Annotated in this window: 40 protein-coding genes and 2 pseudogenes; 30 read left to right on the forward strand and 12 right to left on the reverse strand. The window is 71.8% G+C overall.

The features are described 5' to 3' along the window. Positions 1–96 precede the first annotated feature (96 nt). The 8 genes from AB0J02_RS39245 (at position 97) to AB0J02_RS39280 (ending at position 11,175) form a co-directional block, all read left to right on the forward strand. Entirely contained in the window at positions 97–1,335 is a 1,239-nt protein-coding gene (locus AB0J02_RS39245) for an SLC13 family permease (RefSeq protein ID WP_363198683.1), read from the forward strand. Between the two features lie 210 nt (positions 1,336–1,545). Further along, complete coding sequence (locus tag AB0J02_RS39250) at positions 1,546–3,588, forward strand: phosphocholine-specific phospholipase C (protein WP_363198734.1); 2,043 nt, start codon at positions 1,546–1,548, stop codon at positions 3,586–3,588. Between the two features lie 177 nt (positions 3,589–3,765). Continuing rightward, positions 3,766–6,024 (forward strand): MMPL family transporter, encoded by a 2,259-nt coding sequence (locus tag AB0J02_RS39255; RefSeq protein WP_363198684.1) that lies wholly within the window; start codon positions 3,766–3,768, stop codon positions 6,022–6,024. Continuing rightward, on the forward strand, positions 6,002–6,571 hold the full coding sequence (locus tag AB0J02_RS39260; protein ID WP_363198685.1) for a GNAT family protein: 570 nt from the start codon (positions 6,002–6,004) through the stop codon (positions 6,569–6,571). Before AB0J02_RS39255 ends, AB0J02_RS39260 begins: the two co-directional genes overlap by 23 nt. Positions 6,572–6,606: 35 nt before the next feature. Next, on the forward strand, positions 6,607–7,224 hold the full coding sequence (locus AB0J02_RS39265; protein WP_363198686.1) for a hypothetical protein: 618 nt from the start codon (positions 6,607–6,609) through the stop codon (positions 7,222–7,224). Positions 7,225–7,463: 239 nt separating this feature from the next. Continuing rightward, the gene (locus AB0J02_RS39270) at positions 7,464–7,655 is read left to right on the forward strand and encodes a hypothetical protein (RefSeq protein WP_363198687.1); all 192 of its coding nucleotides are present in this window, start codon (positions 7,464–7,466) and stop codon (positions 7,653–7,655) included. A 122-nt stretch (positions 7,656–7,777) separates the two neighbouring features. Further along, entirely contained in the window at positions 7,778–10,873 is a 3,096-nt protein-coding gene (locus AB0J02_RS39275; protein ID WP_363198688.1) for an AAA family ATPase, read from the forward strand. Positions 10,874–10,938: 65 nt separating this feature from the next. Further along, on the forward strand, positions 10,939–11,175 hold the full coding sequence (locus AB0J02_RS39280) for a DUF6191 domain-containing protein (RefSeq protein WP_363198689.1): 237 nt from the start codon (positions 10,939–10,941) through the stop codon (positions 11,173–11,175). Here AB0J02_RS39280 and AB0J02_RS39285 read toward each other — a convergent pair. Together AB0J02_RS39285 and AB0J02_RS39290 are read right to left on the reverse strand one after the other, a co-directional pair. Further along, positions 11,172–12,344: a PQQ-dependent sugar dehydrogenase gene (locus AB0J02_RS39285; RefSeq protein WP_363198690.1), complete on the reverse strand. Its 1,173-nt coding sequence runs from the start codon at positions 12,342–12,344 to the stop codon at positions 11,172–11,174. The genes AB0J02_RS39280 and AB0J02_RS39285 overlap by 4 nt on opposite strands. 163 nt (positions 12,345–12,507) lie before the next feature. After that, entirely contained in the window at positions 12,508–13,509 is a 1,002-nt protein-coding gene (locus tag AB0J02_RS39290) for an aldo/keto reductase (protein ID WP_363198735.1), read from the reverse strand. Positions 13,510–13,585: 76 nt separating this feature from the next. On the opposite strand from AB0J02_RS39290, the gene AB0J02_RS39295 reads away from it, so the two are divergent. The 6 genes from AB0J02_RS39295 (at position 13,586) to serA (ending at position 23,461) form a co-directional block, all read left to right on the forward strand. Continuing rightward, the gene (locus AB0J02_RS39295; protein WP_363198691.1) at positions 13,586–14,524 is read left to right on the forward strand and encodes a 2-hydroxyacid dehydrogenase; all 939 of its coding nucleotides are present in this window, start codon (positions 13,586–13,588) and stop codon (positions 14,522–14,524) included. Positions 14,525–14,958: 434 nt separating this feature from the next. After that, entirely contained in the window at positions 14,959–17,817 is a 2,859-nt protein-coding gene (locus AB0J02_RS39300) for an EAL domain-containing protein (RefSeq protein WP_363198692.1), read from the forward strand. Between the two features lie 245 nt (positions 17,818–18,062). After that, positions 18,063–19,913 carry an acetolactate synthase large subunit gene (locus AB0J02_RS39305; protein ID WP_363198693.1) on the forward strand — a complete coding sequence of 617 codons (1,851 nt, stop codon included), beginning with the start codon at positions 18,063–18,065 and terminating at the stop codon, positions 19,911–19,913. 28 nt (positions 19,914–19,941) lie between these two features. Further along, positions 19,942–20,469 carry an acetolactate synthase small subunit gene (gene ilvN, locus AB0J02_RS39310; protein ID WP_363198694.1) on the forward strand — a complete coding sequence of 176 codons (528 nt, stop codon included), beginning with the start codon at positions 19,942–19,944 and terminating at the stop codon, positions 20,467–20,469. Between the two features lie 131 nt (positions 20,470–20,600). After that, positions 20,601–21,602: a ketol-acid reductoisomerase gene (gene ilvC / locus AB0J02_RS39315; protein ID WP_363198695.1), complete on the forward strand. Its 1,002-nt coding sequence runs from the start codon at positions 20,601–20,603 to the stop codon at positions 21,600–21,602. Between the two features lie 257 nt (positions 21,603–21,859). Further along, positions 21,860–23,461 (forward strand): phosphoglycerate dehydrogenase, encoded by a 1,602-nt coding sequence (serA, locus tag AB0J02_RS39320; protein WP_363198696.1) that lies wholly within the window; start codon positions 21,860–21,862, stop codon positions 23,459–23,461. 66 nt (positions 23,462–23,527) lie between these two features. Here serA and AB0J02_RS39325 read toward each other — a convergent pair whose 3' ends face one another. Together AB0J02_RS39325 and AB0J02_RS39330 are read right to left on the reverse strand one after the other, a co-directional pair. Further along, positions 23,528–26,512: an AAA family ATPase gene (locus AB0J02_RS39325; protein WP_363198697.1), complete on the reverse strand. Its 2,985-nt coding sequence runs from the start codon at positions 26,510–26,512 to the stop codon at positions 23,528–23,530. A gap of 76 nt (positions 26,513–26,588) precedes the next feature. After that, positions 26,589–28,157 (reverse strand): MFS transporter, encoded by a 1,569-nt coding sequence (locus AB0J02_RS39330; protein ID WP_363198698.1) that lies wholly within the window; start codon positions 28,155–28,157, stop codon positions 26,589–26,591. A 96-nt stretch (positions 28,158–28,253) separates the two neighbouring features. Here AB0J02_RS39330 and AB0J02_RS39335 point away from each other — a divergent pair, with 96 nt between their 5' ends. Next, complete coding sequence (locus tag AB0J02_RS39335) at positions 28,254–28,826, forward strand: TetR/AcrR family transcriptional regulator (protein WP_363198699.1); 573 nt, start codon at positions 28,254–28,256, stop codon at positions 28,824–28,826. Positions 28,827–28,911: 85 nt separating this feature from the next. Then, on the forward strand, positions 28,912–29,544 hold the full coding sequence (locus AB0J02_RS39340; protein ID WP_363198700.1) for a TetR/AcrR family transcriptional regulator: 633 nt from the start codon (positions 28,912–28,914) through the stop codon (positions 29,542–29,544). Here the strand turns inward: AB0J02_RS39340 and AB0J02_RS39345 are convergent. Beyond that, positions 29,541–30,731 carry a helix-turn-helix domain-containing protein gene (locus AB0J02_RS39345; RefSeq protein ID WP_363198701.1) on the reverse strand — a complete coding sequence of 397 codons (1,191 nt, stop codon included), beginning with the start codon at positions 30,729–30,731 and terminating at the stop codon, positions 29,541–29,543. The genes AB0J02_RS39340 and AB0J02_RS39345 overlap by 4 nt on opposite strands. A 177-nt stretch (positions 30,732–30,908) precedes the next feature. Here AB0J02_RS39345 and AB0J02_RS39350 point away from each other — a divergent pair, with 177 nt between their 5' ends. The 3 genes from AB0J02_RS39350 to AB0J02_RS39360 all read left to right on the forward strand — a co-directional run bounded on the left by AB0J02_RS39350 (position 30,909) and on the right by AB0J02_RS39360 (position 34,210). Further along, positions 30,909–31,835, forward strand: a complete 927-nt coding sequence (locus AB0J02_RS39350) for a proline dehydrogenase family protein (RefSeq protein ID WP_363198702.1) — start codon at positions 30,909–30,911, stop codon at positions 31,833–31,835. 71 nt (positions 31,836–31,906) lie between these two features. Then, positions 31,907–33,547, forward strand: a complete 1,641-nt coding sequence (pruA, locus tag AB0J02_RS39355; protein WP_363198736.1) for an L-glutamate gamma-semialdehyde dehydrogenase — start codon at positions 31,907–31,909, stop codon at positions 33,545–33,547. Positions 33,548–33,667: 120 nt separating this feature from the next. After that, positions 33,668–34,210, forward strand: a complete 543-nt coding sequence (locus tag AB0J02_RS39360) for a GNAT family N-acetyltransferase (protein WP_363198703.1) — start codon at positions 33,668–33,670, stop codon at positions 34,208–34,210. Here AB0J02_RS39360 and AB0J02_RS39365 read toward each other — a convergent pair. Next, a pseudogene (locus AB0J02_RS39365) lies at positions 34,211–34,660 on the reverse strand (zinc-binding dehydrogenase); the annotation flags it as partial. On the opposite strand from AB0J02_RS39365, the pseudogene AB0J02_RS39370 reads away from it, so the two are divergent. Together AB0J02_RS39370 and AB0J02_RS39375 are read left to right on the forward strand one after the other, a co-directional pair. Next, positions 34,643–35,125, forward strand: a pseudogene (locus AB0J02_RS39370) (LysR substrate-binding domain-containing protein); the annotation flags it as partial. The pseudogenes AB0J02_RS39365 and AB0J02_RS39370 sit on opposite strands and share 18 nt — an antisense overlap. A 203-nt stretch (positions 35,126–35,328) precedes the next feature. Continuing rightward, positions 35,329–35,472 (forward strand): hypothetical protein, encoded by a 144-nt coding sequence (locus AB0J02_RS39375; protein ID WP_255972887.1) that lies wholly within the window; start codon positions 35,329–35,331, stop codon positions 35,470–35,472. 44 nt (positions 35,473–35,516) lie between these two features. Here the strand turns inward: AB0J02_RS39375 and AB0J02_RS39380 are convergent, their stop codons facing one another. Next, complete coding sequence (locus tag AB0J02_RS39380; RefSeq protein ID WP_363198737.1) at positions 35,517–37,097, reverse strand: metallophosphoesterase family protein; 1,581 nt, start codon at positions 37,095–37,097, stop codon at positions 35,517–35,519. Between the two features lie 143 nt (positions 37,098–37,240). Here AB0J02_RS39380 and AB0J02_RS39385 point away from each other — a divergent pair, with 143 nt between their 5' ends. Together AB0J02_RS39385 and AB0J02_RS39390 are read left to right on the forward strand one after the other, a co-directional pair. Continuing rightward, positions 37,241–38,281, forward strand: coding sequence for a 3-isopropylmalate dehydrogenase (locus AB0J02_RS39385; RefSeq protein WP_363198704.1), 1,041 nt, complete (start codon positions 37,241–37,243; stop codon positions 38,279–38,281). Positions 38,282–38,536: 255 nt separating this feature from the next. Next, positions 38,537–39,625, forward strand: a complete 1,089-nt coding sequence (locus AB0J02_RS39390) for a branched-chain amino acid aminotransferase (protein WP_363198705.1) — start codon at positions 38,537–38,539, stop codon at positions 39,623–39,625. Positions 39,626–39,655: 30 nt separating this feature from the next. Here the strand turns inward: AB0J02_RS39390 and AB0J02_RS39395 are convergent, their stop codons facing one another. Both AB0J02_RS39395 and AB0J02_RS39400 read right to left on the reverse strand, forming a co-directional pair. Beyond that, positions 39,656–40,825, reverse strand: a complete 1,170-nt coding sequence (locus AB0J02_RS39395; RefSeq protein WP_363198706.1) for an NAD(P)/FAD-dependent oxidoreductase — start codon at positions 40,823–40,825, stop codon at positions 39,656–39,658. Positions 40,826–40,931: 106 nt separating this feature from the next. Further along, a complete protein-coding gene (locus AB0J02_RS39400) occupies positions 40,932–41,630 on the reverse strand; it encodes a TetR/AcrR family transcriptional regulator (RefSeq protein ID WP_363198707.1) in 699 nt (232 codons plus the stop codon). Between the two features lie 215 nt (positions 41,631–41,845). Between AB0J02_RS39400 and ureA the strand changes: the two genes are divergently transcribed. Genes ureA through AB0J02_RS39420 form a run of 4 tightly spaced genes read left to right on the forward strand, consistent with a single transcriptional unit; the run spans position 41,846 to position 45,890 of the window. After that, positions 41,846–42,541, forward strand: a complete 696-nt coding sequence (ureA, locus tag AB0J02_RS39405) for an urease subunit gamma (RefSeq protein WP_363198708.1) — start codon at positions 41,846–41,848, stop codon at positions 42,539–42,541. Then, positions 42,538–44,250 (forward strand): urease subunit alpha, encoded by a 1,713-nt coding sequence (locus AB0J02_RS39410; RefSeq protein ID WP_363198709.1) that lies wholly within the window; start codon positions 42,538–42,540, stop codon positions 44,248–44,250. Before ureA ends, AB0J02_RS39410 begins: the two co-directional genes overlap by 4 nt. A 10-nt stretch (positions 44,251–44,260) precedes the next feature. Then, a complete protein-coding gene (locus AB0J02_RS39415) occupies positions 44,261–45,286 on the forward strand; it encodes an agmatine deiminase family protein (RefSeq protein ID WP_363198710.1) in 1,026 nt (341 codons plus the stop codon). 55 nt (positions 45,287–45,341) lie between these two features. Continuing rightward, positions 45,342–45,890, forward strand: a complete 549-nt coding sequence (locus AB0J02_RS39420) for a TetR/AcrR family transcriptional regulator (RefSeq protein ID WP_363198738.1) — start codon at positions 45,342–45,344, stop codon at positions 45,888–45,890. A 12-nt stretch (positions 45,891–45,902) separates the two neighbouring features. Here the strand turns inward: AB0J02_RS39420 and AB0J02_RS39425 are convergent, their stop codons facing one another. The 3 genes from AB0J02_RS39425 to AB0J02_RS39435 are packed head-to-tail and all read right to left on the reverse strand — an operon-like array spanning position 45,903 to position 48,219. Beyond that, positions 45,903–46,763: a biotin-dependent carboxyltransferase family protein gene (locus AB0J02_RS39425; protein WP_363198711.1), complete on the reverse strand. Its 861-nt coding sequence runs from the start codon at positions 46,761–46,763 to the stop codon at positions 45,903–45,905. Beyond that, complete coding sequence (locus AB0J02_RS39430) at positions 46,760–47,470, reverse strand: allophanate hydrolase subunit 1 (RefSeq protein ID WP_363198712.1); 711 nt, start codon at positions 47,468–47,470, stop codon at positions 46,760–46,762. The genes AB0J02_RS39425 and AB0J02_RS39430 overlap by 4 nt, the downstream gene beginning before the upstream one ends. Further along, positions 47,467–48,219 carry a 5-oxoprolinase subunit PxpA gene (locus AB0J02_RS39435; RefSeq protein ID WP_363198739.1) on the reverse strand — a complete coding sequence of 251 codons (753 nt, stop codon included), beginning with the start codon at positions 48,217–48,219 and terminating at the stop codon, positions 47,467–47,469. The genes AB0J02_RS39430 and AB0J02_RS39435 overlap by 4 nt, the downstream gene beginning before the upstream one ends. 200 nt (positions 48,220–48,419) lie before the next feature. Here AB0J02_RS39435 and AB0J02_RS39440 point away from each other — a divergent pair, with 200 nt between their 5' ends. Genes AB0J02_RS39440 through pcp form a run of 3 tightly spaced genes read left to right on the forward strand, consistent with a single transcriptional unit; the run spans position 48,420 to position 50,793 of the window. After that, positions 48,420–49,163, forward strand: coding sequence for a DUF969 domain-containing protein (locus AB0J02_RS39440; protein WP_363198713.1), 744 nt, complete (start codon positions 48,420–48,422; stop codon positions 49,161–49,163). Then, the gene (locus tag AB0J02_RS39445) at positions 49,160–50,125 is read left to right on the forward strand and encodes a DUF979 domain-containing protein (RefSeq protein WP_363198714.1); all 966 of its coding nucleotides are present in this window, start codon (positions 49,160–49,162) and stop codon (positions 50,123–50,125) included. The genes AB0J02_RS39440 and AB0J02_RS39445 overlap by 4 nt, the downstream gene beginning before the upstream one ends. Before the next feature lie 23 nt (positions 50,126–50,148). Further along, positions 50,149–50,793, forward strand: coding sequence for a pyroglutamyl-peptidase I (gene pcp / locus AB0J02_RS39450; RefSeq protein ID WP_363198740.1), 645 nt, complete (start codon positions 50,149–50,151; stop codon positions 50,791–50,793). Positions 50,794–51,163 lie beyond the last annotated feature (370 nt).

Here is a 51,163-nt window from a genome sequence, read left to right on the forward strand (position 1 = left end):
GCACCGGGTCACCCGGTGCGCCGCCGCCGCTTTGCGTTCAGGTCACGGGGCTCTGCCCCGGACCCCGTTGCCTCTCGTCCGAAAGGCGGGGCTTGAGTGTTGCTCGCCTCCCTTGCCCTTCTTGCTGTCGTGCTCACCTTCGCGGTCGTCAGACCTCGCAACTGGCCCGAAGCAGTCGCGGCCGTGCCTGCCGCGGCCGTCGCCGTCGCCGTGGGACTGGTCACCCCCGACCATGCCTGGGCCGAGACCGAAGAGCTGCTCCCCGTCGTCGGGTTCCTCGCGGCGATCCTGCTCCTGGCTCAACTCTGCGCCGACGACGGGCTGTTCAAGGCTGCCGGTGACGCCGTCGCGCGGGCCTGTCACGGCAGTCCGAAGCGCATGCTCGGCGGCGTCTTCGCGGTGGCCGCCGGGGTCACCGCGGTGCTCAGCCTGGACGCCACCGTCGTGCTGCTCACCCCGGTCGTCTTCGCCACCGCGGCCCGCATCGGCGCCCGCCCGCGCCCGCACGTCTACGCGAGCGCCCACCTCGCCAACTCGGCGTCCCTGCTGCTGCCCGTCTCCAACCTGACGAACCTGCTGGCGTTCGCGGCGAGCGGGCTGACGTTCAGCCGGTTCGCGGGGCTGATGGCGCTGCCGTGGCTGGTCGCGATCGGCATCGAGTACGCGGTGTTCCGCCGGTACTTCGCCGATGATCTCGCGGCGCCCGCGCACGACCCCGACCCCGAGGACGCGACGGGTGTCCCGGTGTTCACGCTGGTGGTGCTCGCGCTGACGCTCGCCGGGTTCGTCGTCACGTCGTTCGCGGGGATCGAGCCGCTGTGGGCCGCGTTCGCGGGCGCGCTCGTGCTCGGGGCCCGCTCGCTGCTGCGGCGCCGGAGCACCCCGGGCGAACTGGTGAAGGCCCTCAACCTCCCCTTCTGCCTCTTCGTCCTCGCCCTCGGCGTCGTGGTCAAGGCCGTCGTCGACAACGGGCTCGGCGACGGGATCGCACACGTCCTGCCCGCGGGCTCCTCCCTGCCGACGCTGCTCGCGATCGCCGGCGTGGCCGCGGTGCTCGCCAACCTCATCAACAACCTGCCCGCGATTCTCGCCCTGCTGCCGGCCGTCGCCCCGGCGGGCCCCGGCCCGGTGCTCGCCGCGCTCATCGGCGTCAACCTCGGCCCGAACCTCACGTACGTGGGGTCCCTGGCGACCCTGCTGTGGCGGCGCATCGTGCACGCCCACGGAACCGAGCCGGATCTCGGCGGCTTCACCCGGCTCGGGCTGCTCACGGTGCCGGCCACGCTGCTCGCTTCGACGGTGGCTCTGTGGGCCGGACTCGCCCTGCTCGGCTAGCAGTTGAACCAGCGGTTGAACCACCAGCCGAACCAGTGGTTGGACCTTTGTCCCGGATGCTTGGACGTTTACGTTTCGGCTGGTTCACGTACTTCCCAGGGCCATCTGGCGTCGCTACCGTCCCCGCCGTACCAGTCAATGGGTCAGTCGCAGACCTTTACGTACGGAGGTCCCGTGTCACCGTCGTCGGAGTCCCCGCAGTCACCCGAGTTGTCCCGCAGACGCCTCATGGCCGTCGGCGGCGGCGCGCTCGGCGCCGCAGCCGTCGGATCGTTCCTGCCGCCCTCGCTGCAGCAGGCCGTCGCGGCCCAGGCCGAACAGGGCGCGCCTCCCCGGGGCGGGCTCGACGCCATCGAGCACGTCGTGATCCTGATGCAGGAGAACCGGTCCTTCGACCACTACTTCGGCACCCTGCGCGGCGTGCGCGGCTTCGGCGACCGCAACGCGATCCGGCTGCCCGGCGGCACCAGCGTGTTCGAGCAGCCGGGCGGAGTGCGCGCCGTCCTCCCGTTCCCCGTACGGGAAGCGGCCGCGACGCAGAAGAAGGACCTCCAGTACATAGGCGCCCTCGACCACTCCTGGTCCGGCGGCGCCAAGGCGTCGCACGGCGGCTGGCACGACGGGTGGATCACCGCGAAGACCGCGGCCACGATGGCGTACTACACGCGCGAGGACATCCCGCTGCACTACGAACTCGCCGACACCTTCACCGTCTGCGACGCCTACCACTCCTCCATCCACTCCTCGACGAGCCCCAACCGCAACCACCTGTGGAGCGGCAAGACCGGCTTCGAGCCGAACGGCAACCGGGCCGTCGGCAACGACGCCTACGACGAGGGCACGCACCCCGGCTACGACTGGGGGACCTACCCGGAGCGCCTGGAGAAGGCGGGCGTGAGCTGGCAGACGTACACCGAGTGGGAGAACTTCACCGACAACCAGATCGAGTTCTTCACCACCTTCAAGGCCATCGCGAAGAAGGTCCTGGCCGGCACCGGCCTGACCTACATGGAGGCCTTCTACGCGAAAGTGCGCGACGCCGCCGACGAGGACGAGCGGGCCGCGCTCCTCGCCACCCTGGACAAGGGGGTCGCGACGCTGAGCAGGAGCGAGCGGTCGCTGTTCGAGCGCGCGCTGCGGCGCGTGCCGACCGGGAAGCTCGCCGAGACGTTCGCGCACGACGTCGCGCGCGGGAAGCTGTCGCGCGTCTCCTACCTCGTGCCGTCCGCCGTGGACTCCGAACACCCTTCCGTCTCTTCACCGATCCACAGCGCGACCATCGTCTACAAGGTGCTCGACGCGCTCGCCTCGCACCCCGAGGTGTGGCGGAAGACGGCCGTCTTCATCAACTACGACGAGAACGACGGGTTCTTCGACCACGTACCGCCTCCCGCGCCGGGGCCCGAGGTCACGGAGGAGCGGTGGCAGGGCCTGCCCACCGGGCTGGGCGTGCGGGTGCCGATGCTCGTCGTCTCGCCGTGGACCGTGGGCGGGTACGTGTGCTCCGAGGTCTTCGACCACACGTCCGTGATCCGCTTCCTGGAGCAGTGGACCGGCGTGCGCGAACCCAACATCGGGGCCTGGCGCCGCCAGGTCACCGGCGACCTGACCGGGGCCTTCGACTTCCGGCACGGACACCGGCAGCCCGAGGTCGAACAGCCCGGCGCCGTCCCCGGGTTCGGCGGCCGCTGGGCGCCGCAGCCGCCGCTGAAGCAGTCGATGCCCGTGCAGGAGCCCGGCACCCGGCCGGCCCGGGCCCTGCCGTACCAGCCGGACGCCCACGCGCGCGTGCACGAGGGAAAGCTGACGCTGAGCCTCGTCAACACCGGCCGCTCCAGCGCGCACTTCACGCTCTACCCGTACGCGGGGGAGTTCGCGGCGCCGCTCCACTTCGACGTCCTGCGGGACGCGACCGTGCCGGTGCGTGAGGGCGCGTACGACTTCGTGGTGACCGGTCCCGGCGGATTCCGGCGCGAGTTCCGGGGGCGAACGGACTTCGGCGCCGACGTCACGACCACCGTGGACGCACGCGCGCGTGCCGTGCGCATCCGGCTGCGCGGCACGGGGGAGACGGCGCGGACGTTCACCGTAGGGAAGCGGACGGTTGTCGTCCGGCCCGGCCGGACCGTCACGTTGGTGCACGAGACGGAGGAGACGCACGGCTGGTACGACATCGAGGTCGCATCCGGCGACGCCTTCCACCGGCGTCTCATGGGGCACGTCGAGGACGGGCGGCCGAGCGTGTCCGGCTGACCGCCAACCCTGGTCACCGCCCATGTGAGTAAACCCACGAAAGCGACAAAGGATCACTTCTGGCTGTAAGAGTGACTGGCCCTTGCTCACGTGTTCTTTGCGGGCTGGTTCAGCTGATGTGGGCTGATCACCGACTGTTCCCGGTAAAGATCCATAAAACCCCCAGGGAGCACGTCCGTGGCCGCACTCGCACGGTGGTGTGTCAGGCACCGGCTCGTCGTCGTCCTGCTGTGGCTGCTCGCGCTCGGAGGGACGAGCGCGGCGGCCGCGGTGGCCGGGTCCGCGTACTCGAACGACTACGAGGCACCCGGCACGGAATCGGGACGGGCCGCCCACCTCCTCGACGAGAGCTTCTCCGGCCTCGGCGGCGACAGTGACACCGTCGTCTGGCACGTCGACGGCTCCACCGTGCGCGCCGCCGACGTCGAGACGGCGATGAGCAACACGCTGCACCAGATCGGGAAACTGCCCGGCGTCTCGTCCGTCGTCTCGCCGTACGAGGCCCAGGGCGCCGACCGGATCAGCGCCGACGGGCACACCGCGTACGCCACGGTCACCTTCGAGCAGCAGGCCGACGACATCCCGAAGAGCCAGGCGCAGGCCGTCGTGGACACGGCGCGCGACGCCGGAGCCCACGGGCCCGACGGGCTGCGGGTGGAGCTCGGCGGCAGCGCCGTCGCGCTCACCGAACCGACGTCCGGGCATCTGTCCGAGGCCATCGGCGTCGTGGTCGCGGCCGTCGTGCTCTTCCTGGCCTTCGGCTCGCTCGCCGCGGCCGCGCTGCCCATCGCCACCGCGCTGATCGGCGTCGGCACCGCGTACGCGGGCATCGTGCTGCTCGGCCACGCCATGACCGTCGCGGACTTCGCGCCGATGCTCGGCATGCTCGTCGGACTCGGCGTCGGCATCGACTACGCGCTGTTCATCGTGACCCGGCACCGGCGCGGGCTGAAACGCGGGCTGCCCGTCGCGGTCGCCGCCGAACGGGCCGTGGCCACCACCGGGCGGGCCGTCGTCTTCGCGGGCGCCACCGTGTGCATCGCCCTGCTCGGCATGCTGACCCTGCGGCTCAGCTTCCTCAACGGCGTCGCGATCGCCGCGTCGGTCACCGTGCTGCTCACCGTCGCCGCCTCCGTGACCCTGCTGCCGGGGCTGCTCTCCTTCGTCGGGATGCGCGCCCTGTCACGGCGCGAGCGGCGCAGACTCGCCGCGCACGGGCCCGCACCGGAGCTGCCGACCGGGCTCGCCGCCCGCTGGGCCGTCTTCGTCGAGCGCCACCCGAGACTGCTCGGCGGCCTCGCCCTCGCCGTCATCACGGTCCTCGCGCTGCCCACCCTCTTCCTCCACCTCGGCACCTCCGACCAGGGCAACAACGCCGCGTCCAGCACCACCCGGCAGGCCTACGACCTGCTCGCCGACAGCTTCGGCCCCGGCATGAACGGGCCGCTCACCCTGGTCGGCGACGTGCACGGCGCCCAGGACAAGCTGGCGCTCGCCCAGCTGGCGAGCGATCTCGGCGACACCGAGGGCGTCGCCGCCGTCTCCCCGGTGACGTACAACCACGACGACAGCGCCGCCTACCTCACCGTCGTCCCCACCTCCGCACCGCAGTCCGACCGGACCAGCGAACTCGTCGGCCGGCTGCGCGCCGACGTCGTCCCCCGGGCCGAACAGGGCAGCTCGCTGGAGGTCCAGGTCGGCGGCGTCACGGCCGGCTACGACGACTTCGCCCAGGTCGTCATCGGCAAACTGCCGCTCTTCGTGGGCGTCGTGGTCGGGCTCGGCTGCGTACTCCTGCTGCTCGCGTTCCGCTCGCTCGGGATCCCGCTGAAGGCCGCCGCGATGAACGTCGCGGCCGTCGCCGCCGCCTTCGGAGTCGTCGTCGCGATCTTCCAGTGGGGCTGGGGGAGCGAACTCCTCGGCCTGGGCAGATCCGGGCCGATCGAACCGTTCCTGCCGGTCATCATGGTGTCGGTGCTCTTCGGCCTGTCCATGGACTACCAGGTGTTCCTGGTGAGCCGGATGTACGAGGAGTGGCTGGAGACCGGCGACAACCGGCGGGCCGTCCGGGTCGGCCTGGCCGAGACCAGCCGCGTGATCAACTCGGCGGCCGTGATCATGATCTCGGTCTTCCTGGCCTTCGTGCTCAGCGGCGACCGGGTGATCGCGATGTTCGGCATCGCGCTGGCCGCGGCGGTCGCCGTCGACGCGTTCATCCTGCGCACGCTCCTGGTGCCCGCCCTGATGCACCTGCTCGGCGGCGCCAACTGGTGGCTGCCCGGCTGGCTCGACCGCCGCCTGCCCCGCCTCAGCATCGAACCGCCGGAGTGCCGGGCGGCAGCCGCGGATGCGAGGATCCCCGGGCGGCGCGGCGCGCCGGACGACGTACCGATGGACGTAATGAGGGAGCCCGATGTACGCGATACCGCTGGATGACGGCAGAGCCGAGCTGCGCCCCCTGGAGCCCTGGCACGCCGAGGAGTTCCTGCGCCATCTCGACCGCGGCCGGGAGTTCATCGGGCAGTTCATCCCATTCGGGTCCAAGGCCACCGATGTGACGTCCGCCCGGGAGACCCTCCAGCGCTACGCCGACCTGCGCGCCGCCGACACGGCCTCCTACCACGGCATCTGGCTGGACGGCACGCTCGTCGGAGGCGTCCTCGCCCTGCACTTCGACGCGGCGGCCGGCACCTGCGAGGTCGGCTGCTGGCTGGAGCCCGCCGCGGCGGGGCGCGGCCTGGTCACGCGGGCCATGCGGCACCTGATCGACTGGGCCGTCGAGGAGCGCGGCATCCACCGCGTGGAGTGGGTCGCCGCGTCCGGCAACGTGCCGAGCCTGAACGTCGCCGAACGGCTCGGATTCACCCGGGACGGCGTGCACCGCGAGGCCCATCTGTGGCAGGGAGTCCGCCACGACCTGGAGGTCTGGTCGGTCCTGGCCCCCGAATGGCGCAGCGCGCGCGACTCCCACAAGAAACGTTAAGAGACTTCTCAGACTCCGTCCGTACGGTGCGAAGCATGACTACGAAGACTGATGCGCAGCCCGACGCCGCCGAGCGGAAGGAGAACGAGGAGGCCGTCGAGGCGAGCGAGCCGACGGACGCCCCCGGGACGGCCGAGCAGCCGACCGGGACCAAGAACGAGGCCATCGCGGCCGAGGACGGCGTGGACGACGACGCCGCGGACGACGACGCCGCTTACGAGGAACTCCTCGCCAAGGAGGAGGCCGCCGCCGCGCGCCCGACCGGCACCGGCCAGGGTGCGGGCGCCATCGTCTCCGTGGCCCTCGGCATCGTCGCGCTCAGCGGCAGCTGGCTCGGCACGGTGGCGTCGGCCCGCGAGTCGCTCATCGGCCAGCTCAACACCACCCAGACCGCGAGCGTCGCCACCCAGGTCTCCGAGGTCTACGGCGACTCCTGGCACGCCGCCGCCCTGGTCGGCGGGATCTTCTCGCTGATCGCCCTCATCGTCGGCGCGGTCGTCCTGGTGCGGCCCGCGTTCGGCGTACCCGGCAAGGCGCAGGCGGTCTGGATCAAGTCGACCGCGTGGGCCGGCGTCTCCCTCGGCGTCCTCGGCCTGCTGCTCGCCGTGGCCAAGTACTCGGACCTGCTCCTGGGCCTGCCCAAGACCAGCTGAGACAGCTGAGGCGGTACCCGAGGAGGTCTTACCGGTCTTACCGGTCTTTGCAAGGCGCCTAAGGCAGTCGTACGCGGCTGCCCTGGGCGCCTAAGGCATCTCCGGCCACGAGTAAGGCATCCCGGCCCTCGAACATGCGGCACTCTCCCGATGTGGCGCACCCCCCTGGGAAACGAAAGTTGAGGCATCGCGGAGAACGGTCCGCGAGAACCGCAGACGATCGTCACCAGGAGGACGAGATGTTCGAGTACGAGCTGCACCAGGTCCGCTCCGCCGAACTCATCCAGCGGGCCGACACCCACCGGCTGGCCCGCGCGGCCCGCGCCGCCGCCAAGGCCCGCCGCGCCGAGCGCCGCTCGGCCGGCCACGAGGCCGAGGGGCGGGTGAGCACGGAACGGCCGCGCCGGCACCGTGCCCCGCGCGCGGCATGAGCCCGGCACCTCGGACCGGGGGAAGGGCCACGGGGGACTCTCCGGGGGAGGACGGACTGCCTGCCGTCCTCCCCTTCCCCGTCCCCACCGAAAACTCTGCCGCCCCCTCGTATCCGTGTGCGATGCTCGCCGGTGTGGAAACCAGGTCCGTCAGCCCGGTGTTCGTCGGCCGCGCCGACGAGCTGGGCGTACTGAACACCGCCCTCGCGCGCGCCGTCGACGGCGCGCCCCAGGCGCTGTTGCTCGGCGGCGAAGCCGGGGTCGGCAAGACCCGCCTCGTCGAGGAGTTCGCCGCAGGGGCCTGCCGACAGGGCGCCCTCGTCGTCACCGGCGGCTGCGTCGAGATCGGCGCCGACGGCCTGCCCTTCGCCCCCTTCTCCGCCGCCCTGCGCGCGCTGCGCCGCAAGGTGCCCGACGCCTTCGACCTCGCCGCGGCCGGCCGGGAGGACGAACTGGCCCGACTGCTCCCGGAGTTGGGCGACCGGACGGCACGGAGCCCCGACGGACGCGGCGACGAGAGCGCCACCGCGCGCCTCTTCGAACTCACCGGGCGCCTCCTGGAGCGCATCGCCGCCGAGCACACCGTCGTGGTCGTCCTCGAAGACCTGCACTGGGCGGACGCCTCCACCCGCCACCTCCTCTCGTACCTCTTCCGTACCCTGCGCAGCGGCCGCCTCGCCGTCGTCGCCACCTACCGCGCCGACGACGTGCACCGCCGCCACCCGCTGCGTCCCCTGCTCGCCGAACTCGACCGGCTGCGCACCGTCACCCGCATCGACCTCGGCCGCCTCAGCCGCGACGAAGTGGCCCGCCAGGTCGCCGGGATCATGGCCGCCGAACCCGAACGGGCCGTCGTCGACGACATCTTCCGGCGCTCCGACGGCAACGCCTTCTTCGTCGAGGAGCTCGCCGTCTCCGCGTCCGAGGGCTGCGCCACCGGCCTCACCGACTCGCTGCGCGACGTCCTCCTCGTCCGCGTCGAATCGCTGCCCGAATCCGCCCAGCGCATCGCCCGGATCTGTGCCGAGGGCGGCTCCACCGTCGAGTACCCACTGCTCGCCGCCGTCGCCCGGCTCGGCGAGGACGAACTCATCGAAGCCCTGCGCGCGGCCGTCGGCGCCAACATCCTGCACGCCACCCCGGACGGCGACGGCTACCGCTTCCGCCACTCCCTGGTCCGCGAAGCCGTCAGCGACGACCTGCTGCCCGGCGAGCGCTCCCGCCTCAACCGCCGCTACGCCGAAGCCCTCGAGGCCGAGCCCGCGCTCGTCCCCGTCGACGCCCGCGCCATGCGCCTGGCCACCTACTGGTACCACGCCCACGACCCCGCGAAGGCGCTGCCCGCCGTCCTCGACGCCTGCGTCGAAGCGCGCCGCCGACACGCCTACGCCGAGCAACTCAGGCTGCTGGAACGGGCGATGGAGCTCTGGGACGGAGCACCGGAGCCCATCCGGGCCGCGCTCCGTCTCGGTGACTACGCCGAGTTTTATCCGGCCTGCGGCTGCGACCCCGCCACGACTCCGCTCAGCTACCTCGACCTGATGGGCGAGGCCGCCGTCGCGGGCCGGCTGTGCGGCGAGCGGGAACGCGCCATGAAGATCAGCAGACGCGCGATCCGCATCCTCGACGAGGCCGCCGCCAATGGCGAGGGCGACCCCCTGCGTGCCGCCTGGTTCTGGATCCAGCGCTCCCGGATCAGCTCCCACACCGGCCGCGGCAACGGCTGGGACGAGATAGCCACCGCCCAGGAGCTGGTCCGCGGGCTGCCTCCGTCCGACGTGCACGCCGAGGTCCTCACCCACGCCGCCGCCTGGGGAATGCTGCACAGCCCCGGCGCCGAGACCCTCGCCGCCGCCGAACGTGCCGTCGAGTACGCCCACATGGTCGGCGCCGTCGAGACCGAACTGCACGCCCGCCTCGTCCTCGGCGGCCTCCTCGTCGACGCCGGCGACATCGAGCGTGGCTTCACCGAGATGTACGCCGTGCGCGACCGGTCCGTCGAGCTCGGCCTGATCGCCCGCATCAGCAACGTCAACGTCAACCTGCCCTCCTGCCTCGAAGGCGCCGGCCGCTCCGCGGAAGCCGTCCGGATCTGCGACGAGGGCATCGCCCTGTGCCGCCGCTACGGCCTCACCGACTCCAAGGGCTGGGTCCGGTCCAACAAGGCCGAGTCCCTGATCTCCCTCGGCCGCTGGGACGAGGCGGTCGAGGCCGCAGACCGGACCCGCCGCTCCGCCCTGAGCGCCAAGCCCCGCGGCACCGTCAGCGTGCACCTCGCGACCATCTCGCTGCACCGCGGCGCCCTCCAGGAGGCGGCCGGACATCTCGCCGCCGCCCACGAGCACTACGGCACCCACGACCCGATGCCGCAGTACTCCCTTCCGCTCGCCCATCTCACCCTCGCTCTCGCCGCAGCCCGAGGCCGCCTCCTCGACGCCCGCGCCGCACTCGCCCGCACCGTCGCCGCCGGACTGCCGCCCTCCATGCACCGCTACACCTGGCCGCTGCTGCGCACCGCCGCCGCAGCGGAGGCCGACGCACTCGGCCTGCCCGCCGCCGACCCGGGCCGCGCCGAGGCCGTCGCCCGCATCCGGGACGCCGCCAAGAGCCAGGCCACCCCGGTCCCCGTCTGGGCCGCCCACGAACAGTGGGTACGCGCCGAACTCCTGCGCGCCGAGGGCCGCGACACCCCCGACGACTGGTCCGCCACCGTCACCTCCCTCGAACCTCTCGACCGCCCGCACGACCTGGCCCGCGTCCGACTCCGCCTCGCCGAGTCCCTCCTCGCCTCCTCCGCCTCCGACGGCGGCCCCACCGAGGACGACCGCGACCGTGCCACCGAACTGCTCCGCCTCGCCGGAGCCGTCGCCGACCACCTCGGCGCCCGGCCGCTCGCCGAGTCCGTCGCCCTGCTCGCCCAGCGCGCCCGGCTCAGCCTCACCCGCGACGTGCCGCGCTCCGAGGCCCCGGCCGACCCCGCCGAGGAACTGGGCCTCACCAGCCGCGAACGGGACGTCCTGCGCCTGGTCACCGCCGGCCGCAGCAACCGGCAGATCGCCGAGGCCCTCTTCATCTCCCCGAAGACCGCCAGCGTCCACGTCTCCAACATCCTCGCCAAGCTGGGCGTCGCGGGCCGCGGAGAGGCGGCGGCCCTGGCCCACCGGCTGCATCTCTTCCCCGAGCAGCCGGTACTGGCACCGCCCGGCGCCAAGGGCTGAGGCCGTTGCCGGGCCCTCCCGTACGCTGAATGGGAGGCTTGGCCGCCACGCCACCAGGAGGCGCAGTGTTCAACATGTTCGAGGAGCTGTTCGCCCCCGGCCGCAAGCACACCAACGACGAGCGCAAGCGCCTGGAGCTGACCCGCGTCGACCTGAACGACGGCGACCCCGGCCGCGGCCCGATAGACCTCTCCTCCGGCAAGGTGGTCGTCCGGCCCCCGGACGCCCCGGCAGAGCGGGATACCGACCAGCCCCGCGATCACGGTGACCACAGTGACCGGAGTGATCACGGCCAGGACTAGCTGACCTTCAGCTCCAGAATGCGGTCGTCCCCCTTCCCCGGTGTGCCGCGCGTGTCCGTCTCGCTCGTCACCAGCCACAACTTGTCGCCGCCGGCGGAGACCACCGTGCGCAGCCGCCCGTACTTCCCTCTCAGGAACTCCTGCGGATCGTGTGCCGCCTTGGTGCCGTCCAGCGGGACGCGCCACAAGCGCTCACCCCGGAGGCCCGCCATCCAGATCGAACCCTCGGCATAGGCGATACCGCTGGGGGAGGCGTCCTGCGTGTGCCACTGCGCGATGGGGTCGTGATAGCCGGACTTGCCGCCCTTGCCCTCGGCATCGGGCCAGCCGTAGTTGTCACCCGCCACGATGTTGTTCAGCTCGTCCCAGGTGTCCTGGCCGAACTCCGAGGCCCACAGCCGCTTCTTCGAGTCCCAGGCCAGGCCCTGCACATTGCGGTGCCCGTACGAGTACACCGGGGAGCCGCCGAACGGATTGCCCGGCGCGGGGGTGCCGTCCGGCGTGAGACGAAGGATCTTGCCGCCCGGGGACTTCTTGTCCTGCGCCAATTCGGTGTGGTACGTCTCGCCCGTCCCCGCGTACAGCAAGTCGTCCGGGCCGAACGCGATCCGCCCGCCATTGTGGTTCGAGCCCTTGGGAATGCCCTTGAACACCGTGTCCGGAGCGCCCAGTTGCTCACCGGCGGGCTTCTTCTCGTCGTACAGCATCCGCGCGATGCGGTTGTCCGACTCCGTCGTGAAGTACGCGTAGACCATGTGGTCCGAGGCATAGGAAGGCGAGAGCGCGAGGCCCAGCAGGCCGCCCTCGCCGGCCGGGGCAACCCCGGGCACCGAGCCGAGCTCCGTCTTCTTCCCGGTCTCCGTGTCGACCCGGGTGATCGTCCCCTCGTCCCGGGACGAGACCAGCAGGTCGCCCTCGGGCAGCGGGGCCAGCCCCCACGGCGATTTGAGGTCCTCGGTGACCGTGCGCACGACGGTCACCGATCCCTTCGCCGGCGGGACGTCGCCCGAGGTCGGCGAGGCGGGTGATTTGCCCGCGTCGCTCATGCTCGGCGCGGACGTCTTGTCCTTGCCGGGCTGTCCGTCACCGCCGGAGGAGCACCCGGCCGTGAACAGGAACGCGGCACAGGCGGCCACGGCCAACGCGGGCCGCACAGTCTGACGTTGCACGATCAGGATCCCTTCGACGCGATGGTTCTACCGTTCATACACCGCTCGCCCCGCGCAGGTTCCCGATCTCCGTCGAAGGGATCAGGCCCGGTCGGATCGGGTCCGGACCGAATCCGGCCAGGTCGCATCGGGCCCGGCCGAATATCGCCGGCCCCCGCCGCCGTCAGTCCCAGGAGCCCTGGGCCGCCGGCAGTTTCGCTATCTCCGCCAATTCGTCCTCCGCCAGCGTCAGTTCACCGGCCGCCGCGTTCTCCGCCGCCCACCGCTCATGCTTGGCCCCGGGCACCGGCACCACGTTCCGGCCCTGCGCGAGCACCCAGGCCAGTGCCACCTGCGCCGGCGTCACGCCCTCGCCGCGGCGCGCCGCGACCCGGCGCAGGCCGGCCACGATCGGCTGGTTCGCCGCCATCATCTCCGCGGTGAACCGGGGGTGGCGGGCCCGCACATCGTCCGGCTCGAAGCCCTGGCCCGGAGTCAGCGTGCCGGTCAGGAACCCGTTGCCCAGCGGCATCGCCGCCAGGAACCCGACGCCGCGCACCGCGCACCACGGCAGCAGCGTCTCCAGTGCCTCCGGCGACCACACCGACATTTCGGCCATCACCGAGCTCACCGGGAACACCTGCTGGACCCGCTCCAGTTGCTGAATCGTTCCGGCGTGCAGCCCGGCCCGGCCGCCGCGGCGCGTGGCCCGCGCGCCCACCGCGCACAGCCCCAGGGAGCGCACCTTGCCCGCGCCCACCAGCTCCGCCATCGCGCCCCAGGTCTCCTCGACCGGGACCTCCGGGTCGGCCCGGTGCAGCTGGTACAGGTCGATGTGGTCGGTCTGCAGACGACGCAGCGACGCGTCGCACGCCCGCTTCACATAGCCCGGGCGGCCGTTCGCCACGATGTGCTGCTCCCCGACGAGCAGCCCCACTTTCGTCGACACGAACGCGTCCGCGCGCCGCTCTTTAAGGACCCGGCCGAGCAGCAGCTCGTTCGTGAACGGCCCGTACATGTCGGCGGTGTCGATCAGAGTGCAGCCCCGGTCGAGCGCGGCGTGCACGGTGCGCAAGGACTCCTCGCCGCGCTGTCGCGAGCCGGTGTACGCCCAGTTCATCGGCATGCAGCCGAGCCCGACCGCCCCCACCTCGAGCGCCGCCGCCCCGATCGCCTTGCGCTCCACCTGCTCGTGACCCTCCCTGTCTTTGGTCACCAACCTAACCTCTGCACGTCGGCGCGGCTGACATAGCCTCCTGACCATGACTGGTGACGTATGGCTGCCCTTTCCCGCTGACGAGATCCCCGGCCTTCCCGAAGGGCTCGACTACCGCTTCTGGAACGGCGAACCGGACTTTCCCGCGGACCCGGCCGACTGCGCGTACTACGTCGTCCCCTACATGAAGGGAGCCGACATCGCCGTTCAGCCCCTGCCGCGGATGACGTCCCTACAGGTGGTGCAGACCCTCTCCGCGGGCGTCGACCACGTACAGAACGGGCTCAAGTACCTGCGTCCGGGCGTGGAGTTGTGCAATGCGCGCGGGGTGCACGACGCCAGCACCGCCGAACTCGCGCTCACCCTGATCCTCGCCTCCCTGCGCGGCGTACCCGACTTCGTACGCGGACAGGACCTGGGGGAGTGGCGCTCCGGGTTCCGTCCCGCGCTCGCCGACAAAAATGTCCTCATCGTGGGGTACGGGGCGATCGGCTCGGCCATCGAGGACCGGCTCGTCCCCTTCGAGGTGGCGCGGGTCGCGCGCGTCGCACGCTCCGCACGCACGACGGAGCGCGGGCCCGTGCACCCGCTCGCGGACCTGCCGGAGCTGCTGCCCGAGGCCGACGTCGTCCTGCTGGTCACGCCGCTCACCGAGGACACCCGCGGCCTGGTGGACGCCGACTTCCTCGCGCGGCTCAAAGACGGCGCCCTTCTCGTGAATGTCAGCCGCGGCCCCGTCGTCGACACCAAGGCGCTTCTCACGGAGCTCGAGAGTGGCCGTATCACGGCGGCGCTGGACGTCACCGACCCCGAACCGCTGCCCCAGGAGCACCCGTTGTGGCAGGCTCCGGGGGTGCTCATCTCCCCGCACGTGGGCGGTCCCACCTCCGCCTTCCTGCCGCGCGCCAAGAGACTCCTCGCCGCCCAGCTCACCCGCTTCGCGGCCGGGCAGCCGCTCGACAACGTCGTGCTCACCATCAGCTGACCGGCGGCACAGCAGCACCACGGGCAACTCCCGTGCGGCTGCCCGCGGTCGGGCGCGCACGCTCCGCGCTCGTCCGGCTGCACCGCGTGCCGCCATCGTCGCTGGTCGTTACGGAGAGTAGAGGAACTATGTCCCTGAGTAACGAGACTGGTGTATCGTCCCGACTGGGGCAGCGCCGCTCGGTACGTGGCGCCGGGGTTGAGTGACGGACTGCGAGGGGGGCGACGGGCGATGCACGGCCTATGGGCGAACGATCCGACGCGGCGGGGCCGCCGACGGCGACCCTCACACGCACCGATGCGCGGGCGAAGTCCGGGCTGCCGCAGGAGCCATCCACACCGCGGCGGCCCGCGCGGTGGTGGGCGCAGAAAGCATCCGCACTCCGGGCAGGGCGAGCGGGACACCGGAGTGGCCCGGCGGACCGAGGCGGCCCGGTGACCGCCCAGCCGACGACCACCACCGCTCTGGGAGCTCCCCTGCACACCGGGACTCCGGTACCCGCCCGCGCTTCGCGGCGCAGTACGGGCGCCGGCCCCCAGGTGGTGCTCACCCTCCTGTGCGCGGGCTACGCCACAGGGTCCGCGCTCGGCTGGGGGAGCGAAGAAATCGCCCTGTTCATGGGGGACTTCGGGCTGAGCATCGCGGCCGCCGTCGCCGCTGTCTCGAACTTCCTGTATGCGCGCAGCCGGCGCAGCCGCTTCCGACCCGCCTGGCTCCTCTTCGCGCTCTCCTCGTTGATGGCGTCGCTGGGTAACGGGGTGTGGGGCTGGTACGAGGTCGTCCTGCGGGCACCGGTGCCGATCCCGAGCCTCGCCGACCTCTTCTTCCTCTGCTTCGCGCCGCCCGCGATCATCGGACTCCTCGTCCTCGCGAAGCGGCCCGTGACGAAGGCCGGTTGGATCTGCCTCGGCCTCGACGCCTGGCTGATCGCCGGATCCCTGGTCACCCTCTCCTGGAGCCTCGCCCTCGCGCACACCGCCGAGTTCGAGGGGGAGAGCGTCACCCGCACCGCGCTCTCGCTGGCCTACCCGCTGCTCGACATCGCTCTGGTCAGCATGGTCCTCGCCCTGCACTTCCGGCGCTCGCCCGGCAACCGCACGGCGGTGAACACGGCGATCGGCGCGCTCGCCCTGACGGTCATGTGCGACGCGCTGTTCACCTCACCGCTGCTGCACGCCAGCTACCGCTCGGGGGAGATCCTCGACGCGGGCTGGTTCGCGGGGTCGCTGCTGCTCGCGTACGCGCCGTGGGTGGGGCCGGGGTGCGGGACGCCGTACGAGGAGCGGCCGCAGGGGCCCGGTGGGCGCTATCAGGTCAGCCACACCCGGCCCATCTCGGGTTCACTGGCCGCGCTCACCCCGTACCTGGCCGCCGCCGTCTGCACGTTGGGGATTCTCTACAACGTGCTGAACGGCCACAGTGTGGACCGGGTCGTGCTCTTCACCGCCTGCACCGTCGTGCTGGCCCTCGTCGTGCGCCAGGGCATCATGCTCCTCGACAACATCACGCTCACCCAGGAGCTGGCGCAGAAGGAGAACCACTTCCGGTCGCTGGTGCAGGGCTCCAGCGACGTCATCATGATCGCCGCGCCGAACGGGATCCTGAGGTACGTCAGCCCGGCCGCCGCCGGCGTCTACGGACGCGACGCGGAAGAGCTGGTCGGGTCCGAGCTGGCCTCGATCATCCACCCCGAGGACCTCGGGCGCGTGGTCCACGAAGTGCGCAGGTTCCTCGCCGCGAGCCAGGTCGAGGAGCCCACCACCCGCATCGAATGTCGCTTCCGGTCCGGCACCGGGGCCTGGCTGAACGTGGAGTCCACGATCAACCGCCACCACGGCGGTCTGATCCTCAACAGCAGAGACGTCACCGAACGGGTGCGCCTGCAGGCGCAGTTACAGCACAACGCCGAGCACGACCCGCTCACCGACCTGCCCAACAGGGCGCTGTTCACCAAGCGGGTCAGCCAGGCGCTGACCGGACGGCGGGCCACCGACCGGGGCACCGCCGTGCTCTTCATCGATCTCGACGGCTTCAAGCAGGTCAACGACACGATCGGCCACCAGGCGGGCGACGAACTGCTCGTGCAGGCGGCAAGAAGGCTGGCCGACTCCGTACGTTCCGGAGACACCGCGGCCCGTCTCGGCGGTGACGAGTTCGCGGCGCTGATCGTCGGCGACGGAGGTCGCGACCACACCGCCAGGGAACAGCAGATCTACGAGCTGGCCGACCGGCTCAGAATCGCCCTGTCGCAGCCGTACGCGATCGACGGCCACAAGGACGTCCGGGTCGCCGCCTCCATCGGCGTCTCCTTCGCCGAGCCCGACATCACGGCGGGCGAGCTGCTGCGCAACGCCGACCTGGCGATGTACCGGGCCAAGGCCGCGGGGAAGGGCCGCGTCGAGCTGTACGCGCCCCAGATGCAGGCCGACGTCGTACGCAAGGCGGAGCTGGCCACGCGGCTGCGTTCGGCGCTGCACGACGGCGAGTTCGCGCTCCTGCACCAGCCGATCGTCTCCCTCGACGACGGCCGGATCACGGCGGTCGCCGCGCAGGCGCGCTGGCGCTCGACGCAGGGCATCCTCTTCACGCCCGCCGAGTTCCTGCGCGTGGCCGACGACAGCGAGCGGACCGCGGAGCTGGGCCGCTGGGTGCTGGAGGAGGCCGTCGCGCAGGCCGCCGAGCGTGGCCGCAGGGGGCACGCGACACCGGTCGCCGTGCGGATCAGCGCCCGCAGACTCCTCGACCGGGCCATGCCGCTCGGCTCCATCGAGGCGTTGCTGACCCGGCACGGGCTGCCCTCGGGCGCGCTGGTCATCGAGCTGGCCGACAGCGATCCGAGAGTGCCGCTGGACGAGCTGGAGCGGCGTCTCACCGCGCTGCGCAGACTCGGCGTCCGTATCGCCCTGGACGGGTTCGGCAGCGGCTATGCGGCGATCACCGCACTGCGCCGGCTCCCCGTGGACGTACTGAAACTGGACCGGTCGCTCGTGGAGGGCGTCGTCGAGTCGGCGCGCCTGCACAAGATCACCAGTGGGCTGCTGCGGATCGCCGGGGACCTCGGGCTGACCTCGGTGGCCGACGGAGTCGACCTGCCCGAGCAGGTGCTCGCGCTGCGGGCGATGGGGTGCACGCACGGTCAGGGGATGGCGTTCTCCGGGCCGCTCGACGAGTACCGGCTGCGGCGCGCGCTGGCCGCGGGGGAGTACCCCGTGCCGAGGGGACCGGCCGAGCCGGTGTTCGCCGGCGCGACCGCCCTGCGCTCACATGATGAGACTCCCGTCCCACCCACTTGACACGCCCTGCGTGCCGGGGGGAGGGTCAATGCCATGCGCACCCGAATTCTCGTACTTGGAAAGCGCGTCGGCTGAAGCTGGGATCCACTGGTGGGAACACCACAATCCCCAGCAACCGCTCCCGGCGCGCTCCCCTCGCTTGCCTCACGGCACGAGGGGTTTTTTGTTGCACCGGCACAGGACGCAACGCGTTAGACCCCTGCACAACCCTCGCAAAAACCCTCAGCATCGAGAAGAGAATGCCGATGACCGAGCAGGCCACCGGGGCCCACCATCCGCAGCCGCGGCCCCGTTCCGGAGGACAGCAGTCCGCCCCCGTCGAGCACGTCACGGGTGCGAAGTCCCTCATTCGCTCGCTTGAGGAGGTCGGGGCCGACACCGTATTCGGCATTCCCGGCGGCACGATCCTTCCGGCGTACGACCCGATGATGGACTCGAGCCGGGTGCGCCACGTGCTCGTCCGTCACGAGCAGGGTGCGGGGCACGCGGCGACCGGTTACGCGCAGGCCACCGGCAAGGTCGGTGTCTGCATGGCCACTTCCGGTCCGGGCGCCACCAACCTGGTCACCCCGATCGCCGACGCGTACATGGACTCGGTGCCGCTGGTCGCGATCACCGGCCAGGTCGTCTCGGCCGCGATCGGCACGGACGCCTTCCAGGAAGCGGACATCGTCGGCATCAGCATGCCGATCACGAAGCACAACTTCCTGGTCACCAAGGCCGAGGACATCCCGAAGGCGATCGCCGAGGCGTTCCACATCGCCTCCACGGGGCGCCCGGGCCCGGTCCTCGTGGACATCCCGAAGGACCTGCTGCAGGCGCAGACGACGTTCGCCTGGCCGCCGCAGACGGACCTGCCCGGCTACCGCCCGGTGACCAAGCCGCACGCCAAGCAGATCCGCGAGGCCGCGAAGCTGATCACGAGCGCGAAGCGGCCCGTCCTCTACGTGGGTGGCGGCGTCCTCAAGGCGCGGGCCACCGCCGAGCTCAAGGTCCTCGCCGAGCTCACCGGAGCGCCCGTCACCACCACCCTGATGGCGCTCGGCGCGTTCCCCGACAGCCACCCGCTGCACGTGGGAATGCCGGGCATGCACGGTTCGGTCACCGCCGTCACCGCGCTGCAGAAGGCCGACCTGATCGTCGCCCTCGGTGCCCGTTTCGACGACCGCGTCACCGGCAAGCTGGACAGCTTCGCGCCGTTCGCGAAGATCGTCCACGCCGACATCGACCCGGCCGAGATCGGCAAGAACCGCGCCGCCGACGTGCCGATCGTCGGTGACGCCCGCGAGGTCATCGCCGACCTGATCCAGGCCGTGCAGAAGGAGCACAGCGAGGGCCAGACCGGCGACTACAGCGCCTGGTGGAAGGGGCTCGACCGCTGGCGCGAGACCTACCCGCTCGGCTACGACCAGCCGGAGGACGGCTCGCTCTCCCCGCAGCAGGTCATCGAGCGCATCGGCCAACTCGCCCCCGACGACACGATCTTCACCGCGGGCGTGGGCCAGCACCAGATGTGGGCCGCGCACTACATCCAGTACGAGAAGCCGGCCACGTGGCTGAACTCGGGCGGCGCCGGGACCATGGGCTACGCGGTGCCCGCCGCGATGGGCGCCAAGGCCGGGGCCCCGGACAAGCCGGTCTGGGCGATCGACGGCGACGGCTGCTTCCAGATGACCAATCAGGAGCTCACCACCTGCGCCCTGAACAACATCCCGATCAAGGTCGCCATCATCAACAACGGCGCGCTCGGGATGGTCCGCCAGTGGCAGACCCTCTTCTACAACCAGCGCTACTCGAACACGGTGCTGCACGCGGGCCCGGAGGGCGACACCCCGCCCAACAAGGGGACCCGCGTCCCCGACTTCGTGAAGCTGTCCGAGGCGATGGGCTGCTACGCCATCCGCTGTGAGCGCCCCGAGGACCTCGACAAGTGCATCGAGGAGGCGAACTCGGTCAACGACCGGCCGGTCGTGATCGACTTCATCGTCCACGAGGACGCCATGGTGTGGCCGATGGTCGCCGCCGGCACCTCGAACGACGAGGTCATGGCCGCGCGCGGCGTCCGCCCCGACTTCGGCGACAACGAAGACGACTGAGAGCTGTAGGGAAGAGGGAACCCGCACCATGTCCACCAAGCACACGCTCTCCGTCCTGGTCGAGAACAAGCCGGGCGTGCTCGCCCGCATCACCGCCCTGTTCTCGCGCCGCGGCTTCAATATCGACTCACTCGCCGTCGGTATCACCGAGCACCCCGACATCTCCCGCATCACCATCGTCGTGAATGTCGAGGGACTCCCGCTCGAACAGGTCACCAAGCAGCTCAACAAGCTGGTCAACGTCCTGAAGATCGTCGAACTGGAACCGGGCGCCGCCGTCCAGCGCGAGCTCGTGCTCGCCAAGGTCCGCGCCGACAACGAGACGCGCTCGCAGATCGTCGAGATCGTCCAGCTGTTCCGCGCCAAGACCGTGGACGTCTCGCCCGAGGCCGTCACCATCGAGGCCACCGGCTCCAGCGACAAGCTCGAAGCGATGCTCAAGATGCTGGAACCCTTCGGCATCAAGGAGCTCGTCCAGTCCGGGACCATCGCGATCGGCCGCGGCTCGCGCTCCATCACCGACCGGAGCCTGCGGGCGCTCGACCGCACGGCCTGAACCGGTAGAACCTGATTCGGCCGGATCCCGGCGTCACCCCGCTCGCATCGCGAGACCTGAAAACCTTCTGTCCTTCGCCCGCCGTACGGTGGGACGCAGAACCAGCAATACCGTAAACGAGGAGAACCCCAGTGGCCGAGCTGTTCTACGACGACGACGCCGATCTGTCCATCATCCAGAACCGCAAGGTCGCGGTGATCGGATACGGCAGCCAGGGCCACGCCCACGCGCTGTCCCTGCGTGACTCGGGCGTCGACGTGCGCGTCGGTCTGCACGAGGGCTCCAAGTCCAAGGCGAAGGCCGAGGAGCAGGGCCTGCGTGTCGTCACCCCCGCCGAGGCGACGGCCGAGGCCGACGTCATCATGATCCTGGTCCCGGACCCGCTCCAGGCCACGGTCTACGAGGAGTCCATCAAGGACAACCTGAAGGACGGCGACGCGCTGTTCTTCGGGCACGGCCTCAACATCCGCTACGACTTCATCAAGCCCCCGGCGGGCGTCGACGTCTGCATGGTCGCCCCCAAGGGCCCGGGTCACCTCGTGCGCCGTCAGTACGAAGAGGGCCGCGGCGTGCCGTGTATCGCGGCGGTCGAGCAGGACGCCACCGGCAAGGCCTTCGAGCTGGCGCTGTCCTACGCGAAGGGCATCGGCGGCACCCGCGCCGGCGTCATCAAGACGACCTTCACCGAGGAGACCGAGACCGACCTGTTCGGTGAGCAGGCCGTGCTCTGCGGCGGTACCGCGGCGCTGGTGAAGGCGGGCTTCGAGACGCTGACCGAGGCCGGCTACCAGCCGGAGATCGCGTACTTCGAGTGCCTGCACGAGCTGAAGCTCATCGTGGACCTCATGTACGAGGGCGGCCTGGAGAAGATGCGCTGGTCGATCTCCGAGACCGCCGAGTGGGGCGACTACGTCTCGGGCCCGCGCATCATCACGGACGCCACCAAGGCCGAGATGAAGCAGATCCTCGCCGAGATCCAGGACGGCACCTTCGCCCGCAACTGGATGGACGAGTACCACTCGGGCCTGAAGAAGTACAACGAGTACAAGACCCAGGACGAGAACCACCTCCTGGAGACCACCGGCAAGGAGCTGCGCAAGCTCATGAGCTGGGTGGACAACGAGGAGGCGTAAGCCACTCGGGAGCGGGGCCGCGGCACACGCCGCGGCCCCGTTCTCCATAGGCTGTCCACATGGTTGTCCATGGCGTCCAGCCACGGACGAGTGATCCTTCCGGGGAGGCGCAAGACGGCCTCCCCGGCGCCACTACACTGCTGAACTAATACGCGTCGGGCCCACAGCGTCGTGCGTCTTCCACGCGGCCATGCACCCACCTCCACCGCTTGCGGCCGTCGGGACGGCCGTCCGCATTGGGACTTGTGAGGACTCACGTGAGCACTGCTGCCACCGGCAAACCCGTCGTACTCATCGCCGAAGAGCTGTCGCCCGCCACCGTCGACGCCCTGGGCCCGGACTTCGAGATCCGGCACTGCAATGGCGGAGACCGCGCGGAACTGCTGCCCGCCATCGCCGACGTCGACGCGATCCTGATCCGCTCGGCCACCAAGGTCGACGCCGAGGCCGTCGCCGCCGCGAGCAAGCTGAAGGTCGTCGCACGAGCCGGCGTCGGCCTGGACAACGTGGACGTCTCCGCCGCCACCAAGGCCGGCGTGATGGTCGTCAACGCCCCGACGTCGAACATCGTGACCGCCGCCGAGCTGGCCTGTGGTCTCCTCATCGCCACCGCGCGCAACATCCCGCAGGGCAGCCAGGCCCTCAAGGGCGGCGAGTGGAAGCGCAGCAAGTACACGGGCGTCGAGCTCGCGGAGAAGACCCTCGGTGTCGTGGGCCTGGGCCGCATCGGCGCCCTCGTCGCCCAGCGCATGTCGGCCTTCGGCATGAAGGTCGTCGCCTACGACCCCTACGTGCAGCCCGCGCGGGCCGCGCAGATGGGCGTCAAGGTGCTCTCCCTCGACGAGCTGCTCGAGGTCTCCGACTTCATCACCGTGCACCTGCCCAAGACCCCCGAGACAATCGGCCTGATCGGCGACGACGCGCTGCACAAGGTCAAGCCCTCGGTGCGCATCGTGAACGCCGCGCGCGGCGGGATCGTCGACGAGGAGGCGCTGTACTCGGCGCTCAAGGAGGGCCGCGTCGCCGGCGCCGGCCTGGACGTGTACGCGAAGGAGCCCTGCACGGACTCCCCGCTGTTCCAGTTCGACCAGGTCGTCTGCACCCCGCACCTCGGCGCCTCGACCGACGAGGCCCAGGAGAAGGCGGGCATCGCCGTCGCCAAGTCGGTGCGCCTCGCGCTCGCCGGCGAGCTGGTGCCGGACGCGGTCAACGTCCAGGGCGGCGTCATCGCCGAGGACGTCAAGCCGGGCCTGCCGCTCGCCGAGCGCCTCGGCCGGATCTTCACCGCCCTCGCGGGCGAGGTCGCGGTCCGTCTCGACGTCGAGGTGTACGGCGAGATCACCCAGCACGACGTGAAGGTGCTCGAACTCTCCGCGCTCAAGGGCGTGTTCGAGGACGTCGTCGACGAGACGGTCAGTTACGTGAACGCTCCTCTGTTCGCGCAGGAGCGGGGCGTCGAGGTCCGGCTGACCACGAGCTCCGAGTCGCCCGACCACCGCAACGTGGTCACGGTGCGCGGCACCCTCAGCGACGGCCAGGAGGTCTCGGTCTCCGGTACGCTCGCCGGCCCCAAGCACCTGCAGAAGATCGTCGCCGTCGGCGAGTACGACGTGGACCTGGCGCTCGCCGACCACATGGTCGTCCTGCGCTACGAGGACCGTCCCGGTGTCGTCGGCACCGTGGGCCGGGTCCTCGGCGAGTCCGGGATCAACATCGGCGGCATGCAGGTCGCCCGCGCCGACGTGGGCGGCGAAGCCCTCGCCGTGCTGACCGTCGACGACTCGGTCCCGCAGAGCGTCCTCACCGAGGTCGCCGCGGAGATCGGCGCGACGTCGGCGCGCTCCGTCAACCTCGTCTGAGCCACCGTCGCAGAGGGCCGGGTCACCCACGGGTGGCCCGGCCCTCGCGCGTTCACGCAACGACGCTCAGCCGGGCGTGCTGGTCTCCGGCTCGATCAGCCCCTCGCGGTAGGCGATGCCCACGGCCTCGGTGCGGCTCGCGGCGCCCAGCTTGGCGAGGATGTTCGAGACGTGGACGCTCGCCGTCTTGCCGCTGATGAACAGCTCCTCGCCGATCTGGCGGTTGGTGCGGCCCCGGCCGAGCAGCCGCAGCACGTCGCTCTCCCGGGCGGTCAGGGCGGCGATCCGCGCCCCGGCGTCCGGTGCGTCGGCGAGGCGGCCCCGCCGGACCAGGGCGTCCACGGCCTCGCGCAGCGGCACGGCGCCGAGCCGCACCGCGGTGGACCGGGCCGCGCGCGCCTGCTCGGCGGCCTCCTCGCGGCGGTCGGCGGTGAGCAGGGCTTCCGCGAGCCGCCTTTGGCAGCGGGCCAGTTCGTAGGGCTCGCCGTAGCCGAACGCCGTCACGGCCCGCTGCCAGGCGGCGACCTCCGGACCGGTGGCGGCGCGCGCTCCCTCGGCCTCGGCGCGGGCCAGCCAGGCGAGGCCCTCGGGCCCCTGCTCGGTGCCGTCCTCGCCGTGGGCCGCCGTGTTCCGGGCCAGCTCCACCAGTTCCGTGGCGGTCTTCGCCCAGCGGGCGGCGCCCGTCGCGTCGCCGGAGAGCCGGGCCTCCTCCGCCGCGTCCGCGACCGCCGCCAGGGTCAGCGCGGCGAGCCGGACCACGGCGTCGGGCCGTTCGGAGCCCGCGCCTTCCGTGAGCCGTTCGACCGAGGCGTGCATCCGGCGTACGCATTCCTCGGCGTCGCCGCGCAGTGCCGCCGCGTCGGTCAGCACGACGCTCGCGACGAGCGCCGCCATCCAGTCGGCGGGGCCGTCGATCAGCGCCCGGGCCCCGGCGACGGCCGCGTCGAACCCGCCGCGGGCCAGGGTCACGTACAGGGCGGGCGCGGTGGTGAACCCGCCCGCGGTCGTGAGCAGTTGGGCGTCGGCGGCGGCCGCTCGCGCGCACTCGTCCCAGCGGCCCAGCGTGTAGAGCAGCACGGACTGCAGGTAGCGCAGCTCCAGGGAGTACGGCGAGGAGAGGAGCCCGGCGCGGCGGGCGCGGTCGAGGCCGTCGGCGATCCAGGTCAGGCACGCGTCCAGCGCGCCCGACTCGTAACAGCCGATGGCGAGGTTGTACAACGCCCGCATCTCCACCGGGAGGTTCGCGGCGGTGCGGGCCAGTTCGCGGGCCCGGAGCAGTCGTTCCCGGCCTTGTGCCGTACGCCGGTTGTGTGCCTCCAGGCCGACCAGCGAGATCATCAAGTCGGCCTGGGCGTCGGCCAGTCGGAGCCGCTCGGCGACGTCCAGCGCCTGCCGGGCGACGCGCTCGGCGTCCTCGTCACGCCCCACGTACCGCGCGGCCATGACGTGGGTCGCGGCCGCCCACACCCAGGTGTACGAGGGCGGCTCGGCCGGGATCAGCGTGAGCGCCTCGCTGCTGTAGGTGAACGCGGCCTCCAGGTTGTCGATCCGCATCAGGTTGCCGGCGAGGGTGTAGCGCACCCGGGCGGCGAGTTCGGAGTCGGCGTCCGAGCCGACCCGCGCGAGCGCGGAGCGGGTGAGCTGGACCGCGCGATGCGGTTCGCCGGCGCGGGCGGCGGCGGCCGAGGCGCGCAGGGTGAGGGTGACCGTGTCGCGGTCCTCGGGGCGGGCGGACGCGTCCACGACGGCCCACAGTTCGAGCGCGGTCTCCAGGTGGCGCAGTTCCTCGGCGGGCGCGCGGACCCGCTGCGCGTGGTCAGCGGCTTCGAGGGAGGCGGCCAGCGCGTCGGCCAGGTCGTGGCTCTCGCGCGAGTGGTGGGCACGCTCCGCCGCGCTCTCGGCCGGACGGTCCTCGCCCGCGAGGAGCCGGGCGAAGACCCCGTGCAGCCGGACCCGCTCGCCGGGCAGCAGATCCGCGTAGACGGCCTCGCGGGTGAGGGCGTGCCGGAAGGAGTACGTCGCGTCGTCGCCGGGCAGCAGCAGTTGGCGCCCGACGGCCTCGCGCAGCGCCGACTCCAGCTCGTCCTGCGGCAGTTGTACGGCGTCCCGCAGCAGCTCGTGCCCGACCCGGCGGCCCGCGACGGCCGCCGTGCGCAGGACCTGCTGGGCGGTTTCGGTCAGTTGCTCGACCCGGATGAGCAGCACGTCGGCGAGACCGCCCAGGCCGCTGTGCAGGGCGGGGGAGCCGGGGCCGACGTCGCCGGGGAGCGCGGCGAGCAACTCCTCGGCGTAGAAGGCGTTTCCCTCGGCGCGGTCGACGATGTGGCGGACCGTGCTGTCGGGGACGGGGCCGGTGCGCTGCGCGCGCACGAGCCGGGCCACGTCCGCGTCGGCCAGCGGGCGCAGTTCGAGCCGGTCGACGGCGGGCAGCCTGACCAGCTCGGCGAGGAGCGGCCGCAGGGGGTGGCGGCGGTGCAGGTCGTCCGCGCGGTACGAGGCGAAGACCGCGAGGCGGTGGGGCGGGCCGCCGGGTGCGGGCCGCTGCAGGACGCCCCGGCTGAGCAGGAAGCGGAGCAGGTCGCGAGAGGACTGGTCCGCCCAGTGGAGGTCTTCGACGACCAGGAGGAGCGGGGCCAGGGCGGTCAGGTCGGCGAGGAGTCCCGCGACGCCCTCGAAGAGCTGGAGGCGGCTGCCGGGGTCGGGCGCGGGGCCGCTCCCCGGGCCCCTGCCGAGCAGCCGGTCCACGGCGGGGTGTCCGGCGAAGGCCGGGGCGAGCCGGTCGTCGTCGGCGGCCGCGCCGAGGATCTCGGTGAACGGCAGGTAGGGCAGGCCCACGTCGCCGAGGTCCACGCAGTGGCCGGTCAGGACGGTCATGCCGGTGGCGGCGGCGTGGGCCGCGGCCTCCGTGAGCACGCGGGTCTTGCCGACGCCGGCGTCCCCGGCGAGCAGGACGGCGCGCGGATCGCCGGCCGCGGCCCGCTCCAGCACGCCGGTGAGCCGGGCGAGTTCGTCCGCCCGGCCGATGAACGGCGTCTCGAATGTCTGTGCCACGGGCCCATCCTGGCACGCTGCGTCGAGGTCGTCCGTGGGTCCGGGCCCCTGGTGAGCGGGGCCCGGCGGACGCGTGTCAGGCCGTCGCCGCGTCGGCGGGCGCCGGGTCGTGGGCGGCCGGCGTGGTGGCGGGTTCGCGTACCGCCACATTGCGCAGGGTCACCGCGGCGAGGACCGCGGCGGCCAGCAGCAGGACCGTGCCCGCGATCGCCGCCGCCTGCATGCCGTGGGTGAAGGCCTCCCGCGCGGCGGCCGTCAGGGCCCGGCCCGCGTCGCCGGGCAGCTGTCCGGCGACCGCCAGCGCGCCGCCCAGCGTCTCGTGCGCGGCCGCCGGGGCGCCCGCCGGGATGTCGTGGCGGTAGACCGCCGTGCCGATGGAGCCCAGGACGGCCATGCCGAGGGCGCCGCCGAACTCGGCGCCCGTCTCCAGCAGCGACGCGGCGGACCCCGAGTGGGCGACCGGGACGGTGCCGAGCGCCAGGTCCATCATCTGGGACATCACGGTGACGATCCCGGAGGCGAGGACACCGGCGCCGGCCAGGACGAGCCAGAGCGAGCTGGTGCCGGTGAAGATCAGCAGGGCGTATCCGCAGGCGGCGACGGCGAAGCCGGCGGCGACGACATGGGCGCGGTGCACGCCCTTCGCGACCAGCTGCGCGGAGACGGGTGCCGCCACCCCGACCAGGACCGTGGGCAGCAGCGACCAGAGCGCGGCCGCCATGGAGCTCTTGCCGAGCACGGACTGGAGGTACTGCGTGGTGAAGAACGCCGAGCCCATCATCCCGAAGGACGAGACGAGGTTCAGGACGACGGCGGGGGCGAATCCCCGGCCGCGGAACAGGGCGGGGGAGACCAGCGGTGACTTCGCTGTGCGCTGGCGGTGCACGAACAGGGCGGCGAACAGCAGGCCCACGGTGATCGAGACGACGTACCGCACGTTCCAGCCCTCGGACGGGATCTCCTTGATGCCGTAGATCACCGGCAGTACGGCCGCCATCGACAGCGGCACGCTGAGCAGGTCGAAGCGGCCGGGCCCGGGGTTTCTGGACTCCGGGAGCAGGATCGGGCCGAGGACCAGGAGCAGCACCATCGCGGGCAGGTTGACGAGGAAGACCGAGCCCCACCAGAAGTACTCGACGAGGACGCCGCTCATCACCGAACCGAGCGCGATGCCGCCGGTCATGACGCCCGACCACAGGCCGATCGCCTTCGCGCGCTGGCCCGGGTCGGTGAACATCGTGCGGACGAGTCCCATGGTGGACGGCATGAGGGTCGCGCCGCCGACCCCGAGGAGCGCGCGGGCGGCGATGAGGGTCTCGGCGCTGTTCGCGTAGGCGGCCAGCACGGAGGCCGTGCCGAAGGCGGCGGCGCCGATCAGGAGCAGTTTGCGGCGGCCGATCCGGTCGCCGAGCGAGCCCATGGTCATCAGCAGGCCCGCGAGCACGAACGCGTAGATGTCGAAGATCCACAGCTGCTGGGTGCCGCTCGGCGCCAGGTCCGCGCTGATCGCGGGGATCGCGAAGTAGAGGACCGAGACGTCCATCGACACCAGGAGCAGCGGCAGCATCAGCACGCCGAGGGCGGTCCATTCGCGGCGTCCGGCAAGGGAGTCGGGAGGTGCGGTGGTGCTCGTCGGGTTCGTCATGGCAGGAACTGTACGAGCGTCTTAAACGCTTGTCTAGTACGCACGTCTATTACGACCGTCTAAGACAATCGTCTGGATGCTGGGTAGGGTGGAGGCATGGGACATCGCGAGGATCTGCTCGAAGGCGCCAAGCGCTGCCTGCTGGAGAAGGGGTTCGTGCGCACGACCGCGCGCGACATCGTCAAGGAGTCGGGGACGAACCTGGCGTCCATCGGCTACCACTACGGCTCGAAGGACACGCTGCTCGCGCAGGCGTACGTGGCGCTCGCCGAGGGCACCTCGGACGAGTGGGCCGATCCGCAGGAACTGCCGGGCGCCGACGGCTCGTTGGAGCGCTTCCGCGCCGTCATGGCGGGCATCACCGACAGCCTCGGCAAGCCCGGCTCCATTTGGCATCTGAGCATCGAGCTCGTGACGATGGGGGACAAGCTCCCGGTCGTACGGGAGTACCTGGCGGCGGCTCAGCGCGAGGCGGGCCGCGGCTTCATCGGCATGATCATGGGAGGCGAGGAGCCGCCCGCCGACGACCCCAGCGTGGACACCCTCGGCAAGTTCTTCACGGTCCTGGTCCTGGGCCTGATCGCCCAGCACACCTTCGACGCGGAGTTCTCGCCGAGCGCCGATCAACTCACCGAGGGACTGCGGCAGTTGGTTGCCGCGGCGGGCTAGGGCCCTTCTGACGGGTCTCCGCGGCGTCGCGTCGTCCGGCACACGCCCTCGCCGCACGGCGCAAAGGGACGGGTGGCTCCGCCACATGACCCTTCACCCCGCGCCCCGGGGGCGTATCGACAAGCGGCAGGCCATCCTCGACGCCGCGTTCGCCGTGTTCGCGCGGCGTGGATACGCGCAGGCCTGTGTGCAGGAGATCGCCGTGGAGGCCGGGGTGGCCAAACCGACCGTCTACAACCACCTCGGCGACAAGGAGAACCTGTTCCGGCATGCGATGGCGGCCGCCGCCGACCTCGTCAAGGCCGAGAATCTCGCCGTCGTCGAGCGGCTGCGCGAGCCCGGCGACGATCTGCGGGCATGCCTGGAGGACGTCGGGCACCGGCTGCTGAAGGTGTGCTGCGGTCAACGGGCCCGTTCGCTGCGGGCGTTGACCTACGCGCAGATCATGACGTTCCCCGATCTCGCCGAGGTGGTGCCGGGGCGTACGGCTGAACCGCTGGGGGAGGCGCTCGCCGACCGGTTCGCGCGGCTCGCCCTCGGCGGGCGGCTGGCGACGGAGGACCCGGCGCGCGCGGCCGAGCAGTTCCTCGCCCTGCTCACCGGCCCGATGGAGGCACGCTCAGGGCTCGGAACCCGGACGGTGGGCGCCGCCGAGACGCGGGAGGTCGCGCGGGCGGCTGTCGACACCTTCCTGCGGGCGTACGGAACCGGGTCCTAGAGCCGCGCCGCCTTCAGCCCCATGTGCAGCAGCAGCCGGTCCTCGCCCTCGTCGAGGTCGAGGCCGGTGAGCTGTTCGACGCGGGAGAGGCGGTAGTAGAGGGTCTGGCGGTGGATGCCGAGGGCCGCTGCCGTGCGGCCCGCCTGGCCCGCGCAGTCGAGGAACACCTCGGCGGTGTGCGCGAGCTGGCGGTGGGCGGGGGCGAGCAGCGGGGTCACCGCCGGGTCGTGCGCGGCCTCCGCGGGCAGTGCGGTGAGCAGCCGGTACGGGCCGATCGCCGACCACTGGGTGTCGGGGCCCAGGCGCGGGTTGGCCAGGGCCGTGCGGGCCGCGGCCGTCGCCTCGTGCCAGGCCGCGGCGAGCTCCGCGAGATCCTTGCGGGGGGCGCCGATGCCCGCCGCCACCGGTGCCGTACCGGCCCGGGAGCGCAGCTTCGCCGCCGCCGTGAGCGCCGGGGCGAGCACCTCCGCCGAACGCAGCCGGACCAGCAGGGCCAGGCACTGGCCCGTCACGCCCCAGGGCACCGTGCACAGCGCGTCGGCCGCCGGGATCGTACGGACCGAGGGGGCGTCGTCGGGGTCGGCGGACGGCCAGGGCGCGACGCAGACCACCGTGTGCAGCCCCTCCGCGCGGCTGCCGAGCGCCGTGCGCAGCGCGGCCACCGCCATGTCCCGCTGCCAGCCGCGCTCGGCCGTGAGCACGGAGTGGAACTCGCGGGTGAGGTCGGCGCCCGCCTGTGCCTCGTCCGCGAGCTGCGCGCCGATCCGGCCGGCCACCTCCATCGCCGCGTCGAGCTGGTCCCGGGTCGGCCCCGGATCGTCGTCGAGCAGCCATACGTAACCGAGGACGATGCCCCGGTGCCGTACGGGAAGACAGACGCGGCCGCGGTAGACCCCGGCCTCCGGTGTCGCCGGGATGCGGACCGGCTCGGTGGCGCGGGCGATGCCGAAGCCCTCGAACCAGGCGCGGACGGCCGGCGTGGAGCTGCGCGTGAGGATCGAGCGGGTGCGGACCGGGTCGAGTGCCGACGCGTCGAAGTCGGTGTCGGCGTCCCCGTCGCTGACCTGCGCTCCGAAGGCGATCAGCCTGAAGTCACGATTCTCCAAGGTCGCGGGCGCGCCGAGCAGCGCCGAGATCTCGTCGACGAGTTCCTGGTAGTCGCCTTTCACCCCACCAGTCTCGCGCATCTCACGCGTCTCGCCCGTGTCTCTTCATACATTTGTCTGAGGTGGCGGCCACAGATGCGTGACAGCTGTCGATGGCACAGGATCGGAGGGATATTTAGATTTCACGGTGGTTCCCCGTGCCGTTCCCGCTTTGCGGTGGTTCGGCCTCTCCGTACTCATGCTCCATGGAGGTGCCCCGTGCTGGCTCCCCTGATCCTCGCCGCGTCGCGCAGCGACAAGATGCGTTCGTTCGTGTCGGCGGCGCCGGGCACCAAGCAGGTCGTCGACCGGTTCATCGCCGGTGAGAACGTCGACCAGGTCGTGCCGGTCATCCAGGACGCCACCGCGAAGGGCCTCGAAGTCACCCTCGACGTCGTCGGTGAGGACATCACCACCGTCGAGCAGTCGCACGCCGCACGCGACGCCTACCTGGAGCTGATCGGCCGCCTCAAGGACCTGGGCCTGGGTGCCAGGGCCGAGATGTCCGTGAAGCTGTCGATGTTCGGCCAGGCGCTGGAAGGCGGCCACGAACTGGCCCTCGCCAACGTCCGCCCGGTCGTCATCGCCGCCGCCGCCATCGGCACCACGGTCACTCTGGACGCCGAGGACCACACCACCCTCGACTCGATGTTCGCCATCCACGAGGAGCTGCGGAAGGACTTCCCGCAGACCGGCTGTGTCATCCAGGCCTACCTCTTCCGCACCGAGGACGACGCCCGCCGGCTCGCCGCCGCAGGCAGCCGCGTGCGCATCGTGAAGGGCGCCTACAAGGAGCCCGCCGAGGTCGCGTACCAGGACAAGGCCGAGACCGACAAGGCGTACGTGCGGATCATGCGGATCCTCATGGAGGGCTCCGGGTACCCGATGATCGGCTCCCACGACCCCCGCCTGATCTCCATCGCGCAGGAGCTCGCCCGGACCGCCGGGCGCAAGCTGGACGAGTACGAGTTCCAGATGCTGTACGGCATCCGCAGCGACGAGCACCTGCGACTCTCCGCCGAAGGACACCGGATGCGGGTCTACACCGCGTACGGCACCGACTGGTACGGATACTTCATGCGCCGCCTCGCGGAGAAGCCGGCCAACCTGCTCTTCTTCGCCCGCTCGGTCCTCACCAAGGGCTGACCGCCCTGTTGCAGGGCCCCTACCGCTTCCCGATGACTCCCGACCCCCGAAGGAGATACGGACCCATGACGCTGGACGCCGTGACCCGAGTCCCCGCCCCGGTCAACGAGCCGGTGCACGGCTACGCCCCCGGTTCGCCGGAGCGCGCCCGCCTGGAGGCCAAGCTCAAGGAGCTGGCCGAGAACCCGATCGAGCTGCCCTGCACCATCGGCGGTGTGCGTCGGATGGGCGGCGGCGAGCGCTTCGACGTCGTGCAGCCGCACAACCACAAGGCCGTCATCGGTACGTACGCCAACGCCACGACGCGGGACGCCCAGGACGCGGTCGACGCCGCCCTGGCCGCCGCCCCGGCCTGGCGCGCGATGGCGTTCGACGACCGCGCCGCGATCATCCTGCGCGCCGCCGAGCTGCTCTCCACCACGTGGCGCGAGACGCTGGCCGCCTCCACCATGCTGGGCCAGTCGAAGACCGCGCAGCAGGCCGAGATCGACACGCCCTGTGAGCTCGTCGACTTCTGGCGCTTCAACGTCCACTACGCCCGCAACCTGCTCGCCGAGCAGCCGCCGGCCAACTCCACGGGCGTGTGGAACCGCATGGACCACCGCCCGCTGGAGGGCTTCGTCTACGCGATCACGCCGTTCAACTTCACGGCCATCGCGGGCAACCTGCCCACCGCCCCGGCGCTCATGGGCAACGTCGTCGTGTGGAAGCCGTCCCCGACGCAGACGCACGCCGCCGTCCTGCTCCTCCAGCTCCTGGAGGAGGCCGGCCTCCCCAAGGGCGTCATCAACCTGGTGACGGGTGACGGCCTCGCCGTCTCCGAGGTGGCCCTGAACCACCGCGACCTCGCCGGCATCCACTTCACCGGCTCGACCAAGACCTTCCAGCACCTGTGGAAGACGGTCGGCAACAACATCGAGAAGTACCGCACGTACCCGCGTCTCGTCGGCGAGACCGGCGGCAAGGACTTCGTCGTCGCCCACCCGAGCGCCGACCGTGCCGTCCTCAAGACGGCGCTGACCCGCGGCTCCTTCGAGTACCAGGGCCAGAAGTGCTCCGCCTCCTCGCGCGCCTACATCCCGGCGTCCATCTGGAACGACGGGTTCAAGGAGGAGTTCGCGGCCGAGGTCGACGGCATCACCATGGGTGACGTCACCGACCTGTCGAACTTCATCGGCGCCGTCATCGACGAGCGGTCCTTCGCCAAGAACAAGGCCGCGATCGACCGCGCGAAGTCGGACGACTCCTGCACGATCGTCGCGGGCGGCACGTACGACGACTCCGTCGGCTACTTCGTGCGTCCGACGGTCGTCGAGTGCACCGACCCGGCCAACGAGGTCTTCACGACCGAGTACTTCGGCCCCTTCCTCGCCGTGCACGTCTACGACGACAGCTCGGACGACCAGTACGACGCCATGCTGGAGCAGATGGAGTCGGCGTCGGACTACGCGCTCACCGGCTCGGTCATCGCCAACGACCGTGCCGCGGCCGCGTACACGATGGAGAAGCTCCGCTACGCGGCGGGCAACTTCTACATCAACGACAAGTCGACCGGCGCCGTCGTCGGCCAGCAGCCCTTCGGCGGCGGCCGCGCGTCCGGCACCAACGACAAGGCCGGCGCCCCGCAGAACCTGATGCGCTGGACGCTGACCCGCGCCATCAAGGAGACGCTGGTCCCGCCGACGGACTACCCGTACCCGCACATGGGCTGATGCCCCACCCGGTGGGCCCCGCCCACTCCTGAGACACCCGCCCTCGGCCACGGGCCCCACCCCGGCCGAGGGCGGTGCTGTATCCGCCGCCGCCGGAACGCGGGTGAGTACCGTGGCCCGGTGACCACGCTGCGTACTGCCCACACCGCCGACCTGGCCGCCCCCGAACTCGCCGACGCCCGCGCCCTGTTGGACGCGGCCTTCGACGGCGACTTCTCCGACGACGACTGGACGCACGGCCTCGGCGGCGTGCACGCCCTCGTGCACGACGACTCCGGAGCGCTCCTCGCCCACGGCTCCGTCGCCCAGCGTCACGCCGTGCACGACGGGCAGACCCTGCGCGTCGGATACGTGGAAGCGGTCGCCGTCCGCGCCGACGCGCGGCGCACCGGGCTCGGCGGGCGCGTGATGGGTGCCCTGGAGCGGGTGATCCTGGGCGCGTACGACCTCGGCGCGCTCTCGGCGTCGTCCGACGGGGCACCGCTGTACCTGGCGCGCGGCTGGGCCCGGTGGACCGGCCCGTTCGCCGCGTACGGTCCGGGCGGGGTCGTCCGGCTGCCCGACGACGAGGACCCGCCGTTCCTGTTCCCGGCACTGGTCGCCCGCGCCCTCGACCCGCGGCACGAACTGCTCTTCGACTGGCGCGACGGCGACCTTCTCTAGCTAGGACCGCACGATGATCTTGCCGGTGTTCTCGCCGCGCAGCATCCCCAGGAACGCCGCCACGATGTTCTCGAACCCGTCCACCACGGTCTCGTCGAGGCCGAGCCGCCCGCTCTGCAGCTGCGGCACCGCGAACGCGTACAACTCGTCCTGGACGTCGCGGTAGTTGGAGACCAGGAACCCCTCGATGCGCAGGCTCTTCTCCACCACGTCCGCGTGGTCGAAGACGACCGGCGGCGCCTCGGCCCGGTCGTACTGGCCGACCGTGCCGATCCGCACCACCCGGCCGCGCTCGCGCAACGCCCCGATCGCCGCGCCCAGTTGGTCGCCGCCGACGTTGTCGACGAACACGTCGATGCCGGTGGGCGCCGCCTTCGCCAGCAGGTCCGCTGCCGTGCCGGCGTGGTGGTCGAAGGCCTCGTCGTAGCCGACGTGCTCCGTCAGATACGCGCGGGCACCGTGGGGGAGGTCGTGGCCGGGCGCGCGGACCTGGCCGTCGCGACGATCGGCGCCACGTCGCCGGTGCCGGCCGGTCTGGTGGGGGACGTCCTCGTGCGGGAGGCGTACGCGCTGGTGCACCCCGTCGGCCACCCGGCGCCGCGCACGCTCCCGCTCGTCGACTGGACGGAGAACTGCGGCTCCCATACCCGGGAGTGGTGGGCGGCCCAGGAGTGGATCCCGCGCGCCACCGTCCGGGCCGAGGACGACGGAACAGTGCTCTCGATGGTGAGCACCGGTCTCGGCATGGCGATCATGCCGGAGCTGGCCCTGCGCGGAGCACCGCCCACCGTCGAGATCACCGATCTCGGACCGGACCGCCCCGTGCGCTCCGTCGGATACGTCACCACTCCGGAACTGGCCGGAACCGCCCCGGTACGTGGCCTGATCCGCGCGCTCAGAGAGCTGAAGGCGTGAAGCCGTCTCAGATAGTAGGAAGTCCGAGTAATTGTGGAGACAGCAGCAGCGATCCGTCCTAGCTTTGTAGGAGCCGAACGTATCGCTTACCTGGCGAATGGCGGACGCGAGCCGGAGCACCTCGCAGGCAACCCCTGCAGCTTCCCGCTCTCCGCCCCTTCCGGCCCTGAGAAATCCCCATGATCTCAAGGAGTCGATCCGTCATGGCCACTGCGACGCCCGTCCGCCGCCGAGTCCGTCACGTCTCCCCGTCGAGCGAAGCCGACCGGCAGACCGCCAAGATCGCCGCCGCCGCCCTCCAGCGCGCACTGGACCGCAGGGACAACGGCGGCGAGACCGGCCACTGAGCCGTTCGCACCGAACCGTTCCCACCGGGCCGTGCGCCAGAGGGTCAGGAACCGCGCCGCACTTCGAAGTGGTCGATGCGCTGCCCGTCCTGGGCCAGGGCCGATACCTTCAGGTGCGGGCGCGCGCCACTCTCCGCCTCCACCTTGAGCAGGGAGAACCCGCGGTAGCGCACCCGTGACCACTCGACGGTCTCGGTCGTGGACCGCTGTCCCTTCTTCCACACGAGACTGTCGATGGACTCGTGGGGGTGCTCGTGTCCCTCGTAGCTCTCCTTGCTGCCGGGACGGAATCCGTACAGGTCGCGGCCGCCGCCACCCGCGGTGACGTACACGATGCCGTCACGCGTCGGGTCCGTCGTGCCGCCGACCGGCACCGCGCGGCCCACCGCGCCGTCCTTGACGGCGTCGGTCCGCTCGTAGACGTGGTTGTGCCCGTTGATCACCAGGTCGACCTGGTGGCGGGCGAACAGCGGCAGCCACGCGGCCCGCACCCCGCCGTCCGAGGCGTGCGTGGACGTCGAGTACGCGCAGTGGTGGAAGAAGACGACGACGAAGTCCACGGTGCGGGAGGCCCGCAGCTCGCGGAGGGTCCTGTCCAGCCAAGCCGTCTGCCGGCCGTCGCTGTGGCCGAGGTTGGCGGGGATCTCGTACGAGACGTCGTTCGCGTCCAGCGCCACGACGCCGACGTTGCCGTAGACGAAGGAGTACGCGCCCGGTGTCCCGTGCGCGTCGAACCCGCTGTCCGGCAGTGACCAGCGGGCCAGTTGGCCGCCGTACCCGTCGGGGGAGTACCAGGCCTCCATGTCGTGGTTGCCCGTGGTCACCATCCAGGGCACGGTCCGCGCGACCTGCTCGTTCTGCTTGAGGAACAGGTCCCAGAAGGCGGGGTCGTAGCCGTCCGAGGTCTTGCCGTGCCCGGTGCCGTCGGCGTAGCAGAGGTCGCCCGCGTGCAGATGGAAGGCGGGGTCCTGGCGCAGCACGAGGTGGTCGCTCGCCGCCGCCGCGCTGCCGACGCCCTGGTCGCCGAACGCGGTGAAGGTGAACGCGGCGGGGTGCGCCGGCGCCGTACGGAAAGCCGAGACGGTCGGGCGGTGCGCCGCGGACGCCGGGTCGAAGCCGTCGTGGCCGACGCCGTAGTAGTACGTCGTGCCGGGGCGCAGGCCGTCCAGGGCCGCGTGCACGTAGAACTGGTCGAGCGCGAGGCGCGCCCCGTCGACCCCGGGAGTGTGCAGGTCGCGGACCTCGGCCTCGATCTTCCGGCTCAGGTCGCCGGGCTCCGCACCGACGCGGACGTACGGCTTCTTCACCGCGGCCGGCGTCTGCCAGGAGATCCGCATCTGCGTCCGCGGGTCGGCTCCGAAGGCGAGGTGGCGGCCGAAGGGCGGTACGGCGGAGCCGCGGCGCGCCCCGGACGTGGTGGCGGAGGGGGACGCGGAGGACGCGGGGGCGGTCGCCGTGTCCGGTGGTCCGGCGGTCGAGCAGCCGGTCAGCAGGCCGCCCGCCACCGCGCCCGCCGTCACCAGGGCGCGGCGGCGCGTCAGCTTGGTGCGCACGTACTCGTACTGCTCGGCCATGCTCATCCGGCGCGCGAGGTGCGGGGGGATGCCGAAGTCGGGGAGGTCCATGTCGATGAAGTTCCCTCCGAAGCCCAACACCCGCTCTGCGTAAGGGTGAACGGGTGCTGTCGGGACGGTGCCGCCCGGCGGACCGAAGTCCGCATAGTGGACATGGCATGTCATCCCATGGGACAGGGAGTACGGTGCGGACCATGTCTCGCAGCATCAATCTCGCAGTGATCCCCGGTGACGGTATCGGCCAGGAGGTCGTGGCCCAGGGTCTGAAGGTCCTCTCCGCCGTGCTTCCGCAGGATGTGAAGCTGGAGACCGAGGAGTTCGACTTCGGCGCCACGCGGTACCACGCGACCGGTGAGACGCTCACCGACGCCGATCTCGACGCCCTCAAGAAGCACGACGCCATCCTGCTCGGCGCCATCGGCGACCCCTCGGTCCCCTCCGGTGTCCTGGAGCGCGGCTTCCTGCTCAAGCTCCGCTTCGCCTTCGACCACCACGTGAACCTGCGGCCGAGCAAGCTGCTCCCGGGTGTCGCGACGCCGCTCGCCGGTCAGCCCGCGATCGACTTCGTCGTCGTCCGCGAGGGCACCGAGGGCCCGTACACGGGCAACGGCGGCACGATCCGCAAGGGTACCGAGCACGAGGTCGCCACCGAGGTCTCCGTCAACACCGCCTTCGGTGTCGAGCGCGTGGTCCGGGACGCCTTCGCCCGCGCCCAGGCCCGCCCCCGCAAGAAGCTCACGCTGGTCCACAAGAACAACGTGCTGACCTTCGCGGGCCACCTGTGGACGAACGTCTTCAACAAGGTGGCGCAGGAGTTCCCCGAGGTCACCACCGACTACATCCACGTCGACGCGGCGACGATCTTCCTCGTCACCGACCCGGCCCGCTTCGACGTGATCGTCACCGACAACCTCTTCGGCGACATCATCACCGACCTCGCCGCTGCCGTCTCCGGCGGCATCGGCGTCGCGGCCTCCGGGAACATCAACCCGAGCCGCGAGTTCCCCTCGATGTTCGAGCCCGTGCACGGCTCGGCCCCGGACATCGCGGGCCAGGGCAAGGCCGACCCCACGGCCACCGTCCTGTCCGTCGCGCTGCTCCTGCGTCACCTCGGCTACGAGACCGAGGCCGCCCGCATCGAGACGGCCGTCTCCGCCGACCTCGGCGAGCGCGGCACCGCCGTGCGCTCGACGGAAGAGATCGGCGACGCGCTCGCCGGCCGAGTAGCCGGCTGACCCGGCGCTCACCCTGTTACAGCAGAAGCCGCCGGGACGCATCACGCACCCGGCGGCTTCTCATGTCGCGGCCCCGGGTGCCAACATGACCCCGGGCCGCACCACACCGCACCCACCAGGCCCGTTTCGAGCACACCTCCCCACGCGCGATAATCGAACGTGGGCCGCGATGTACGTAGAAGCTCGGACGTCCTAGTACAAGGAGTGCAGGCGTGAACGCGGTCCGTCACAACCAACGGTGAAGGACACGCAACCATGACGACGCCCACGATCGAGCTCAAGCCCTCATCCACCCCGCTGTCCGCCAGGGAGCGCGAGGCGATCCTGACCAACCCGGGGTTCGGCCGCCACTTCACCGATCACATGGTGACGGTCCGGTGGACCGAGGGCCGCGGCTGGCACGACGGGCAGCTCACGCCCTATGGTCCGCTCTCCCTCGACCCGGCGACGAACGTCCTGCACTACGCGCAGGAGATCTTCGAGGGCCTCAAGGCCTACCGCCAGCCCGACGGCACCGTCGCCACCTTCCGCCCCGACATGAACGCCAAGCGCTTCCAGCACTCGGCCTGGCGCCTGGGCATGCCCGAGCTGCCGGTCGAGACGTTCATCGAGGCCTGTGACCTGCTCGTCCAGCAGGACAAGGACTGGGTCCCGGCGCACGGCGGCGAGGAGTCCCTGTACCTGCGCCCGTTCATGATCGCGACCGAGGTGGGCCTCGGCGTGAAGCCCGCGAGCGAGTACCTCTTCATCGTCATCGCCTCGCCGGCCGGCGCGTACTTCCCCGGCGGCGTGCAGCCCGTCTCCATCTGGCTCTCCGAGGACCGCGTGCGCGCCGTCCCGGGCGGCGTCGGCGACGCCAAGACCGGCGGCAACTACGCGGCCTCGCTGCTCGCGCAGGCCGAGGCGGCCGCCAAGGGCTGCGACCAGGTCGCCTACCTCGACGCCGTCGAGCACAAGTGGGTCGAGGAACTGGGCGGCATGAACCTGTACTTCGTCTACGGCGACAGGATCATCACGCCGACCCTCACCGGTTCGCTGCTCGCGGGCGTCACCCGCGACTCGCTGCTCTCGGTCGCCGAGGACCTCGGCTACAAGTCCGAGGAGTCCCGCGTCTCCATCGAGCAGTGGCAGGCCGACTCCGCCTCCGGTGAACTCACCGAGGTCTTCGCCTGCGGCACCGCCGCCGTCATCACGCCCGTCGGCACGGTCAAGCGCGCGAGTGGCGAATGGCAGCAGTCCGGCGGCAAGGCCGGCGAGGTCACCCTGAAGCTGCGCAACGCGCTCCTGGACATCCAGCGCGGCACGGCGAAGGACCCGCACGGCTGGATGCACCAGCTGGGCTGAGCCCGCCCCGCGGCCGGCCTCGCCCCGATATCAGGCCCGCGCGGCGTCGAAGCCCGCGAACATGTCGTGCAGCTTGCGCTGCGCGTCCGGGCCGAACATCAGGGTGAGGTTGTCCGCGGAGTCGGCCGCGGTCTCCGCGCCGCGCGGGAAGAGCCCCTTCTCGTACGACGTGAGCGCGGCCTCCGGGTCGCCGGGGTGGCCGACGATCGCGCGGGCCAGCTCGGCGCCGTCGAACATGGCGAGATTGGCGCCCTCGCCGGCGAACGGCGACATCAGATGCGCCGCGTCCCCGAGCAGCGTGACCCCCGGCACCCGGCTCCATTCGGTGCCGATCGGCAGCGCGTGGATCAGGCGCGGCACCAACGGCCCGGCGGCCTCCGCGATCAGGGCGCGCAGCCGGTCGTCCCAGCCGTCGAAGAGGGCGAGCACGGCGGCGCGCGCGGCCCCGGTGTCGGAGAAGTCGATCGTGCCGAGCCACTCCTCGGGTGCCTTCACGGCGACGTAGGTGTGGATGCGGCCGTCGCCCTCGCGGTGCGTCAGCAGGCCCTTGCCGTCGCCGAGCGTGAAGCTGCTGCCGCCGCCGATGAACGCGGCCAGCTCCTCGAACCGCTCCCCGCCCGGCAGCACGTCGGCCTCCACGAACGAGATGCCGGTGTACGCGGGCCGCGCGTCGGTGAGCAGCGGGCGCACCCTGGACCAGGCCCCGTCGGCGCCGATCAGCAGGTCGGTGGTGAACCGGCTGCCGTCGGCGAGCGTGACCAGATGGCGTCCGGGGATGTCGGTGGGCCCGGCGCCCGTGACCTTCGCGCCCCAGCGGATCGTCCCCTCGGGCAGTGACTCCAGAAGGATGCGGCGCAGGTCGGCGCGGTTGACCTCGGGGCGGCCGCCGTCGCCGTCGTCCGTGTCGTGCCGGCGCAGCGTGCCGTCCGGGTCGATCATCCGGCTCTCCTCGCCGCCGGACAGCACGATCCCGCGGAACTCCTCGTGGAGCCCGGCCGCGCGCAGGGCCGCCTGGGCGGTCTCCTCGTGCAGGTCGAGCATGCCGCCCTGGGCGCGCGCGTCGGCCGAGGCGTCCAGGTCGAAGAGCGTGCAGGCGACGCCGTGGACGCGCAGGACGCGGGCGAGCGTGAGGCCGCCGAGCCCGGCACCGATGACGGCGATGGGGTGGTGGGGGATGGGGTGGGTGGTGGGGGTGTTCATGGTGGCCTCCTTGGTCCGTGGCTCTCCCTCCACCGTAACGAACATGTTCGTAACGAACAAGTTCGTCGTGGGGTACGGGAACCCCGGGGGGTTCCGGCGGTAGGTGTCAGGCGTCGTCGCTGACCCGCGGCTCGGGCGCTGCCGCGATCCCCGCGATCAGGGCGGCGAACCCCCACCCCAGCCGGGCTTCCGGCGCGCCCGCGACGAGCGTCGTGGAGAGCCGGGCGAGCTCCGGATGCCGGGCGGGGGAGGCCGTGGCGAGCGCGGCGGCGGTGGGGTCCATGTGGTCCTCCTCGCTGCCCGCGTGCTCGGCCGCGGTGGCCGTCGCGTACATCAGGAGCAGGTCCACGCCCCAGGCGGCCCGCGCGTCGGGGACCCCGCCCGCGAGGAGCAGCGACAGCAGGGCCTCCACCAGGTCCAGGTAGTGCTCGCCCGCGGGGCGCACGGTCAGCGCCGAGCGGGCCAGCGACGGATGGCGGAACAGCATGTCCAGGTACGAGGTCAGCAGCGCGGTCAGTCGCTCCCGCCAGTCGGCCGACGTGTCCCGCGCGGGCGCGAGGTCCACCTCGGCGAGCAGCGCGTCGAGGACCGCCGCGTGCAGCTCGTCGGTGTTGCGGACGTACACGTACAGCGAGGCGGGACCGGTGTCGAGCGCGCCGGCGAGGCGGCGCATGGTCACCTTGCCGAGGCCCTCGGTACGCAGGATGTGCACGGCGGCGGCGACGATGCCGTCCCTGCTCAGGGCGGGTTTCGCGGGCCGCTCGCGGCGGCTGCGCGGGGTGCTGGTCCGGTCGGTGCTGGTCACGTCGCCACGGTATCGGTGCGGCCCGGGGGTCGTCGCCGTCGGGCGGGGGCGGGCATCCGTCTTGGACATCGGCCGACCGTCGCCTCGCGGTCTTTGGAGTGTCGATCTATGTGTCGCATCTCGCGCATCTCCTACACCGCTTATGAACCGAGTGACCTGGCATCTCGCGGCCGAGGCGGTTTAGAGTGGCGTTCTAACAAAGGAGGTGTGACGGCGTGCGACTGACCCCGACCGAGCGCGACCGGCTGCTGCTGTTCGGTGCGGCCGAACTGGCCCGCGCCCGAAAAGCGCGCGGGCTGCGGCTCAACGTGCCCGAGGCGACCGCGCTGATAGCGGACACCGTCTGCGAGGCGGCCCGGGACGGGAGGCGGCTCGCCGAGGCGGTCGAGGCGGCGCGTTCCGTGCTGGGCCCGGACGACGTGCTGCCCGGTGTCGCCGACGTCGTCACCGAGGTGCACGTCGAGGCCGTCTTCGACGACGGTTCGCGGCTCGCGGTCGTGAGCGCCCCGATCGGCGGCGGCCTGGGCGATCAGGCTCCCGGGGCGCTGCTCCCGGGCCCCGAACACGCCGACACAGCACCGCAGTTGACGCTCACCGTCACCAACACCGCGACCGTCCCGGTCTCCGTCACCTCGCACTTCCACTTCTTCGAGGCCAACCCGCGCCTCGACTTCCCGCGCGCGCGGGCGTACGGGATGCGGCTCGCGGTGCCCGCCGGCTCGTCCGTGCGGTTCGGGCCCGGGGAGAGCCACGACGTGGGGCTCGTACCCATCGGAGGCGCCCGGATCGCGATCGGCTTCGCCGGACTCGTGGACGGACCGCTGGACGCTCCCGGCGCGCGGGAAGAGGCCCTGCGCCGCGCCGCGGCCTGCGGGTACCTCGGAATTCGTGACGAGGAGGCAGACCGATGAGCCGCCCTGGAGGCCACCCCGCCGAGGCCCGCCGCCTCACCCCGCACGAGTACGCGAGTACGCACGGCCCGCGTGCCGGAGACCGGGTCCGGCTCGGCGACTCCGGGCTGACGATCCAGGTGGAGTCCGACTCCCAGGCGTACGGGGACGAGTTCCTCGCCGGGTTCGGGAAGACCGCGCGCGACGGGCTGCACCTGAAGGCGGCCGCGGTCCGGGACACCTGCGACATCGTCATCAGCAATGTCGTCGTCATCGACGCCGCGCTCGGCATCCGCAAGGTGTCCATCGGCATCCGCGAGGGACGTATCCACGCGATCGGCCGCGCAGGGAACCCGGACACGCTCGACGGGGTCGACGTCGTCGTCGGCACGGGGACGTCCATCGTCTCCGGCGAAGGGCTCATCGCCACCGCCGGGGCCGTCGACACCCACGTCCACCTGCTGTCCCCGCGCATCATGGAGGCCTCCCTCGCCTCCGGTGTCACCACGATCATCGGGCAGGAGTTCGGGCCCGTGTGGGGTGTCGGGGTCAACTCGCCCTGGGCCCTCAAGCACGCCTTCTCCGCCTTCGACGCCTGGCCCGTCAACATCGGCTTCCTGGGCCGGGGCTCGTCCTCCCACGGGGCGCCCTTGGCCGAGGCCCTCGCGGAGGGCGGCGCCTGCGGATTCAAGGTGCACGAGGACATGGGCGCGCACACCCGCGCCCTGGACACCGCACTGCGCGTGGCCGAGGAGCACGACGTCCAAGTCGCCCTGCACAGCGACGGGTTGAACGAGTGCCTGTCCGTCGAGGACACCCTGAAGGTGCTGGAGGGGCGCACCATCCACGCCTTCCACATCGAGGGCTGCGGCGGCGGTCACGTCCCGAACGTGCTGAAGATGGCGGGAGTCCCGAACGTCATCGGGTCCTCCACCAACCCCACCCTGCCCTTCGGCCGGGACGCCGTCGCCGAGCACTACGGCATGATCGTCTCCGTCCACGATCTGAAGACGGACCTGCCGGGCGACGCCGCCATGGCCCGCGACCGGATCCGCGCCGGGACGATGGGCGCCGAGGACGTGCTGCACGATCTGGGCGCCATCGGCATCACCTCGTCCGACGCGCAGGGCATGGGGCGGGCGGGCGAGACCGTGCGCCGTACCTTCGCGATGGCCGGGAAGATGAAGGGAGAACTCGGCGACCCGGGCGTCGGCCACGACAACGAGCGCGTCCTGCGCTACATGGCCAAGCTGACCATCAACCCCGCCATCGCCCACGGCCTCTCCCACGAGATCGGGTCGATCGAGCCCGGCAAGATGGCCGACATCGTGCTCTGGCGCCCCGAGTTCTTCGGCGCGAAGCCGCAGCTCGTCCTCAAGTCCGGCTTTCCCGCGTACGGCGTCGTCGGCGATCCGAACGCGGCCACCGACACCTGCGAACCCCTCGTCCTGGGACCCCAGTTCGGGGCCCACGGTGCCACGGCCGCCGAGCTGTCCGTGGCGTTCGTCGCACAGGCCGCCGTCGACCAGGGCAACGACGGGATGCCCACGCGAAGGCGCCGCGTCGCCGTACGCGGCACCCGCGGCATCGGCCCGGCCGACCTGCGCCTCAACTCCCGTACCGGGGCGGTCGACGTGGACCAGCGCACGGGCCTGGTCACCCTCGACGGCGAACCGCTCGGCTCCGAGCCGGCCGAGTCCGTCTCCCTCAACCGTCTCTACTTCCTCTGAGGTTTCCGCAATGACGTACGTGATGCCGCCCGAGTGGGCCCCGCACGAGCGCACCTGGATGGCGTGGCCCGGCCCCAACCCGACCTTCGCCGACGAGCGGGAGCTGGCCGAGGCGCGCACCGCCTGGGCCGCGGTGGCCCGCGCCGTACACCGCCACGAGCCGCTGACGATGGTCGTCGGCACCGGACAGCTCGACTCCGCCCGCGAACTCCTCACCCCTGAGATCGAGTTGGTGGAGCGGGACCTCGACGACGCGTGGATGCGTGACATCGGCCCGACCTTCGTCAAGGACCGGGCGAGCGGTGAACTGGCAGCCGTGGACTGGACGTTCAACGGCTGGGGTGCCCAGGACTGGGCCCGCTGGGAACACGACGCGAAGATCGCCCGGCACGTCGCCGACCTCACCGGCGCGCCCGCGCACTCCTCGCCCCTGGTCAACGAGGGCGGCGCCATCCACGTGGACGGCGAGGGAACCGTCCTGCTGACGGAGACGGTGCAGCTCGACCCGGACCGCAACCGCGACTGGACCAAGGAGCAGGCCGAGGCCGAGATCCACGCCCGTATCGGCACGTCCGAGGCGATCTGGCTGCCGCGCGGACTGACCGGCGACTACGGCGAGTTCGGCACCCGCGGGCACGTCGACATCGTCGCCGCGTTCGCCGCGCCCGGCGTGGTGATGGTGCACTCCCAGCGCGATCCGGCGCACCCCGACTTCGAGGTGAGCCGCGAGATCATCGGCCTCCTCTCCGGGCGGACCGACGCGCGGGGCCGCCCCCTGGAGATCGTCGAGATCCCCGCCCCGAGCGTCCTCGCGGACGACGAGGGCTGGCTCGACCACTCCTACATCAACCACTACCTCTGCAACGGCGGCGTCGTCCTGTGCGGTTTCGACGACCCGCGCGACGAGGAGGCAGCGGCGCTCTTCCGCCGTCTGTTCCCGGCCAGGGAGGTCACCCTCGTCGACGCCCGGACGATCTTCGCGGGCGGCGGCGGCATCCACTGCATCACGCAGCAGCAGCCCGTGGCAGGGTTCTGACGTGAACCGTCGCCGTACCCCCGCCCCGCCCCTGGACACCGTGCTCGCCGCGACGATGGCGATGATCGCCGAGAGCGGTCTGGAGCGGCTCACCATGGCCGCGCTCGGCCGCGAGGTCGGCATGAGCAGCGGGCATCTCGCCTACCACTTCGGGTCCAAGGACGAGCTGCTGCTGCGCACGCTGGAGTGGAGTGAGGGCCAACTGGGGGAGGAGCGGCGGCAGTTGCTCGCCCGGGAAGCCGGTGCGCGCGAGCGCCTCGACGCCTACGTGGACCTGTACGTGCCCGACGGGCACCGCGACCCGCACTGGACGCTCTGGCTGGAGGTGTGGAACCGCTCGCAGAACGCCGCGGCCGACACCTCCGCCCGCCAGTCCGCCATCGAACGCGCCTGGCACCGCGACCTCGTGGCGCTGCTCGCCGAGGGCGTCTCGCGGGGCGAGTTCCGCGCCGTCGACCCGGACCGGTTCGCGGCGCGGTTGCGGGCGCTGCTCGACGGGTTCTCCATCCATGTGGCGATCGGGCTGCGCGGGACCGGCCGGGCTCAAGTGCTGGACCACGTGAGGGAGTTCCTCGACGAGGGCCTGGCGAACCCGAGCGGCTGAGACGCGGGGACCTCAGGCGAGGGTGAAGCGCACCGGGGTGCCGGGCACCGCCTGGGCGGCGGCGGCCAGGGCCGGTTCGGGCACCACGGCGATCACCGGGTAGCCGCCGGTCGTCGGATGGTCGTGCAGGAAGACCACCGGGCGGCCGTCCGGCGGCACCTGGACCGCGCCGAGCACCATGCCCTCGCTGGGCAGTTCACCCGCCGACTCCCTTTCCAGGGACGGGCCTTCGGTCCGCAGGCCGATGCGGTTGCTGTGCACCGAGACCGTGTACGTCGCGGTCAGGAAGGTCCGCAGCGCCGCCTCGGTGAACCAGTCGGCGCGGGGCCCGAAGCGGGCCGGCAGCACCAGTCCGGCGGGGGGCGCGGGCCAGGGCGCCGCCCCGGGGAGCGCCGGGGGAGTGGCGGAGCCCCGCCCCACCGGGATCAGGTCGCCGTGCGCGAGCGGGGCCGGGCCGAGCCCCGAGAGGAGGTCGGTGGAGCGGCTGCCCAGCACGGGTTCGACGGCGATGCCGCCGGCGACGGCCACGTAGGAGCGGATGCCCGCGGTGGCCGGGCCGGCGTCGAGGGTGGCCCCGGCCGGGACGCGGACCGGGGCGCCCCAGGGGGCGGGGCGCCCGTCCACCGTGACCGGGCACGGGGCTCCGCCGACGACCAGGGTGACGTCCGTGTCCGGGCGCAGGGCGCAGCCCGTGAGGGTCGTCTCCAGTACGGCGGTGCCCTCCGGGTTTCCGGCCAGCCTGTTGGCCAGGCGCATGGAGGGGGCGTCCAGGGCGCCGGATCGGGGGACGCCGAGGTGGGCGTGGCCCGTTCGTCCCGCGTCCTGGACCGTGGTGAGGGCGCCGGGTCGGGTGACCGTCAGTTTTGTCGTCATCGTCCGTCTGTCCTCGGCTGCTCGCCGTGGTGGGTCCCGTTGGCCGCCGACTGATCGTCGAGGGTGGCCGGCGGCGGTCCTGAAGGGGCGAACCGCACCCGCGTTCCGGGGGACAGCAGGGCCGCCTGCTCCTTCTCGGGGTCCCACAGGCCGGACGGATCCGGCATCGTGCCGATGATCTGCCAGCCGCCCGGGGTCGCCCTCGGGTACACCGCCGAGTACGGCCCTGCCAGGGCGACCGCGCCCGCCGGGACCCGGGTGCGCGGGGTGGCGCGGCGCGGGACGCGCAGTTCCGGCGGGAGGCCCGTCAGGTATCCGAAGCCGGGGGCGAAGCCGCAGAACGCGACGCGGTGCGTGAACGAGGAGTGGCGCGCCGCCACCTCGTCCGCCGGGATGCCCCAGAGCGCGGCCACGTCGGCCAGGTCGGGGCCGTCGTACACGACCGGGATCGTCACCACGTCACCGTCGGCCGGGGCCGTCGCGGGGATGTCCCAGGTGGTGAGCTGCCGGGTCAGCGCGGCCGGGTCGGGGACGCCGTCGAGCAGGACGGTGCACGCGCCGGGCACGATCTCGGTGACCGGCGGCAGGGTGCCCGCCGCCCGGCGTCGCAGCAGTTCCGCGTGGAGGGCGCCGGTGTGCTCGGCGTCCGGCAGCTCCACCAGGAGCGCGTGCCGCCCGGCGGGGCGGACGACGAGGTCCGCGCTCACGCGAACGCACCCACCGTGACCCCGGCCTCGGCCAGGGCCGCGCGGACCCGCGCCGCGATCCGGGCCGCGCCCGGGGTGTCGCCGTGCACGCACAGCGAACGGGCCGCGACCGCGACCCGAGTGCCGTCGATCGCTTCGACGCCACCGTCCACGGCGAAGCCGACGGCCCGGCGCACCACCGTGTCCGCGTCCTCGACGACCGCGCCCGGTTCGCGGCGCGGCACCAGCGTGCCCTCGGCGGTGTACGCGCGGTCGGCGAAGGCCTCCCGTACCGGGTGCAGGCCCGCCTCCTCGGCGGCGGCGAGCAGCCGCGACCCGGGCAGGCCGAGCACCGGAAGGGCGCCGCCCGCGAGCCGCACCCCGGCCACCACGGCGCGCGCCTGCGCGTCGTCGTGCACGGTCCGGTTGTAGAGCGCGCCGTGCGGCTTCACGTACGTCACTTCGGCGCCGGCCGCCTGGGCGAACACGCGCAGCGCCCCGATCTGGTACGCCACCTCGGCCGCCAGTTCGTCCGGCGGTACGTCCATGGCGCGGCGCCCGAATCCGGCGAGGTCCCGGTAGGAGACCTGCGCCCCGATCCGCACTCCGCGCTCGGCCGCCAGGTCGCAGACCCGGCGCATCACGGAGGGGTCGCCGGCGTGGAAGCCGCAGGCGACGTTGGCGCTGGTCACCACCGAGAGCAGGGCCTCGTCGTCGGTGAGGGTCCAGCGGCCGAAGCCTTCGCCGAGGTCGGCGTTGAGGTCGATCACGCCTGGGATGTCGTCCTGGGTCACGCCCTCAACGTAAGCGATCGTTCAACAATCCGACAAGGGGTGGATTTGATGGGTGATGCGCCACAACCTCTTGTTCGATCGTTCAACGATCACCTAAGGTCCCGTGCATCCCCCATGGAAGCGGAGTCTCCGTTTCCATGCCCTCCCCGTGCCCTCGTCCTGAAGAAGGCGGCCGCATGATCGTGCTTCTCGGCGTGCTCGTGGTGATCCTCGGATTCGTCACGCGCCGCAATCCCGTCCTCGTGGTCGGCGTCGCCGGTATCGCCACCGGACTGCTCGGCAAGATGAACCCGCAGGAGATCCTCGCCGCCTTCGGCCACGCGTTCGCCGACAGCCGGTCGGTCACCGTCTTCGCCATCGTGCTCCCGGTGATCGGCCTCCTGGAGCGGTACGGGCTGCGCGAGCAGGCCCGCACCCTCATCGGGAAGCTCGGCAAGCTCAGCGCCGGCCGCTTCCTCACCGTCTACCTGCTGGTCCGCCAGGTCACGGCCGCCTTCGGGCTCAACAACCTGGGCGGCCCGGCGCAGACCGTGCGCCCGCTCGTCGCGCCCATGGCCGAGGCCGCCGCCGAACGCACCATCGGGGGGAAGCTCCCCGACAAGATGCGCGAGAAGGTCCGCTCGTACTCGGCCTCCGCCGACACCGTCGGCGTCTTCTTCGGCGAGGACTGCTTCATCGCGATCGGCTCGATCCTGTTGATCACCGGCTTCGTGAACTCCACGTACCACCAGGAGCTCGAACCGACCCAACTCGCCCTGTGGGCCATCCCGTTGGCCTTCTGCGCCTTCGTCATCCACGGCGCCCGGCTGCTGCTGCTCGACAAGCAGCTGGAGCGCGAGATGGCGCTGGCCGCCGCCGAGAACGATCTCCCGCTGCCGCCGCAGACGCCGGGACAGTCCCGTGAGGAGTCCGCCAAGTGATCAAGGTCGAATGGCTCTACTGGCTCATCGGTCTCGTCTTCGTCATCATGGCCGTGCAGATGGCGCGGGACACCACCAACCCCAAGCGCTGGACGTCCGCGGCGTTCTGGGGACTGCTCGGACTGACCTTCCCCTACGGCACCGGTGTCGTCGAGGGCGGTGCGAGCTGGACCCTGCCCGCCGAACCGCTCGGCGTCGCCGTCCTCGCCCTGATCGTGCTCGCCGGGTTCAACTTCATCGGCAAGGGCGTGCCGGTCACCACCACGCAGGAGCAGCGCGAGGCCTCGGCGGCCCGTCTGGGGAACAAGCTCTTCATCCCGGCCGTCACCATCCCGATCGTCGCCATCATCTGCGCGTCCTTCCTCGACGAGTCGGGCCTCTTCGAGACCGGCAAGGCCACGCTGATCGGGCTCGGCCTCGGCTGCATCGTGGCGCTGATCGTCGGCATGCTGGTCACCGGCGAGCGCAAGGTGTCCGTCCCGATCCACTCCGGCCGCTCGATGCTGGAGGCGATGGGCTCGGCCCTGCTGCTGCCCCAGCTGCTGTCCGTGCTCGGCTCGATCTTCGCGGTCGCCGGGGTCGGCACCCAGGTCGGCAAGATCGTGAACGACGTGCTGCCCGACAACTCCAAGTACTTCGCCGTGGTCGCCTACTGCGTCGGCATGTTCCTGTTCACCGTGATCATGGGCAACGCGTTCGCCGCGTTCCCCGTGATGACCGCGGCGATCGGCTGGCCCGTGCTCATCCAGCAGATGCACGGCAACGAGGCGGGGGTCCTCGCGATCGGCATGCTCGCCGGGTTCGCCGGCACGCTGTGCACGCCGATGGCCGCCAACTTCAACATAGTCCCGGCGTCGCTGCTCGAACTGAAGGACCAGTACGGGCCCATCAAGGCGCAGCTGCCGACGGGTATCGCGCTGCTCGTCTGCAACATCGTGATCATGGCCGTCTTCGCGGTCTAGCCAGTAGTTCAGGAGGCATGTCGATGACCCGGGTCCTGCTCACCGGATTCGAACCGTTCGGCGGGGAGTCCGTGAACCCGTCGTGGCAGGCGGCGGAGCTCGTCGCCGCCGCGCCGCCGGACGGTCTCGCCGTCACCGCGGTCCAGCTGCCCTGCGTCTTCGGGGAGTCCCTGACGGCGCTGCGCGCCGCCGTCGAGCGGGTGCGGCCCGAACTGGTGCTCTGCCTCGGCCAGGCCGGCGGCCGCACCGGCGTCACCGTCGAACGGGTGGCGGTCAACGTCGACGACGCGCGCATCCCCGACAACGCGGGTGCCCAGCCCATCGACGAGCCCGTCGTACCCGGCGGCCCCGCCGCGTATTTCTCCTCCCTGCCGGTGAAGGCGTGCGTCGCCGCGATGCGCTCCGCGGGGGTCCCGGCGGCGCTCTCCAACACGGCCGGCACGTTTGTCTGCAACCACGTCGCGTATGGCCTGGGTCATCTGCTCGCGACCGAACTCCCCGGCGTCCGGGGCGGTTTCGTCCACGTCCCCTGGGCCCCGTCCCAGGTCCCGGACGGCTCCGCCCCCTCGGTCCCCGTCGACCTGGTCGCCACGGGCCTCCGCGCGCTTCTGTCTGCCGCCGCATCGACCCGGGACGACCTGAGGGTGACAGAGGGGGCGACCCACTAGGCGTCGTCGCCCCGCGGGCCGGTGGGGGCTGGTCGCGCAGTTCCCCGCGCCCCTGAAATGCGCACGCAGCACGAGGTGCGCACCCCCCGGAGGCGCGGCGAAGCCGCAGCCTGCCAGGGGCGCGGGGAACGGCGCGACCGGCCCCCACCGGCCCGCAGACGCACAACCTCCAGGGGGGCGGGGAACGGCGCGACCAGCCACGACGAGACCCGCACCCGGCAACGAATCCGCTCGTGGCAGGCGCATCCCCGAGGGGCGTGGGGAACGGCGCGACCGGCCCCCACCGGTCCGCAGACGCACAACCTCCAGGGGCGCGGGGAACGGCGCGACCAGCCACGACGAGACCCGCACCCGGCAACGAATCCGCTCG

The organism is Streptomyces sp. NPDC050264 (genome assembly GCF_040655895.1).
Classification (GTDB): Bacteria; Actinomycetota; Actinomycetes; order Streptomycetales; family Streptomycetaceae; genus Streptomyces.

Bases quoted from the DNA above. Each gene is read 5' to 3' on its own strand.
- AB0J02_RS39260 (WP_363198685.1), top strand. From the start codon at position 6,002: ATGTACGCGATACCGCTGGATGACGGCAGAGCCGAGCTGCGCCCCCTG.
- AB0J02_RS39265 (WP_363198686.1), top strand. From the start codon at position 6,607: ATGACTACGAAGACTGATGCGCAGCCCGACGCCGCCGAGCGGAAGGAG.
- AB0J02_RS39270 (WP_363198687.1), top strand. From the start codon at position 7,464: ATGTTCGAGTACGAGCTGCACCAGGTCCGCTCCGCCGAACTCATCCAG.
- AB0J02_RS39275 (WP_363198688.1), top strand. From the start codon at position 7,778: ATGCTCGCCGGTGTGGAAACCAGGTCCGTCAGCCCGGTGTTCGTCGGC.
- AB0J02_RS39295 (WP_363198691.1), top strand. From the start codon at position 13,586: ATGACTGGTGACGTATGGCTGCCCTTTCCCGCTGACGAGATCCCCGGC.
- AB0J02_RS39305 (WP_363198693.1), top strand. From the start codon at position 18,063: ATGACCGAGCAGGCCACCGGGGCCCACCATCCGCAGCCGCGGCCCCGT.
- ilvN (WP_363198694.1), top strand. From the start codon at position 19,942: ATGTCCACCAAGCACACGCTCTCCGTCCTGGTCGAGAACAAGCCGGGC.
- AB0J02_RS39330 (WP_363198698.1), bottom strand. From the start codon at position 28,157: ATGACGAACCCGACGAGCACCACCGCACCTCCCGACTCCCTTGCCGGA.
- AB0J02_RS39335 (WP_363198699.1), top strand. From the start codon at position 28,254: ATGGGACATCGCGAGGATCTGCTCGAAGGCGCCAAGCGCTGCCTGCTG.
- AB0J02_RS39340 (WP_363198700.1), top strand. From the start codon at position 28,912: ATGACCCTTCACCCCGCGCCCCGGGGGCGTATCGACAAGCGGCAGGCC.
- AB0J02_RS39345 (WP_363198701.1), bottom strand. From the start codon at position 30,731: ATGCGCGAGACTGGTGGGGTGAAAGGCGACTACCAGGAACTCGTCGAC.
- AB0J02_RS39375 (WP_255972887.1), top strand. From the start codon at position 35,329: ATGGCCACTGCGACGCCCGTCCGCCGCCGAGTCCGTCACGTCTCCCCG.
- AB0J02_RS39380 (WP_363198737.1), bottom strand. From the start codon at position 37,097: ATGGACCTCCCCGACTTCGGCATCCCCCCGCACCTCGCGCGCCGGATG.
- AB0J02_RS39385 (WP_363198704.1), top strand. From the start codon at position 37,241: ATGTCTCGCAGCATCAATCTCGCAGTGATCCCCGGTGACGGTATCGGC.
- AB0J02_RS39390 (WP_363198705.1), top strand. From the start codon at position 38,537: ATGACGACGCCCACGATCGAGCTCAAGCCCTCATCCACCCCGCTGTCC.
- AB0J02_RS39395 (WP_363198706.1), bottom strand. From the start codon at position 40,825: ATGAACACCCCCACCACCCACCCCATCCCCCACCACCCCATCGCCGTC.
- AB0J02_RS39410 (WP_363198709.1), top strand. From the start codon at position 42,538: ATGAGCCGCCCTGGAGGCCACCCCGCCGAGGCCCGCCGCCTCACCCCG.
- AB0J02_RS39415 (WP_363198710.1), top strand. From the start codon at position 44,261: ATGACGTACGTGATGCCGCCCGAGTGGGCCCCGCACGAGCGCACCTGG.
- AB0J02_RS39420 (WP_363198738.1), top strand. From the start codon at position 45,342: ATGGCGATGATCGCCGAGAGCGGTCTGGAGCGGCTCACCATGGCCGCG.
- AB0J02_RS39425 (WP_363198711.1), bottom strand. From the start codon at position 46,763: ATGACGACAAAACTGACGGTCACCCGACCCGGCGCCCTCACCACGGTC.
- AB0J02_RS39440 (WP_363198713.1), top strand. From the start codon at position 48,420: ATGATCGTGCTTCTCGGCGTGCTCGTGGTGATCCTCGGATTCGTCACG.
- pcp (WP_363198740.1), top strand. From the start codon at position 50,149: ATGACCCGGGTCCTGCTCACCGGATTCGAACCGTTCGGCGGGGAGTCC.